The 57,671-nt window shown below is 60.7% G+C and carries 44 protein-coding genes and 2 pseudogenes (2 of these 46 only partly in view); 30 read left to right on the top strand and 16 right to left on the bottom strand.

Going from position 1 to position 57,671, the window contains the following annotated elements; translation table 11 throughout:
* A protein-coding gene (locus tag ACIQV9_RS03765; protein WP_403098253.1) for a DMT family transporter crosses the window boundary here: on the top strand, positions 1 to 224 show its final stretch. The gene continues 670 nt to the left of window position 1, outside the view; the window shows 224 of its 894 coding nt (coding positions 671-894); the start codon falls outside the window, past its left edge; its stop codon occupies positions 222 to 224.
* Between the two features lie 7 nt (positions 225 to 231).
* On the opposite strand, the pseudogene ACIQV9_RS03760 reads toward ACIQV9_RS03765, so the two are convergent.
* Together ACIQV9_RS03760 and ACIQV9_RS03755 are read right to left on the bottom strand one after the other, a co-directional pair.
* Positions 232 to 449: pseudogene (locus ACIQV9_RS03760) on the bottom strand (FUSC family protein); the annotation flags it as partial.
* A 180-nt stretch (positions 450 to 629) separates the two neighbouring features.
* Positions 630 to 2,255: an NADP-dependent glyceraldehyde-3-phosphate dehydrogenase gene (locus ACIQV9_RS03755; RefSeq protein ID WP_403098251.1), complete on the bottom strand. Its 1,626-nt coding sequence runs from the start codon at positions 2,253 to 2,255 to the stop codon at positions 630 to 632.
* Positions 2,256 to 2,675: 420 nt separating this feature from the next.
* Here ACIQV9_RS03755 and ACIQV9_RS03750 point away from each other — a divergent pair.
* The 11 genes and pseudogenes from ACIQV9_RS03750 to ACIQV9_RS03700 all read left to right on the top strand — a co-directional run.
* Positions 2,676 to 2,997: pseudogene (locus tag ACIQV9_RS03750) on the top strand (AraC family transcriptional regulator ligand-binding domain-containing protein); the annotation flags it as partial.
* 239 nt (positions 2,998 to 3,236) lie between these two features.
* On the top strand, positions 3,237 to 4,124 hold the full coding sequence (locus ACIQV9_RS03745) for a Dyp-type peroxidase (RefSeq protein WP_403098249.1): 888 nt from the start codon (positions 3,237 to 3,239) through the stop codon (positions 4,122 to 4,124).
* 16 nt (positions 4,125 to 4,140) lie between these two features.
* Positions 4,141 to 5,106: a Gfo/Idh/MocA family protein gene (locus ACIQV9_RS03740; RefSeq protein WP_403098247.1), complete on the top strand. Its 966-nt coding sequence runs from the start codon at positions 4,141 to 4,143 to the stop codon at positions 5,104 to 5,106.
* A gap of 300 nt (positions 5,107 to 5,406) precedes the next feature.
* Positions 5,407 to 6,159 (top strand): GntR family transcriptional regulator, encoded by a 753-nt coding sequence (locus ACIQV9_RS03735; protein WP_403098245.1) that lies wholly within the window; start codon positions 5,407 to 5,409, stop codon positions 6,157 to 6,159.
* An 11-nt stretch (positions 6,160 to 6,170) separates the two neighbouring features.
* The gene (locus tag ACIQV9_RS03730) at positions 6,171 to 7,901 is read left to right on the top strand and encodes a fumarate reductase/succinate dehydrogenase flavoprotein subunit (RefSeq protein WP_403098602.1); all 1,731 of its coding nucleotides are present in this window, start codon (positions 6,171 to 6,173) and stop codon (positions 7,899 to 7,901) included.
* Positions 7,902 to 7,926: 25 nt separating this feature from the next.
* Positions 7,927 to 8,172 (top strand): ferredoxin family protein, encoded by a 246-nt coding sequence (locus tag ACIQV9_RS03725; protein WP_007946457.1) that lies wholly within the window; start codon positions 7,927 to 7,929, stop codon positions 8,170 to 8,172.
* Between the two features lie 244 nt (positions 8,173 to 8,416).
* Positions 8,417 to 9,823, top strand: coding sequence for an ABC transporter substrate-binding protein (locus tag ACIQV9_RS03720; RefSeq protein WP_403098600.1), 1,407 nt, complete (start codon positions 8,417 to 8,419; stop codon positions 9,821 to 9,823).
* Positions 9,824 to 9,950: 127 nt separating this feature from the next.
* A complete protein-coding gene (locus ACIQV9_RS03715) occupies positions 9,951 to 10,724 on the top strand; it encodes an ABC transporter permease (RefSeq protein ID WP_403098243.1) in 774 nt (257 codons plus the stop codon).
* Positions 10,724 to 11,572, top strand: coding sequence for an ABC transporter ATP-binding protein (locus tag ACIQV9_RS03710; RefSeq protein WP_403098241.1), 849 nt, complete (start codon positions 10,724 to 10,726; stop codon positions 11,570 to 11,572). Before ACIQV9_RS03715 ends, ACIQV9_RS03710 begins: the two co-directional genes overlap by 1 nt.
* Positions 11,569 to 12,531, top strand: a complete 963-nt coding sequence (locus ACIQV9_RS03705) for a HEAT repeat domain-containing protein (RefSeq protein ID WP_403098239.1) — start codon at positions 11,569 to 11,571, stop codon at positions 12,529 to 12,531. The genes ACIQV9_RS03710 and ACIQV9_RS03705 overlap by 4 nt, the downstream gene beginning before the upstream one ends.
* Entirely contained in the window at positions 12,528 to 12,800 is a 273-nt protein-coding gene (locus ACIQV9_RS03700; RefSeq protein WP_403098237.1) for a DUF971 domain-containing protein, read from the top strand. Before ACIQV9_RS03705 ends, ACIQV9_RS03700 begins: the two co-directional genes overlap by 4 nt.
* 100 nt (positions 12,801 to 12,900) lie before the next feature.
* Here the strand turns inward: ACIQV9_RS03700 and ACIQV9_RS03695 are convergent, their stop codons facing one another.
* Positions 12,901 to 13,638 (bottom strand): TorF family putative porin, encoded by a 738-nt coding sequence (locus ACIQV9_RS03695; protein WP_403098235.1) that lies wholly within the window; start codon positions 13,636 to 13,638, stop codon positions 12,901 to 12,903.
* A 104-nt stretch (positions 13,639 to 13,742) separates the two neighbouring features.
* Entirely contained in the window at positions 13,743 to 15,485 is a 1,743-nt protein-coding gene (locus ACIQV9_RS03690; RefSeq protein WP_403098233.1) for an amidohydrolase, read from the bottom strand.
* A 103-nt stretch (positions 15,486 to 15,588) separates the two neighbouring features.
* Here ACIQV9_RS03690 and ACIQV9_RS03685 point away from each other — a divergent pair, with 103 nt between their 5' ends.
* The 10 genes from ACIQV9_RS03685 to uvrA all read left to right on the top strand — a co-directional run bounded on the left by ACIQV9_RS03685 (position 15,589) and on the right by uvrA (position 29,566).
* Positions 15,589 to 16,506 carry a LysR substrate-binding domain-containing protein gene (locus ACIQV9_RS03685; RefSeq protein WP_403098231.1) on the top strand — a complete coding sequence of 306 codons (918 nt, stop codon included), beginning with the start codon at positions 15,589 to 15,591 and terminating at the stop codon, positions 16,504 to 16,506.
* A gap of 38 nt (positions 16,507 to 16,544) precedes the next feature.
* A complete protein-coding gene (lexA, locus tag ACIQV9_RS03680) occupies positions 16,545 to 17,162 on the top strand; it encodes a transcriptional repressor LexA (RefSeq protein WP_403098229.1) in 618 nt (205 codons plus the stop codon).
* Positions 17,162 to 17,779: a translesion DNA synthesis-associated protein ImuA gene (gene imuA / locus ACIQV9_RS03675; protein WP_403098227.1), complete on the top strand. Its 618-nt coding sequence runs from the start codon at positions 17,162 to 17,164 to the stop codon at positions 17,777 to 17,779. The genes lexA and imuA overlap by 1 nt, the downstream gene beginning before the upstream one ends.
* Positions 17,780 to 17,786: 7 nt before the next feature.
* The gene (locus ACIQV9_RS03670) at positions 17,787 to 19,202 is read left to right on the top strand and encodes a Y-family DNA polymerase (protein WP_403098225.1); all 1,416 of its coding nucleotides are present in this window, start codon (positions 17,787 to 17,789) and stop codon (positions 19,200 to 19,202) included.
* Entirely contained in the window at positions 19,178 to 22,276 is a 3,099-nt protein-coding gene (locus ACIQV9_RS03665) for an error-prone DNA polymerase (RefSeq protein ID WP_403098223.1), read from the top strand. Before ACIQV9_RS03670 ends, ACIQV9_RS03665 begins: the two co-directional genes overlap by 25 nt.
* A gap of 323 nt (positions 22,277 to 22,599) precedes the next feature.
* A complete protein-coding gene (locus ACIQV9_RS03660; protein WP_403098221.1) occupies positions 22,600 to 23,280 on the top strand; it encodes a CsgG/HfaB family protein in 681 nt (226 codons plus the stop codon).
* Between the two features lie 60 nt (positions 23,281 to 23,340).
* Entirely contained in the window at positions 23,341 to 23,682 is a 342-nt protein-coding gene (locus tag ACIQV9_RS03655; protein WP_403098598.1) for a DUF4810 domain-containing protein, read from the top strand.
* Positions 23,679 to 24,338, top strand: coding sequence for a DUF799 domain-containing protein (locus ACIQV9_RS03650; RefSeq protein WP_403098218.1), 660 nt, complete (start codon positions 23,679 to 23,681; stop codon positions 24,336 to 24,338). Before ACIQV9_RS03655 ends, ACIQV9_RS03650 begins: the two co-directional genes overlap by 4 nt.
* Before the next feature lie 288 nt (positions 24,339 to 24,626).
* Entirely contained in the window at positions 24,627 to 26,738 is a 2,112-nt protein-coding gene (locus ACIQV9_RS03645) for an ATP-binding protein (RefSeq protein WP_403098215.1), read from the top strand.
* 200 nt (positions 26,739 to 26,938) lie between these two features.
* Positions 26,939 to 29,566, top strand: coding sequence for an excinuclease ABC subunit UvrA (gene uvrA / locus ACIQV9_RS03640; protein WP_403098213.1), 2,628 nt, complete (start codon positions 26,939 to 26,941; stop codon positions 29,564 to 29,566).
* Between the two features lie 189 nt (positions 29,567 to 29,755).
* Here the strand turns inward: uvrA and ACIQV9_RS03635 are convergent, their stop codons facing one another.
* Complete coding sequence (locus tag ACIQV9_RS03635; protein WP_403098627.1) at positions 29,756 to 29,899, bottom strand: hypothetical protein; 144 nt, start codon at positions 29,897 to 29,899, stop codon at positions 29,756 to 29,758.
* A gap of 158 nt (positions 29,900 to 30,057) precedes the next feature.
* On the opposite strand from ACIQV9_RS03635, the gene ACIQV9_RS03630 reads away from it, so the two are divergent.
* Complete coding sequence (locus ACIQV9_RS03630) at positions 30,058 to 30,330, top strand: hypothetical protein (protein ID WP_403098211.1); 273 nt, start codon at positions 30,058 to 30,060, stop codon at positions 30,328 to 30,330.
* Between the two features lie 55 nt (positions 30,331 to 30,385).
* Here ACIQV9_RS03630 and ACIQV9_RS03625 read toward each other — a convergent pair whose 3' ends face one another.
* Positions 30,386 to 30,907, bottom strand: a complete 522-nt coding sequence (locus ACIQV9_RS03625) for a DUF4142 domain-containing protein (protein ID WP_403098209.1) — start codon at positions 30,905 to 30,907, stop codon at positions 30,386 to 30,388.
* A gap of 220 nt (positions 30,908 to 31,127) precedes the next feature.
* Here ACIQV9_RS03625 and ACIQV9_RS03620 point away from each other — a divergent pair, with 220 nt between their 5' ends.
* Together ACIQV9_RS03620 and ACIQV9_RS03615 are read left to right on the top strand one after the other, a co-directional pair.
* Positions 31,128 to 31,370: a hypothetical protein gene (locus ACIQV9_RS03620; protein ID WP_403098207.1), complete on the top strand. Its 243-nt coding sequence runs from the start codon at positions 31,128 to 31,130 to the stop codon at positions 31,368 to 31,370.
* Between the two features lie 110 nt (positions 31,371 to 31,480).
* Entirely contained in the window at positions 31,481 to 31,723 is a 243-nt protein-coding gene (locus tag ACIQV9_RS03615; RefSeq protein WP_403098205.1) for a hypothetical protein, read from the top strand.
* A 118-nt stretch (positions 31,724 to 31,841) separates the two neighbouring features.
* On the opposite strand, the gene ACIQV9_RS03610 is transcribed toward ACIQV9_RS03615, so the two are convergent.
* The 6 genes from ACIQV9_RS03610 to ACIQV9_RS03585 form a co-directional block, all read right to left on the bottom strand.
* Entirely contained in the window at positions 31,842 to 32,933 is a 1,092-nt protein-coding gene (locus tag ACIQV9_RS03610) for an SMP-30/gluconolactonase/LRE family protein (protein WP_403098203.1), read from the bottom strand.
* Entirely contained in the window at positions 32,930 to 34,075 is a 1,146-nt protein-coding gene (locus tag ACIQV9_RS03605; RefSeq protein WP_403098201.1) for an SRPBCC family protein, read from the bottom strand. The genes ACIQV9_RS03610 and ACIQV9_RS03605 overlap by 4 nt, the downstream gene beginning before the upstream one ends.
* A 100-nt stretch (positions 34,076 to 34,175) precedes the next feature.
* Positions 34,176 to 35,039 (bottom strand): LysR family transcriptional regulator, encoded by an 864-nt coding sequence (locus ACIQV9_RS03600; RefSeq protein ID WP_403098199.1) that lies wholly within the window; start codon positions 35,037 to 35,039, stop codon positions 34,176 to 34,178.
* 158 nt (positions 35,040 to 35,197) lie between these two features.
* Positions 35,198 to 37,045 carry an amidohydrolase gene (locus ACIQV9_RS03595; protein ID WP_403098595.1) on the bottom strand — a complete coding sequence of 616 codons (1,848 nt, stop codon included), beginning with the start codon at positions 37,043 to 37,045 and terminating at the stop codon, positions 35,198 to 35,200.
* Between the two features lie 295 nt (positions 37,046 to 37,340).
* Positions 37,341 to 37,655, bottom strand: coding sequence for an SCP2 sterol-binding domain-containing protein (locus tag ACIQV9_RS03590; RefSeq protein ID WP_403098197.1), 315 nt, complete (start codon positions 37,653 to 37,655; stop codon positions 37,341 to 37,343).
* Between the two features lie 64 nt (positions 37,656 to 37,719).
* Positions 37,720 to 38,430 (bottom strand): histidine phosphatase family protein, encoded by a 711-nt coding sequence (locus ACIQV9_RS03585; RefSeq protein ID WP_403098195.1) that lies wholly within the window; start codon positions 38,428 to 38,430, stop codon positions 37,720 to 37,722.
* 204 nt (positions 38,431 to 38,634) lie between these two features.
* On the opposite strand from ACIQV9_RS03585, the gene sohB reads away from it, so the two are divergent.
* From sohB to ACIQV9_RS03570, 3 genes are all read left to right on the top strand, one after another.
* Positions 38,635 to 39,657, top strand: coding sequence for a protease SohB (gene sohB, locus ACIQV9_RS03580; RefSeq protein WP_219097233.1), 1,023 nt, complete (start codon positions 38,635 to 38,637; stop codon positions 39,655 to 39,657).
* Between the two features lie 132 nt (positions 39,658 to 39,789).
* On the top strand, positions 39,790 to 44,652 hold the full coding sequence (locus ACIQV9_RS03575) for an NEL-type E3 ubiquitin ligase domain-containing protein (RefSeq protein ID WP_403098192.1): 4,863 nt from the start codon (positions 39,790 to 39,792) through the stop codon (positions 44,650 to 44,652).
* Positions 44,649 to 48,458 (top strand): dermonecrotic toxin domain-containing protein, encoded by a 3,810-nt coding sequence (locus ACIQV9_RS03570; RefSeq protein ID WP_403098190.1) that lies wholly within the window; start codon positions 44,649 to 44,651, stop codon positions 48,456 to 48,458. The genes ACIQV9_RS03575 and ACIQV9_RS03570 overlap by 4 nt, the downstream gene beginning before the upstream one ends.
* A 49-nt stretch (positions 48,459 to 48,507) precedes the next feature.
* Here ACIQV9_RS03570 and ACIQV9_RS03565 read toward each other — a convergent pair whose 3' ends face one another.
* Both ACIQV9_RS03565 and ACIQV9_RS03560 read right to left on the bottom strand, forming a co-directional pair.
* Positions 48,508 to 49,002 carry a DUF934 domain-containing protein gene (locus ACIQV9_RS03565; RefSeq protein WP_403098188.1) on the bottom strand — a complete coding sequence of 165 codons (495 nt, stop codon included), beginning with the start codon at positions 49,000 to 49,002 and terminating at the stop codon, positions 48,508 to 48,510.
* The gene (locus ACIQV9_RS03560; RefSeq protein WP_403098186.1) at positions 48,986 to 50,644 is read right to left on the bottom strand and encodes a nitrite/sulfite reductase; all 1,659 of its coding nucleotides are present in this window, start codon (positions 50,642 to 50,644) and stop codon (positions 48,986 to 48,988) included. Before ACIQV9_RS03560 ends, ACIQV9_RS03565 begins: the two co-directional genes overlap by 17 nt.
* 524 nt (positions 50,645 to 51,168) lie before the next feature.
* Between ACIQV9_RS03560 and ACIQV9_RS03555 the strand changes: the two genes are divergently transcribed.
* The gene (locus ACIQV9_RS03555; protein ID WP_403098184.1) at positions 51,169 to 52,242 is read left to right on the top strand and encodes an ABC transporter substrate-binding protein; all 1,074 of its coding nucleotides are present in this window, start codon (positions 51,169 to 51,171) and stop codon (positions 52,240 to 52,242) included.
* On the opposite strand, the gene ACIQV9_RS03550 is transcribed toward ACIQV9_RS03555, so the two are convergent.
* Complete coding sequence (locus ACIQV9_RS03550; protein WP_403098182.1) at positions 52,239 to 52,457, bottom strand: DUF2970 domain-containing protein; 219 nt, start codon at positions 52,455 to 52,457, stop codon at positions 52,239 to 52,241. The genes ACIQV9_RS03555 and ACIQV9_RS03550 overlap by 4 nt on opposite strands.
* 230 nt (positions 52,458 to 52,687) lie before the next feature.
* Entirely contained in the window at positions 52,688 to 56,398 is a 3,711-nt protein-coding gene (metH, locus tag ACIQV9_RS03545) for a methionine synthase (RefSeq protein ID WP_403098180.1), read from the bottom strand.
* 155 nt (positions 56,399 to 56,553) lie between these two features.
* Between metH and ACIQV9_RS03540 the strand changes: the two genes are divergently transcribed.
* Positions 56,554 to 57,671, top strand: partial view of a fatty acid cis/trans isomerase gene (locus ACIQV9_RS03540; protein ID WP_403098178.1) — the 5' portion only. It continues 1,168 nt past the right edge of the window; the window shows 1,118 of its 2,286 coding nt (coding positions 1-1,118); its start codon is at positions 56,554 to 56,556; its stop codon lies beyond the right edge, outside the window.

Below are 57,671 nucleotides of genomic sequence, written 5' to 3'. Positions count from 1 at the left end.
GCGTGATGTATGTGTTGCTGTACGGCGCGATTCAGAAACTGCCGACGGCACTGACCGGCGCGTTGTCGTTTATCTACCCGATTGCGGCGATTTTCGTTGACTGGTTTGCCTTCGGCCATCGCTTGGAGCCGCTGCAATGGATCGGTGTTGCCGCGATTCTGCTGGCCGCCGCTGGCATGCAGCAGGGCTGGGGCTTGAAATTTCGTCGGGCGGTGACTCAATAAGCGGGCGTCAGATGTTCCAGTGCGGCGGGTCTTTGCCAGTCGCTGGCGCATCTCGCCGATGTTCGAAGCGAACTGGCTGATCAGTAACCGATAGCCATCCAGCGGGGTGTAGACCGGTGCTTCAAGACTTGAATTGACCGGCACATCGACGGGGCGACTGAGCCGCCGCGATGCGCCGGTTTTCAGTGCCCGGGCGATGCCGATCAGTTGCATGCGAATCTGTCGTGTGGGGCAGGTTGATGCCGGTGGTCCGCATGATCGATGCCAACAACCCAAGCGACACCCGAACCGCGTGGGTCAGTTTGGCGTAGCGATAGCGCCGGTACGGGTCCAGCAACGGACGTAGTAACCGGCGCAGCAGCGATGGCAGTCGATGGGCCCTGAACGTGTTCAGGCTCGGTGTCCTCAGAAGATGTAATCGGTGGTCAGGAAACTCGAACTGCGTCCGCTGATGATCTCGCTGATGAGTTCCTTGTTGGTTTCCTGGAATTTCGTCGCCACCAGCGTCCTGATCGAAAACACCCGCAGCGCATCATGCACCGACAATGTGCCTTCGGCGGAGTTCTTGCGGCCGTTGAACGGGTAGGTGTCCGGGCCGCGCTGGCACTGGGCGTTGAGGTTGATCCGGCCGACCTGGTTGGCAAAGGTGTCCACCAGTCGACCGACCGCCACCGGGTTGGTACCGAAGATGCTCAACTGCTGGCCGAAGTCCGATTCCAGGACGTAGTCGATCACCGTATCGAGATGCCGGTAAGGCACGATCGGCACCACCGGGCCGAACTGCTCTTCCTGATAGACGCGCATCTGCGGCGTCACCGGGAACAACACCGCCGGGTAGAAGAACGACGCCCGCGCTTCACCGCCATTTGGATTCACCACCTTGGCGCCTTTGCTGACCGCGTCCGCAACCAGCGAGTGCAGGTAATCGACCTTGCTCGCTTCCGGCAGCGGCGTCAGCGCAACACCGCTTTCCCATGGCATACCCGGTTTCAGAGTGGCCAGTTTGGCGTTGAATTTTTCGATGAACGACTCGACCACGTCTTCATGGACGAAAAGGATTTTCAGCGCGGTGCAACGCTGGCCGTTGAACGACAGCGAGCCGGTCACCGCTTCGTTGACCGCGTTGTCCAGATCGACCTCCGGCAACACGATGCCCGGGTTTTTCGCATCCAGGCCCAGTGCCGCGCGCAAGCGGTGAGGTTTCGGATGCAGTTTTTTCAGGTCGCTGGCGGCTTTGTTGGTGCCGATAAACGCAAAGATGTCGATCTTGCCGCTGGCCATCAGTGCGCTGACGGTCTCGCGGCCGCTGCCGTAGATCACATTGATCACCCCGGCCGGGAAGCTGTCGCGGAAGGCTTCCAGCAACGGACGAATCAACAACACGCCCAGCTTGGCCGGTTTGAACACCACGGTGTTGCCCATGATCAGCGCCGGAATCAGCGTGGTGAAGGTTTCGTTCAGCGGGTAGTTGTAAGGCCCCATGCATAAGGCGACACCCAGTGGAACGCGGCGGATCTGCCCGAGGGTGTCCTGTTCCAGCTCGAAGCGGCTGGAGCGGCGGTCGAGTTCCTTGAGGGCGTTGATGGTGTCGACGATGTAATCGCAAGTGCGGTCGAACTCTTTTTCCGAGTCCTTGAGGTTCTTGCCGATCTCCCACATCAGCAGCTTGACCACCGCCTCACGCTGTTCGCGCATGCGGCCCAGGAACGTTTCGACGTGCTGGATGCGTTCGGCCACGCGCATGGTCGGCCACAAACCCTGGCCCCGGTCATAGGCGCGGACGGCGGCGTCGAGCGCGGTCAATGCGGTTTCTGCATCGAGCAGCGGCGTACTGCCGAGGATCACTTGTTCATCGCCATTTTCGCCGGTCAGGTACACCGGGCTGCGGACTTGGGCGAGGGGGCCGGACCAGGTTTTCAGTTCGCCATCGACCAGGTATTCACGCTGCTCGGTCTGACCGTCGAGGCGGTATTTTTCCGGGATGTCACTTGAGTCGGGAAACAGGTTGCCAAGGATATGTGCTGTGGTCATGTCGCTACCCCGTCTGGATTGGGTGATGAACTGATGAATCGTTTTAGCAGACCTCGGCCTCGCTTGTCATGACTCATCTCATCGTTCGGCGTTTCAGGGTTTTCGATCGTGGAATTGCAGCCACCTACGCTCATGGCCTCAGATGCCCCCTAGTTGGCCCCCAATGCCCTCAACCCGCCCGTGTCGGTGCCTTGGTGTTGACCTGTGTGTGATCACAATAAAAAAGGTGCTCGGCGTTGAGGGGCACCACACGAGAGGACAACCATGCGGGCCAGTCGAGTCTCTGAAAAGCCTAGCCTTTTGTTTGGCGTTGGTGGGCGGCGTCTTCGCCGCGCTGCTGAGCGGTTGTGGCGATGAGCCGAAAAGCCCGGCGACACACAACGAAGCGGCCAGCGCCATGCCCGCCGACGCCGCGCTGGCGCGGTCGAGGAGTTTTTCGCCAGCCTGTTGGTATACGACCGGGCGCTGGTGCGGGCCGATTTCATGCTGATGGCGGTGGAGTTCATGCGCCGCGCCAGACTATTCCAGCGCATACCAGCGTCTGCTGGGGTCGGATGTGCGTTTCGGTTGCCGGCAAAACCGCAGGGTGATCGCCGTCCATTTGCTGGACGTGCACCTGCCCCATCACCACTACCTGGCCCTGCGTCAGGCGGTCAAATTGCTCGAGCTGGAAGCGGCGCAGGTTCACCGCAAGATGGACATGATCCAGGCCGTCGAGCGGGCGATATCCCGGGATCTGACCGAGCGCCTTTCGCAACGAATCCCTACCATCAACAAATCCCCTGTAGCAGCTGCCGAGCAGCGCGAGGCTGCGCAGCAGTCGTAAATCCTGTGCTTAAGGTTTTCCTGACACACCGCAGTGCCTGATTTCACGACTGCTGCGCAGCCGAACGCAGCCTCGCGCTGCTCGGCAGCTGCTACAGGAGTGCACACAAAGGCTCATCCCCGGTTAAACTCCGCGCTCTTTTTCAAGGAGTTCATATGAGTTACTACCAGCCGGGCATTCTCGCCACCCCCGTTCCGCCTCAAGCCCGTCATATGTTCTTCGCCCTCGAATCCGCCGAAGCATTGCCGGCCGCGCTCGACAAATTGATGCAACTGGTGGACGGGAAGTCGGTGGTGGTCGGCTTTGGTGAATCCCTGGTCAAGGCGCTGCACGCGCAGATCGATGGCCTGCGACCGTTTCCGGCGCTGACCGGTGTCGGCGTCGACAACCCGTCGACCCAGCACGCGCTGTGGTGCTGGCTGCACGGCGTCGACCGTGGCGAGTTGCTCAATCGCAGCAACGCCATCGAAGCCGCGTTGGCACCGGCCTTGCGCCTGGTGCAGATGAACGAAACCTTCCGCCACATGACCGGCCACGACCTGACCGGCTACGAAGACGGCACCGAAAACCCGCACGACGAAGCCGCCGTGGCCGCCGCGTTGTTGGGCGAGGGCGCTGAAGGCCTGGTCGGTGGCAGCTTTGCCGCGATCCAGCAGTGGCAGCATGATCTGAAGGGTTTCCACGCGATGCCGTCCCATGAAAAGGACAACATCATGGGGCGTCGCTTGAGCGATAACGAAGAACTGGATGACGCGCCGATTTCCGCCCACGTCAAACGCACCGCCCAGGAAAGCTTCGCCCCCGAAGTGTTCGTGGTCCGTCGCTCGATGCCGTGGATCGAAGGTGATCGCGCCGGCCTGATGTTCCTGGCGTTCGGTTTTTCCCTGGACGCCTTCGAAGCCCAGCTGCGACGCATGAGCGGACTGGAAGACGGCATCACCGACGGTTTGTATCGCATCAGCCGCCCGATCACCGGCGGCTATTACTGGTGCCCGCCGCTCAAGGACGGTCATCTGGACCTGCGCGCTTTGCGCATCGGCTAAGGATCAAGGAGAGAACATGGACGTAGTGCGCTGGGGCATGATTGGTTGTGGCAGTGTCGCCGAACGCAAGAGCGGGCCGGCCTTTTACAAGGCGCCCGGTTCGGCGCTGGTGGCGGTGATGGGGCGGCGTCTGGAAGCGGTCACGGACTACGCCGCACGCCACGGCATCGCTCGGGTTTACACCGACGCGCAAGCGCTGATCAATGATCCCGAGGTGGACGCGGTATACATCGCCACACCACCCGACAGCCACCACGCCTACAGCTTGCTGGTCGCCGCGGCCGGCAAACATTGCTGCGTCGAAAAACCGATGTCGCTGAATGCCGGGCAAAGCCGTGAGATGCAACAGGTATTTGCCGACGCGGGATTGCACCTGTTCGTTTCCTATTACCGACGCTCGCTGCCGCGCTTTCAACAAGTGCGGCAGTGGCTGGAGGAAGGGCGGATCGGCGAGGTGCGGCATCTGTCCTGGACGCTGACCAAGGCGCCTTCGCCGAACGATCTGGGTGGCGCCGATAATTGGCGCACTGACCCGGTGATTGCCGGTGGCGGCTACTTCGCCGACCTGGCCAGTCATGGCTTCGATCTGTTTCAGTATTTGCTCGGGGATATCGTCGAAGTCGCCGGTTTCACTGCGCGGCAGGCCGGTTTGTATGCTGCCGAAGACGCCGTCAGCGCCAGTTGGCGGTTTGCTTCGGGTGCCCTGGGCATGGGCTGCTGGAATTTCGTCGCCGACCGGCGCGAAGATCGGGTCGAGCTGATCGGCAGCCAGGGCCGGATCAGTTTTTCAGTGTTCGATGAGCACCCGGTGCAGCTGGAGGCGGATGAAAATCTCAGCCTGCACATCGACCATCACGAGCACATCCAGTGGCATCACGTGCTGGGCATGAACGCTCACATCCGGGGTGAGGCGCAGCATCCGGCGGTGGCCGAACACGCGCTGAAAACCGACTGGGTGATGGACCAGATCCTCAAGCGCTGAACTCACTGAAGAAACCGACCGTTGTAGCAGCTGCCGAGCTACGCGTTGTGGCGAGGGGATTTATCCCCGTTCGGCTGCGAAGCAGTCGTAAAACCTGAACGCACGGTCTATCTGATCCACCGCGTTGCCTGATGTCACGACTGCTGCGCAGCCGAACGGGGATAAATCCCCTCACCACAGGGCAGCTACAAAGGTCCGGGGTTGCCTGGTGAATCTAACCTTATGCTTAATCAGTATTTCTCAATCCCCGCACCGGCTCTCTAAGATCACGTCATAACTCGTTATAACAAGTGATCTGCCATGACCGATAACGTTCTATCCCTCAGCAGCATCCCGCTGCACACGCAACTGCGCGATGTGCTGCGCGCCCGCATCCTCGACGGCGAATACCCGCAAGACAGCCAGATGCCCTCCGAAAGCGAACTCGGCGCGCTGTTCAAAGTCAGCCGCATCACCGTGCGCCAGGCCTTGGGCGATCTGCAAAAGGAAGGGCTGATCTTCAAGATTCACGGCAAAGGCACCTTCGTCGCCAAGCCGAAAACCTTCCAGAACGTCAGCACCCTGCAAGGCCTGGCCGAGTCCATGACCGGTCGCGGCTACGAGGTGATCAACCGCCTGCGCAGCTTCAAATTCATCCCGGCCGACAAACTCGTCGCCGAGCGTTTACAGGTCGCCGAAGGCGAGACCGTGGCGCAGATCAAACGCGTGCGGCTGATCAACCGCGAGCCGATCTCGCTGGAAATCACCTACCTGCCCAAAGCCATCGGCGAACGGCTGGAGAAGGCCGATCTGGTCACCCGCGACATCTTCCTGATCCTCGAAAACGACTGCGGCCTGGCCCTCGGTCACGCCGACCTCGCCATCGACGCGGTGCTGGCCGACAGCGACCTGACCCAGGCCCTGAACGTCGAGGCCGGTTCGCCGATCATGCGCATCGAGCGCCTGACCCACGATGCCGCAGGCCTTCCCGTGGATTTCGAACACCTTTACTACCGCGGCGATGCCTTCCAGTACCGCTTGCGGATCGACCGGCAAAAAGGGGATCAGGCATGACCCATAGCGCTATGACTAGAAGCACGCTTGAACAGGAATACGACATCGTCGTGATCGGCGGCGGCACCGCTGGCCCGATGGCGGCGATCAAGGCCAAGGAGCGCAACCGCGATCTGCGGGTTTTGCTGATCGACAAGGCCAACGTCAAGCGCAGCGGCGCGATCAGCATGGGCATGGATGGCCTGAACAACGCGATCATTCCCGGCCACTCGACGCCCGAGCAGTACACCAAGGAAATCACCATCGCCAACGACGGCATCGTCAACCAGGCGGCGGTGTATGCCTACGCGACCCACAGCTTCGAAACCATCGAGCAGTTGGACCGCTGGGGCGTGAAGTTCGAGAAGGACGAAACCGGCGACTACGCAGTGAAAAAGGTCCACCACATGGGCGCTTATGTGCTGCCGATGCCGGAAGGGCACGACATCAAGAAAGTCCTGTATCGCCAGTTGAAGCGGGCGCGGGTCAGCATCACCAATCGCGTCGTTTGCACGCGCTTGCTGACGGACGAAGAGGGCGCGGTCAACGGCCTGATGGGCTTCGATTGCCGTACCGCTGACTTCCATGTGATCAAAGCCAAAGCGGTGATCCTCGCCTGCGGCGCCGCCGGGCGTCTGGGTTTGCCGTCCTCTGGCTATCTGATGGGCACCTACGAAAACCCGACCAACGCCGGCGACGGCTACGCGATGGCCTATCACGCTGGCGCCGAACTGGCGAACCTCGAATGCTTCCAGATCAACCCGTTGATCAAGGATTACAACGGCCCGGCCTGCGCCTACGTCACCGGCCCGTTGGGCGGCTACACCGCCAACAACAAGGGCGAGCGCTTCATCGAGTGCGATTACTGGAGCGGGCAGATGATGTGGGAGTTCCACCAGGAACTCGAAAGCGGCAATGGCCCGGTGTTCCTCAAACTCGATCACCTGGCCGAGGAAACCATCCAGAACATCGAAGAGATTCTGCACAGCAACGAACGCCCGAGTCGCGGCCAGTTCCACGCCAATCGCGGCACCGATTACCGCACGCAGATGGTCGAGATGCACATCTCGGAAATCGGTTTTTGCAGCGGCCACTCGGCGTCCGGCGTGTGGGTCAACGAGAAGGCCGAAACCTCGGTCAAGGGCTTGTACTCTGCGGGCGATATGGCAGCGGTGCCGCACAACTACATGCTCGGTGCGTTCACTTATGGTTGGTTTGCCGGTACCAACGCGGCGGATTTTGTCGCCGGTCGCGAGTTTTCAGCGGTCGATGCCCAGCAGATCGAAACGGAAAAGCTGAGGGTCTACGCGCCACTGGATCGCGAGCACGGCCTGCCGCCCGCGCAAGTCGAATACAAGCTGCGACGTTTTGTGAACGACTACCTGCAACCGCCGAAAGTGACCAAGAAGATGCAAATCGGCCTGCAACGCTTCAGTGATATCCAGCGCGACCTGGATCAGATCAAAGCGCACAACGCCCACGAACTGATGCGCGCCATGGAAGTCAGCATGATCCGCGACTGCGCCGAAATGGCCGCCCGCGCGTCCTTGTTCCGCGCTGAAAGTCGCTGGGGGCTTTACCACTATCGGGTCGACCACCCGCAACGCAACGACAGCGACTGGTTCTGCCATTGCCACCTGAAGAAGGGTGACGACGGCCAGATGACCAGTTTCAAGAAAGCCGTCGAGCCTTACATCATCCCGCTCGACGCCGAAGAAATGCAGGCCTACGACCGGCTGCGGGTCGGCGCCTTTGCTGCCTGAGCATCACAAAAAGAGAGACCGCGAAATGGCCTATCAACCCCAGGAAATTTTCTTCCGCTCCAATGCGCCGGTTACGGTCGACGAGGACCTTTGCATCGCCCACAAAGGCTGCACCGTGTGCGTCGACGTCTGCCCGATGGACCTGCTAGCCATCAACCCGGCCACGCAAAAGGCCTACATGGCCTTCGACGAATGCTGGTACTGCATGCCATGTGAAAAGGACTGCCCGACCGGGGCTGTGAAAGTTGAAATCCCTTATTTACTGCGCTGACTGACAGGACGCCTTCGCGGGCAAGCCCGCTCCCACATGATTTGTGTCGTACAAATGACCTGTGGGCACCTCGAAACCTGTGGGAGCGGGCTTGCCCGCGAAGAGGCCAGAACAGACAAAAAAATAGCTACCCGGCAACACCGGACGCTCGCTTCAAAACACCCCTCGTTTCCCACCACGCCCTGATCGTGGCGGAGACGAACATCCTATAAATGATTCGAGGGGATTCATCATGTCTTTGCCAATATTGCTGCGTGCAGCATTTGCCGGTCTGGTACTGGCTTCATTCACCCTGTCGGCCTCGGCCGAAACCATCCGCATTGCCATCGGCACCCAGGACACCACGATCAACTGCGCCGCCGGCGGTCTGTTGATTCGCGAACTCGGCCTGCTGGATAAATACCTGCCCCACGACGGCCAATACAAGGACGCCAAGTACGAAGTCGAGTGGAAAAACTTCACCAGCGGCGCACCCCTGACCAACGAGATGGTCGCCGGCAAACTCGACTTCGGCGCCATGGCCGATTTCCCTGGTTCGTTCAACGGCGTGGCGTTCGAAACCGCCGGCAAGCACAGCCTGTTCATCAGCGTCCTGTCAGGCAGCATCAAGGGCAGCGGCAATGGCATCGTGGTGCCGAGCGCGTCGGGTGTGCAGTCCTTGGCGGAGCTGAAGGGCAAAACCATTTCCGTGCCGTTCGCCTCGACGGCTCATGGCATGTTGTTGCGGGCTGTGGCAGCGCAAGGCTGGGATCCGCTGAAAGATGTGAACATCATCGCCCAGCCGCCGGAAGTCGCCGGCTCCGCGTTGCAGGCCGGGAAAATCGACGCCCACGCTGACTTTGTACCGTTTGCCGAACTGTTCCCGAGCCGTGGTTTTGCTCGCAAGATTTATGACGGTTCCCAGGCCAATGCACCGACCTTCCATGGCGCGCTGGTGGATCAGGCCTACGCGAAAAAGTACCCGGAAATCGTCATCGCTTACCTGCGCGCAAGCATCGAAGCCAACCAGCTGCTGGCCGCCGAGCCAGAGAAATACAGCGAGCTGATCGCCAAGGTCACCGGAGTCGATGCGGAGGTCAATTACCTGTTCCATGGCCCGCTGGGCGTGCAAACCCGCGACCTCAGCTGGAAGCCCGAATACCGTCAGGCTGTCGGTACTGCCATTGACACCCTCAAACTGTTGAAAAAGGCGGATCGCGGGCTCGATCTCAATACCTTCATCGATGACCAATACATCCGCGCCGCCTTCAAGGCGTCGAACCTGGACTACACCGCGCAACTGGCCAACTACGGGCAGACGCCGCTCAAAGCAGTGGATGCGGTGAGCGGTAAAGCCATCACCGACTTCAGCCATGTGGCGGAGATCTGGGTGCGAGGCGAGCCGAAAGTGCGTCAGTACGCTTCGGCGGAAGCGGCGTTTACCGCCTTGGCGAGCCTGAAGCAGGAAGGCAAAAACATCCGCGCCGTGTATGCCCAGGCGAGTGACAGCGGGATCAAATTGCTGGCAGATCAGGCGTGGTTTGCCAGTGATGCCAAGGGGCGCCTCAGCGCATTCCTGCTCAAAGGCCAGGCCCAACAATTCGCCACGGCCCAGGGCGGAAAAGTCCTCGACTTCACCGACGCCACCACCCAGGCCGTCGCCACCCGCTGAGTCAGATCGTTCCCACGCTCCGCGTGGGAATGCCGCCAGGGACGCTCCGCGTTCCGCTCTTGAATGTGACGCAGAGCGTCACGGGATGCATTCCCACGCAGAGCGTGGGAACGATCAGAGGTGATATATGTTTTCACGCTGGATCCCCCGAGCAGCCTCACTGCTGCTCTGCCTGCTGTTCTGGCAACTCGCCGCCAGTCACCACTGGAACCTCGGCCTGGTGACCTTTGCCAATGTCCCGACGCCGGTGGCTGTCATTGAAGCCGCATTCGGCCTCGGCGATTCTGGCAAGCTCGCCCAGCACCTGAGCAGCAGCCTGAGCCGGGTCTTCGCCGGTTACCTCGCCGCGCTGGTCATCGGCATTGCCCTGGGCCTGGCCATCGGCCGCTCGAAATGGGCCGAAGATTTATTGCTGCCACCCCTGGAAGTCCTGCGTCCGATCCCCGCCGTCGCCTGGATTCCCCTGGCCATCCTGATGTTCCCGTCTTCGGAATTGTCGATGGTCTTCATCACCTTCACCGGTGCGCTGTTCCCGATCCTGCTCAACACCGTGCACGGCGTCGAAGGCGTCGACCCACGCCTGATCGCCTCGGCCAAAAGCCTCGGGGCAGGGCGCCGGGCGATTCTGCTGGAGGTGATTCTGCCAGGCGCCGCACCGAGCATCATCACCGGCCTCGCCATCGGCATGGGCACCTCGTGGTTCTGCCTGGTGACCGCGGAAATGATCTCCGGCCAGTACGGCATCGGCTATTACACCTGGGAGTCCTACACCATCCAGAACTACGCCGACATCGTCGTCGGCATGTTGCTGATCGGTGTACTCGGGATGGGCAGCAGCCTGCTGATCAAACGTCTCGGCGGGCTGTTCACGCCGTGGCACCGACCACGAGGAAAAGCCTGATGAGCGTGATGCAAACCCCTGAAGGGCGGATCGATATCCGCCAATTGTCCATCGTCCTCGGCGAAGACCAGCACGCCTTCGAAGCCGTGCAAGGCCTCGATTGCCAGATCGAACCGGGGCAATTCGTCTGCATTCTCGGGCCGTCCGGTTGCGGCAAATCGACCTTGCTTGGCGCACTGGCCGGGCACCTGCAGTCATCTACCGGAACACTGAAAGTCGACGGCGCGCAGGTTTCAGGTCCATCGCCCCAGCGCGGCATGGTCTTCCAGCACCACACCTTGTTTCCTTGGCGCACCGTGCGCGACAACGTTGCTTTCGGCCTGAAAATGCGCGGCATCGGTAAAACCGAACGCCACAAAGCGGCTGATGAAATCCTTGCGTTGGTAGGCCTCGAAGGCTTCGCCGACCGCTGGCCCGACCAGCTCTCCGGCGGCATGCAACAACGGGTGGAAATCGCCCGGGTGCTGATCAATCGTCCGCGGCTGTTGCTGATGGACGAACCCTTCGGCGCCCTCGACGCCCTGACCCGGCTGAACATGCAAGAACTGCTGCTGGACATCTGGACGCGGATTCGCACCACCGTGGTGTTTGTCACCCACGACATCGACGAAGCGCTGTTCCTCGCCGATCGCCTGCTGGTCATGAGCTCGCGTCCCGGTCGAATCATCGAAGACCTGCGCCTCGACTTCCCCCGGCCACGCACCACCGAACTGGTCACCAGCCACGAGTTCTCTCGCTTGAAACGCCATTGCCTCGAATTACTGCGTCACGAAGACGGTCGGCAGTTACCGCGCCTGAACCCTCTCGGACTTCCTCCTGAAAACAAACTGCCGCGATTTGCCCTATGACCTCTCTATTCGATGTAACCGACAACGACGACATTCTCGCCCTGCAACCGCGCCTCACGGATGAAGATCCCGGCGTGCGCAGAATTGCCTTGATCGAACTGGCCGACCTTGAAGAACCGGATGGTCTGCTGTGGCTGGTCAATCGTCTGGCTGAGGACCCGACCGAAGAGGTCCGCGCCGAAGCCGCGCGATTGCTCGAAGCCTGGGAGGTCGAGCCTGTAGTTGAAGCGCTGTGCCAGGCCCTGACCGATCCATCCTTGGCGGTGCAGTCTGCCGCCGCGCAAAGCCTCAGCCTGCTCAAGACCGAAGCCGCGGGCAGGGTGATTCTGCCGTGGACCGGGCATGCCGACATTAGCGTGCGCATCGCCGCGTTCAGGGCCTTGCGCGAGTTGCGCTTTCCCGATGCTGCCGCGGCTGCTTCAGGCGCCTTGAACGATGAGGACGCCGGTGTGCGTCGCGAAGCCGTCGGCGTCCTTGGCTGGCTCAAACAGCTCGATGCCTTGCCTGCCCTTGCGAAATTGGCCAGCGACGACCCGGACACCGAAGTCCGCCGCGCCGCCACCGGCGCCCTCGGCCTGGCCTCCGATGCGCAAGTGTTGCCGGCGCTGCGCCAGGCCTTGCAGGACCACGCCTGGCAAGTGCGCGAAGAAGCCGCAACGACCTTGGGCAAGGTCGGACACGTTGACGCCGGTTCCGCCCTGGTCGACGCCTTGAGCGACGATTACTGGCAAGTCCGCCTGCGCGCCACCCGCAGCCTCGGCCGTTTGCGTTTCGTCCCGGCCCTCGACGCGCTGATCGAAACCCTCGGCCATCGCATCAGCAACCTGCGCAAGGAAGCCGCGCTGGCCCTCGGCGAATTGAACGATAAAGGCGCCATCGCACCCTTGCAGGCCGCCCAGGGCGACGGCGACCCGGAAGTGCGCAAAGCCGTGCGCATTGCCTTGAGTCAACTGCAATGAACCCGCTGGCGATTGGTAATTCTCAAAGTAAACAACAGCTGCGATTGAACTGGCCGGACGGGCGTGAGCAGCTGCTGGATCATGTCGAGTTGCGCCGGCAGTGCCCATGTTCGCAGTGCCGGGCGTTTCGGTTGCAGGGGCTGACGGTGAAAGTCGATAAGCGCATCCGCGTGACTGAACTCAACCAACAAGGTTACGGCCTGCAACTGATCTTCAGCGACGGCCATGAGCGCGGAATCTACCCATGGCCCTACCTCTCAGCCCTGTAGGAGCGAGGCTTGCCTGCGAAGGCGGTGTGCCAGACGACATCAACGTTGGCTGACACGACGCCTTCGCGGGCAAGCCTCGCTCCTACAGGATTTGTGGGGGTCAGAAGGATTTGCTGATGCTTGCCACCACCGTGGCGCTGCACACATCGTCGAAGCCCCAGTTGCCGGCGCACTGGCTTTTCGACAGGTCAGTATCGATGTAACTCAAACCCAACATCACACCGGCCAGTTCATGGGACAGTTTGACTTCCCATTCGCGGTACGAGTCTTCGGCTTCGCCCGACATCGTGTACAGGTACGGGTCCTTGAAATCCATGTTGCCGTAGCGCAATTTCAGGCCTGTGCCGTAAGGCAACTCGGTTTCATAACCGACGTAGCTGTACAGCGAGCTCTGCTTGCTGTCGATGCCCGGCGCATCCGCGGAGTAATAGGCCGCCAGCTTCACCCCATAAGCACTGAGGATTGCGTAGGTCTCGCCCTGGTTGAACTGACTTTCCTTGAGGTAAGCGTATTTGAGATAGCCAAGGTCCAGGCTGACGGCATCGGTCGCTTGCCAGAGCCAACCGGCGTAGTAATCGATCTCTTGCCGGGTTTTCAAACCGCCGCCGAAATCGACGTTTGAACTCCATGCGCCAAGGTACAGGCCGCTGCTGTGCGCCAGGGTCAAACCGGCCTGCACCGCAGGGTCATTCTGGGTTTGCGAAATGCCACGGGTGCGGTAGTCGCTGGCCAGGGTCAGGTCGACCAGCAGAGCGAAGTCGTCATTCAAGGGCAGCGCCTGGCTGCTCAAGGGAAGAAGGCTCAAGGAACCGAGGGCGAACAGGGTGAAAGCTTTCATGGGGAGCGTCCCGTTATTGTGATTGTTATGGGCAGATTTTTTACGGCAAGGCTGCGCCGAACCCCGGCGACAAACGCGGGGCAGGGCAGTGGGTGAGATTTTTCTTAGAGCGTCGGTGCGTAGACTTCGCGACCGGCGAACCAGGTTTGCAGCACCTGGGTGTCGTGCAGGGCTTTGTTGTCGACAGTGAACACGTCGCGGTCCAGCACGATGAAGTCGGCTTGCTTGCCGGGGCTCAGCGAGCCGATCTGCTTCTCCAGCCCGATGGTGCGCGCAGCGTTGAGGGTATAGGCGTAGAACATCGTTTCGCGGTCAATGCGCTCATCGGCGTTCAGCACGCCCAGCGGACCTTCCCGGGTGATGGCCTGGGCCATGGCGTTCCACGGATTGGGAGAGGACACCGCCCAGTCACTGGCACCGGCGATGGTCGCACCCTGTTTAAGCAGCGAGTGCGCCGGGTATTGGTAACGGAAAGCCTGCGCGCTGACATAAGGTTTGATCATGTCCAGGGTGTACTCGTCGGCGCTGGCCCACAGCAGTTGCATCGAGGCGATGACGTTGAGCGGCTTGAACCGCGCGAACTCTGTCGGGTTGACCATTTGCAGGTGGGTGATCGAGTGCGTTACGCCACTCTGGCGATCCTTGCGCGCCTGGGCGATGCCGTTCAACGATTCACGCACCGCACGGTCGCCGATGGCGTGGATATGCACCAGCCAGCCACGCTGATCGATGGCGCTGACCAGTTCACCGAAGCGTTTCGGATCGATCAGCAGTTCGCCCTGTTTGTGCGAGTTGCTGTACGGGTCGATCATCGCCGCGCTCTGCGCCGGGTATTCGATCACGCCGTCGGCGAAGATCTTGAGCCCGGGCAAAGTCAGGTTCGGGATGCCCTGGAATTGCTGGCGGACCTTGTCCAGTGTGTCGAGATCGGCCGGCACGCTTTTCGGGTTGGCCACCAGCAGCGCAGCGACGTGGGCGCTCATGCCGCCGCTTTCGGCCAGCGCTTTGTACACCGGCAGCACGCCGACGGTTTTCTCTGTGGGCTTGAGCGCAAACACCGGTTCGCCGGGCGCGGCGTTGGCGGCGGGGTCCATCCACGCGGTGATGCCCAGGCTGTTGTTGTAGCGCACGGCGGATTTCGCGGCTTTCAACATATCGGCGGGGCTCGGGACTGGCATCTTCGAGGCGACGCGATCCCAGCCGGCGTCCACCAGGAAACCGTTGGGGCTGCCATCGGCGAGTTTGCCGATGGTGTCTTTTTCCGCGTCCGGCAGTTTCTTCAGCAGCGCGGCATCAATGCCCGCGCGCTGCAGCATCACGTTGTTGGCCCACGCGGTGTGGTGATCGCTGCCGGTGAACACCACGGGCACCGAGGCCCATTCGCCACTGTTGAATTTCTTGCCAAAAGCTTCGGCCTGGGCCCAGTAAGTCGAACTCATGCCGGCCACGCTCAGCACATCGCCATGCTTCGCCTTGCCGTCATCGCGCCAGGCTTTCAGGCGTTTTTCCAGTTCGTCGAGGTCGACCACCTCGTCTTCCATATTGGCCGAGGTCATTTCCAGACCGCCGAATATGGCGTGGGAATGACTGTCGATCAGGCCCGGCATCAGGGCTTTACCGCCGAGGTCAACGACTTTGGTGCCCGATGCGATCAGGGCCTTGATCTGCGCATCGCTACCGACTTGCAGCACTTTGCCGTCCTGTACCGCCAACGCCTGCACCTTCGGTTGGGCGCGGTCGGCGGTGAAAATCTTGCCATTGATCAGCACCAGATCGGCCGCTGCCATGGCTTCCATCGAGGCAAAACTGATGGCGGCCATCAATAGATTCGGGATGAATCTTTTCATTGAGTATTTCCTTGTTATTGCGTCTGATGGCCAGATTAGTGGCTTGTCACGGCCAGCAGAACGCCTCACTCACGAAAAACGTTTTTGCCTGAATGGAAAAAGAATGGACAAGTTGGGTGCATTGAAAATGTTCGTGGTCACCGCGCAACTCGGCAGTTTCAGTCGCGCCGCCGAGCAACTGGGCAAGACTCCGTCGGCCTTGACCAAAGCGGTCAATCACCTCGAAGCGGAGCTCGGCGCCCGCTTGTTTGAGCGCAGCACCCGGCGGATTTTGCTGACCGAATCGGGTCGTCTTTATCTGGAAACCGCGCGCCAGGTCTTGCAGCGGCTGGAGGAGGCCGGCGAGGAAATCGAGCAGTTACAGCATGGCCTGCGCGGCAACCTGAAAATCACCGCGCCGCTGGCGTATGGGCAGGCTTTTCTGGATCAGGTGTGCGGCGGTTTTCTGGAGCAATACCCGCAGATCAACCTGCAAGTGGACCTGTGCGATGCGTTCGTCAACCTGCTGGAAAGCGGCTACGACCTGGCGTTGCGCGAGGGGCATGACGACTTGCCGGGGCTGATCGCCCGCGTCGTCGGCAGCAATCGGCTGGCCTTGTGCGCGAGCCCTGATTATCTCGCGCGCAAGGGGTTGCCGGTCACGCCGGACACCCTCGATGACCACGAATGGCTGCTCTACCGTCATCCGTTGCTCAGCCGCGAATTCTGGTGGGCCGAGCGTGACGGGCAGCGGTTGAGCCTGCCACAACCGCAGTCGCCGCGATTGCGCAGTGACAATTACGACCTGCTGCTGGCCAACGCACTGGCCGGACGCGGCTTGTTGCACACGCCGTTGTGGAGTGCCGCGCCGTATATTGCCGACGGGCGGCTGGTGCGGGTGATGGCCGATTACGTCATCGATCCGGACAGCTTCGGCTCGTACATCCTGGCGGTGTACCCCAGTCATCGGCGGGCAACCGCGAAAGTGCTGGCGTTCATCGATTACATCGCAGGGTTTCTGGCGTCGCGTGGCTTGAGCTGACTGGCGGTCCTTGCCAGGAAAATGCCGAAAGAGTACAAATGTACTCCATGACGACTTTAACCCCCCGCCGTACTGCCATCCTGACCTTTATCCGCGATCGAATCGCGGAGCACGGTCAGTCCCCGAGCCTCGCTGAAATCAGCGAGGCGTTTGGTTTTGCCTCCCGCAGCGTGGCGCGCAAGCATGTGCTGGCGCTGACCGAGGCCGGTTTTATCGAGGTCAACCCCAATCAGGCCCGGGGCATTCGTTTGCTCGGGCAACCGGCGCGGCCCGAGTTGCTGGACATCCCGGTGCTCGGTCGGGTCGCGGCGGGTGCGCCGATCGGTGCCGATGCCGAGGTGCACAGCCGTTTGCTGCTCGACCCGTCGATCTTCTCGCGGGTACCGGACTACATGCTGCGGGTCCAAGGTGATTCGATGATCGAGGACGGCATTCTCGACGGCGACCTGGTGGGCGTGCACCGCAATCCCGAAGCGTTCAACGGCCAGATCGTCGTGGCGCGGCTTGACGGCGAAGTCACCATCAAGCGTTTCGAGCGGGTCGGCGACGTTGTCCGGTTGCTGCCGCGCAACCCGGCCTATAAGCCGATCATCGTCAAGGCCAATCAGGACCTGGCCATCGAAGGGGTGTTCTGCGGTCTGGTGAGGCAAGGGTGATGGGCGCCGTCGTTGCGTTGGACACGCTGTTCAATGGCGGCCAGGTCTGGAAGGGCCGGCCTGCGCCGCCAGCGGTCAGCCCGCAACCCACCGGGCATGCCGCACTGGACGCGGCGTTGCCCACCGGCGGCTGGCCGGAAGCGGCGCTGACCGAAATCCTCCTGGCCGGGCAGGGCGTTGGCGAGTTGCAACTGGTATGGCCGGCGCTGGCGCGGCTGTCGTCGGCGGGCGAACGCATTGTGCTGGTGGCTCCGCCTTACGTGCCGTATCCCCAGGCCTGGCAGAACGCCGGGGTCGATCTGCGCCAGTTGTCGATCATCCAGGCCAGCGAGCGCGATGCGCTGTGGGCGGCGGAACAATGCCTGCGTTCAGGCAGTTGCGGCGCGGTGCTGTGCTGGCCGCACAAGGCCGATGACCGGGCGCTGCGGCGCTTGCAGGTGGCGGCCGAAACCGGCTCGACCCTGGCGTTTGCTTACCGCTCGATCAACGAAGCCATCAACCCTTCGCCTGCGGCCCTGCGCATCGCCATCGATGCCCGGCCTGCACAGTTGCGCGTGCTCAAGTGTCGGGGCGGGCTGGCCCGTTCGGCGCCGATTGCCTTTCCCGTGGGGCATTGAGGTTGCCATGCGCTGGGTCTGCATTCTCTTCCCGCAATTGGCGCTGGACGCGGTACTGCGTCAGCGCCCCGATCCCGATGAACCGTTGGCGCTGCTGACCGGCCCGGCACAGCGCCGGGTGCTGCAAGCGGTCAACGCTCCGGCGCGGGCGCTGGGCTTGCGTCCGGGGCAGTCGATGACTGCCGCGCAAGCCTTGAGCAAAGGTTTTGTCACGGCCGAATACGACGTCGCCGAGATCGAACACTGGCAACAGTTCCTGGCGGCGTGGGCCTATCGCTTCAGCTCTCAGGTCAGCGTGCATTACCCGCGTGCCGTGGTGTTTGAAATCGAATCCAGCCTGGGGTTGTTCGGGCCCTGGCCGCAGTTCGAGGCGCGGTTGCGCGCTGAACTCGGCGAGCTGGGCTTTCGGCATCGAATCGTCGCCGCGCCCAACCCGGTGGCCGCGCGGGTGTTGGCTAATGTGTATGACGGCCTGGTGGTGCCGGACGATCAAGCCTTGCGTTATCACCTGGGGCAATTGCCGGTTGACCGGATTGCCCTGGAGCCGGCGGTGGCCACGGCGTTGTCGCGCATGGGGTTGCGCACCTTGAGTCAGGTTCAGGCGTTGCCGCGCAACAGCCTGGCGCGACGTTTCGAGGCGCAGGTGCTCAAGCACCTGGATGCGCTGTTCGGCGAGCGGCGGCTGGCGCTGGCGTTCTACCTGCCGCCGGACCGGTTTGATGTGCGCATCGAGCTCAACTTCGATGTGCAATCCCATCAGGCGCTGCTGTTTCCATTGCGTCGCTTGACCGGCGATCTGTCGGCATTCCTCTGCGGCCGAGACAGTGGCGTGCAGCGTTTCGACCTGCACCTGGAACACGCCGGCTTGCCAGGCACGGTGATCAAGGTCGGGCTGCTCAGCGCCGAGCGCGATCCGGCGATGCTCTTCGAACTGGCTCGGGGGCGGCTGGAGCAGGTGCAGGTCGAGGCCCCGGTACGCGGTTTTCGGCTGCGCGCCGAAGACCTGCCGAGTTTCGTCCCGCAACGTCAGGAGCTGTTCGACGACCGTCCGCAGCAATCCTTGCCTTGGGAGCAACTGCGCGAACGCTTGCGTGCACGGCTTGGGGATGACGCGGTGCATGGCTTGCGTTTCCAGGCCGATCACCGGCCAGAGTGCGCGTGGCAGGCACGGGTCGACAGCCAACTCTGCGCGGGGTTGGTGGGCGTGCAGCGTCCGGGCTGGTTGCTGACGGAACCGCAGGCCATACACGAAGGCTCGACACGGATCCTCATGGGGCCGGAGCGCATCGAGTCCGGCTGGTGGGACGGCGACGACGTGCGTCGCGATTACTACCTGATCGAAACCCGCTCCGGCCAGCAGGGCTGGGCCTACCGTGCGGTGGGTGAGGTCGGCCCGCTGTGGCTGCAAGGCTGGTTCGCATGAGCGTCGAGTATGCGGAGCTGCACTGCCTGTCGAACTTCAGTTTCCAGCGCGGTGCTTCCAGTGCCCTGGAACTGTTTCAGCGGGCGAAAAAGCACGGCTATCAAGCACTGGCGATCACCGATGAATGCACCCTGGCCGGTATCGTCCGTGCCTGGCAAGCGGCCAGCTCCGTGGAGCTGCCGCTGATCATCGGCAGCGAAATGCGCATCGAGGACGGTCCGAAACTGGTGCTGCTGGTGGAAACCCTTGAGGGTTACCAGACCCTGTGCCGGTTGATTACCCGGGCGCGGCGCCGCACGCAGAAAGGCCAGTACCAAGTGCTGCGTGAGGACTTCAGCGAACCGATGCCGGGGTTGCTGGCGTTGTGGGTGCCGGACACGGTCGATGATTTTACCAGCGGCCACTGGCTCAAACAGAGGTTCAGCGATGGCCTGTGGCTGGCCGTGCAGTTGCATCGCGGGCAGGACGACACCCGGCGACTGGACGCACTGCTGACCCTGGCGCGGGAACTGCGGATTCCAGCGGTGGCCAGTGGCGATGTGCACATGCACACCCGTGGACGGCGCGCCTTGCAGGACACCATGACCGCGATCCGTCATCACCTGCCGGTGGCCGAGGCCGGGATGCGATTGCATCCGAACGGCGAGCGGCATGTGCGCAGCCTCGATGCCCTGCAATCGATCTATCCGCAAGCGTTGCTTGATGAAACGCTGACCATTGCCAAGCGTTGCACCTTCGACCTCGGCCAGTTGCGTTACCAGTATCCCCGCGAGCTGGTGCCGGAAGGCCAGACGGCCACGTCCTGGCTGCGGCATTTGACCGAAGAGGGCGTCGCGTGGCGCTGGCCAAAAGGTCCGCAAGCCAAGGTGCTGGTGCAGATCGACAAGGAGCTGGAGCTGATCGCCGAGCTGGGCTATGAAAGCTACTTCCTGACGGTGCATGACATTGTGCGGTTCGCCCGTGAGCAGAAAATCCTCTGTCAGGGCCGCGGTTCTGCCGCGAATTCGGCGGTATGTTTTGCCTTGGGCATCACGGAAATCGACCCGGATCGCACCACGCTGTTGTTCGAACGTTTTCTCTCCAAGGAGCGCAATGAACCGCCGGACATCGACGTCGATTTCGAACACGAACGGCGCGAAGAAGTATTGCAGTACGTGTTCCAGCGTTATGGCCGGACCCGCGCCGCACTCACGGCAGTGGTCAGCACCTATCACGCGGCCGGCGCGGTGCGCGACGTGGCCAAGGCCCTGGGCCTGCCGCCGGACCAGATCAACGCCCTGGCCGATTGCTGTGGCCACTGGAGCGATGCAACACCCCCCGTGGAACGCCTGCTTGAAGGCGGTTTCGACCCCGAGAGCCCGGTGCTGCGCCGGGTGCTGAGTTTGACTCAGCAACTGATCGGTTTCCCCCGACACCTGTCCCAGCACCCCGGCGGTTTCGTGATTTCCGAGCAGCCACTGGACAGTCTGGTGCCGGTGGAAAACGCCGCCATGGCCGAGCGCACTATCATTCAGTGGGACAAGGACGATCTCGACGCGGTCGGGTTGCTCAAGGTGGATATTCTGGCGTTGGGCATGCTCAGCGCGATTCGCCGCTGTTTTGATCTGCTGCGCCGTCATCGCCATCTGGACTTGAGCCTGGCGACGATCCCGGCCGAAGACTCGCCAACCTACGACATGATCGGCCGTGCCGACACCATTGGCGTGTTCCAGATCGAATCACGGGCACAGATGTCGATGCTGCCCAGACTCAAGCCCCGCAAGTTCTATGACTTGGTGATCGAGGTGGCGATCGTCCGTCCGGGGCCGATCCAGGGCGGGATGGTGCATCCGTACCTGCGACGGCGAAACAAGGAGGAACCCGAGGTTTACCCGTCCCCGGCACTGGAAGTCGTGCTCAAGCGCACCCTGGGCGTGCCGCTGTTCCAGGAACAGGTGATGCAGATTGCGATTGTCGCCGCCGACTACAGTCCCGGCGAGGCCGATCAGTTGCGTCGTTCCATGGCCGCCTGGAAACGCCACGGCGGACTGGAACCGCACAAGGATCGGCTGGCCGCCGGGATGAAGAAAAACGGCTACACGGCCGAGTTCGCCGCGCAGATCTTCGAACAGATCAAAGGCTTCGGCAGCTACGGTTTTCCCGAGTCCCACGCCGCCAGTTTCGCCTTGCTGACCTACGCCAGTTGCTGGTTGAAATGCCATGAGCCGGCGGCCTTCGCCTGTGCGCTGATCAATAGCTGGCCCATGGGTTTCTACAGCCCGGACCAGATTCTGCAGGATGCGCGCCGGCATCATTTGCAGATTCGTCCGGTGGACGTGCGCGCCAGTGACTGGGATTGCAGCCTCGAACCGATCACCGGCGCGCAACCGGCGATTCGCATGGGGCTGCGGATGATCAAGGGCTTTCGTGAGGACGATGCCCGGCGCATCGAAGCGGCGAGGGCAAAGGGTGTATTTGTCGACATCGCCGACCTGGGCGAGCGCGCGCGACTCGATGCCCGTGCCCAGGAGCAACTGGCCGATGCCGGCGCGCTGCGTGGCCTGGCCGGTGACCGCCATCGGGCGCGCTGGGAAGTGGCGGGGGTGCAGAAGCAGCTCGGTTTGTTTGCCGGCCTGCCGAGTCAGGAAGAACCTGCGATCTATCTGCCCAAACCCACGGTGGGCGAGGACTTGCTGGCCGACTACAACAGTGTCGGCACCACCCTCGGTCCGCATCCGCTGGCGTTGCTGCGCGGTGAATTGAAAGCCCGGCGCTGTCGCAGTTCGAAAGAGCTGATGGAGGTCGAGCACGGGCGACCAGTCAGCGTCGCCGGGCTGGTCACCGGTCGGCAACGGCCCGGCACGGCCAGTGGCGTGACCTTCGTCACCCTGGAAGACGAGTTCGGCAACGTCAACGTCATCGTCTGGCGCGACCTCGCCGATCGTCAGCGAAAGGTCCTGGTCGGCTCGCAATTGCTCAAGGTCGATGGCCGCTGGGAAAAGGAAGGCGAGGTGCGACACCTGATTGCCGGACGGTTGAGCGACCTGAGTCCCTTGCTGGACGGCATCAGCGTGCGCAGCCGGGATTTCCGCTGATCCCAACCACTGATCGCCACTGATCGTTCCCACGCTCCGCGTGGGAATGCAGCCATGGACGCTCCGCGTCCCCGCTGTGACGCAGAGCGTCACGGGAGGCATTCCCACGCAGAGCGTGGGAACGATCAATGCGGCAGCCAATGCATTGGCGCCAATAAAAATTAAACACTGTCCACGATGATGGCACTTTGGCATAATGCCGGCCGCCGACGTCCCGCACGTCGATTATCGATTTGATTCCCCCTCGCTTTTTCGCCGCTGCAACCCGCAGCGGTTGGCTATGGCCGTGCCGGGATAAACCGTTTTTTCAGAAGGAATGCACAATGAGAATGATCTCTCGGATGTTGGTATCGGCGGCAGCGATTGCCCTCCTGGGCGCGATGGCCGGGTGCGCGACCGAAAGCTCGCGCGCCTTGCCGGTCGCAAAAGTCGAAAGCGCCAGCGTGGCATATGCCGGTGTTCGCGTACCCATGGCCGTCGGCAAGTTCGACAACCGTTCGAGCTACATGCGCGGGATCTTCTCCGACGGCGTGGATCGCCTCGGCGGTCAGGCCAAGACCATCCTGATCACTCACTTGCAGCAAACCAACCGCTTCAGCGTGCTGGACCGCGACAACATGGGCGAGATCCAGCAGGAAGCCGCGATCAAGGGCCAGTCCCAGCGCCTCAAGGGTGCCGACTTTGTGGTCACCGGTGATGTCACCGAGTTCGGCCGCAAAGAAACCGGCGACCACCAGCTGTTCGGCATTCTCGGTCGCGCCAAGACCCAGGTGGCCTACGCCAAGGTCAATCTGAACATCGTCAACATCAGCACCTCCGAAGTGGTTTATTCGACTCAGGGCGCGGGCGAGTACGCCTTGTCCAACCGTGAAGTCATCGGCTTCGGCGGTACTGCTGCCTACGATTCGACCCTCAACGGCAAAGTGCTCGACCTGGCCATGCGCGAGGCGATCAATCGCCTGGTGGACGGGATGAATGCCGGTGCATGGAAACCGGGTAACTGATCAAGGTCGATGACAAGGAGCGGTACAAGCATGTTCAAGACGTATGTGTCGTGGGCGCTGATGGCGTCGACATTGCTGGTCAGCGGCCTGTTGGCCGGTTGCGCCGGCCCGAAAACCCTTTACCAGTGGGAAAGCTACCAGCCGGAAGTCTACGAGTATTTCAAGGGTGAATCACCCAAGGAAGCTCAGGCCGAAGCGCTGGAGCGCGACCTGCAGAAGATCAAGTCCACCGGCAAGACGCCGCCGCCTGGCTACCACGCTCACCTGGGTCTGTTGTACCTGAGCATGGGCAAGGACGATCAGATGGTGCAGCAGTTCAGGACCGAGAAAACCCTGTTTCCCGAGTCGACGCCGTACATGGATTTTCTGCTTAAAAATGCCAAGACCGGAGACACCCAATGATCGCGCGTTCATTGAAACTGATGGCCGGGCTGCTGGCGCTGGCTGTGCTCGGTGGCTGCGTCAGCCCCAAGACCGTCGACTACTCGGCGTACAAGCAAGCCCGTCCGAAAACCATTCTGGTGCTGCCGCCGCTGAACAATTCGCCGGACGTCAAGGCGTCCTACAGCATGCTGTCGCAGGTCACGTACCCGTTGGCGGAAGCCGGTTACTACGTGCTGCCGATCACTCTGGTCGATGAGACATTCCGCCAGAATGGCCTGACCACACCGGCGGACATTCACCAGGCACCGGCCAACAAGCTGCAGGAGATTTTCGGTGCCGATGCGGCGCTGTACATCACCGTGACGGACTACGGCACGCGCTACATGATCATCAGCAGCGAAACCGTGGTGACCGCCACCGCGAAACTGGTAGACCTCAAGAACGGCACCACCCTGTGGACCGGCTCGGCCCGGGCTTCGAGCGAAGAGGGCGGTAACAACGGTGGCGGTGGTTTGGTTGGCATGCTGATTACGGCAGCGGTCAAGCAAGTGATCAACAGCGCCACCGACGCCGGTCACCCGATTGCCGGTGTGGCCAGTGCGCGCCTACTGTCGGCCGGGCAACCGGCGGGCTTGCTGTACGGACCGCGTTCGCCGAAATACGGTACTGACTGAACCCAGTCTGCTTTGAGAGGCGCCCGTCTTGAGGAGCCTCTATGGTGAACTCCTTCCTGTGGCGAGGAGCTTTTGTGGCGAGGTGGCAAGCCCCCTCGCCACAGAGTCCCCGCAGGCTCTCAGCGGCCGGGTTCTTTGTCTGGCCACTCCACAACAAATCCGCAGATCAAGAATCGACTAACCTCTATGAAACCATTGGCGTGGGCGATGCTCGAAACAAACGGGCCCGCGCCGTCCTCGCACAGCGATCCCGCACATCAGCCAATCACAGGGACATAAAGCCAGTCGATGCAGTTTCTATCTGAAAGCCACGGGTGTGCCGGCTGGAACGGTGAAATGGCCGGGCGCATCCGCGCGTTCGACTGGAGCCAGACCGAGCTTGGAAACATCGACACCTGGCCCGCCAGCCTGTGCAGCACGGTGCAACTGATGCTCGCCTCGCCACTGCCAATGGTGATGCTCTGGGGGCATGCGGGTTACATGATCTATAACGATGCCTACTCGAAATTTGCCGGTGGCCGCCATCCGTATCTGCTGGGCTCCCCGGTCGAGCTGGGCTGGCCAGAAGTGGCCGAGTTCAATCGCCATGTGGTCGATACCTGCCTGGCGGGCGGCACCTTGTCCTATCGTAATAAAGTGCTGGAATTGCTGCGCGACGGGGTCCCCGAAGACGTCTGGCTGGACCTTTATTACAGCCCTGTCGCCGATGATGAAGGACGACCCGCCGGGGTCATGGCGATGGTCGTTGAAACCACTGAACATGTGATTTCCGAACGCCGGCGCCAGGAAGCTGAAGACGCCTATCGCGCCGACAATGAACGGGTACGTCTGGCGCTCAATGCCGGGGCGTTGCTCGGCTCGTTCGTCTGGGACATCAAAGGCAATGTGTTGTCCGGCGACGAGCGCTTTGCCCGGACTTTTTCCTACCCTTCCGAACAGAACCTGGCCGACCTGCCCACCGACATCGCTGAAGCGCAGATTCACCCCGACGATCGCAGTTGGGTCCAGGAACAGGTCAATCAGTCGGTGGCGACCGGCGATCCCTTTAATGCCGAGTACCGGGTCTTGCGCCCCGACGGCAGCTATCTGTGGGTGCAGGCCAGTGGCTGCTGTGAGTTCAACGAGCAGGGCGAGCCCTTCCGCTTCCCCGGCGTGTTGATCGATGTTCACGAACGCAAGATGGCCGAAGAATCCTTGCTCAAATTCACCCGCAACCTAGAGCAACGCGTGGCCGACGAGGTCAACGCGCGGCTGGCGGCTGAAGAACAACTGCGCCAATCGCAGAAGCTCGAAGCCATCGGCGGCCTCACCGGCGGCGTGGCCCACGACTTCAATAACCTGCTGCAGGTGATCGCCGGCAACCTGCACTTGCTGGCGCGGCATGAGCCGGACAACGCCAACGTGCAGCGCCGGGTCAGCGCGTCGATTGCGGCCGTCGAGCGCGGCGCCAAACTGTCTTCGCAATTGCTCGCGTTTGCCCGGCGCCAACCGTTGTCGCCGGCGGTGTGCGATCCACAACAGATTTTCGAAGGGCTGGGAGAACTGTTGCAACGGGCGCTGGGGGAAACTATCCAGATTGATGTGCGGTTACCGGAAGACGCCTGGTACATCAATGTCGATCGCAACCAACTGGAAAACGCGATTCTCAACCTGGCCATCAATGCCCGTGACGCCATGCAGGGCGAAGGGACCATCGAACTGAGCGCCGAGAATGTGGCGCTCGACCGTCAATTCTGTGCCGGCAAGGGCATCGTGGCGGGCGACTATGTGCGTGTCGCGGTGGCCGATACCGGCGTTGGCATGTCACCCGAAGTGCTCGGGCAGGCATTCGAGCCGTTCTTCACCACCAAGGGTGACGGTCAAGGCACCGGGCTGGGACTGAGCATGGTGTTCGGCTTCGTCAAACAGAGTGGCGGGCACATCGAAATCTCCAGCGTCGTCGGGCAGGGCACCCGGGTGCAGCTTTACTTTCCGCGCAGCTTGCGTGCGTTGCCCAGTGAAACAACGCTGCGGGATTCGCCCCAACGCGGCGGGCACGAAACCATTCTGGTGGTCGAGGACAACGAAGCGGTGCGCAGCTCGGCGGTGGAGTTGCTGAGCGAAGAGGGCTATCAGGTCTTGACCGCGGCCAACGGCGATCAGGCAATGCAGATGTTGCTGGAGGGCGTGGGGGTGAACCTGATTTTCACCGACGTGGTCATGCCCGGCCTGATCAAAAGCTCGGACCTGGCGGCCTGGGCCAAGGTGCAAAATCCTCCGGTGGCGGTGCTGTTTACCTCCGGCCACACCCGGGACATCATCTCGCGCAATCACCAACTCAGCCCGGATACCCATCTGCTGAGCAAACCGTATGGGCCTGAAGCACTGACACACATGATCCGCACTGTCCTCAGTGCCTGAACACGCACACATTATGGGTTGTTGAATGATCGTTCCCTCGCTCTGCGTGGGAATGCCTCATGTGACGCTCTGCGTCACGCTTATGGGATGCGGAGCGTCCCGGGCTGCATTCCCACGCGGAGCGTGGGAATGATCAGGTGGGAGCAAGCTCGCTCCCACAGGGTTTTGTGTTTTTTTCTGCCATCTAATAAGGGCTCCCGATGACTTCAACGCGTACCTCCAATCCTCCTTCCGACATGGTCAGGGTACGCGGTGCCCGGGAACACAATCTCAAGAACATTGACGTTGACATTCCACGGGATGCCCTGGTGGTGTTCACTGGCGTCTCGGGTTCGGGCAAGTCGTCGCTGGCGTTTTCCACGCTGTATGCCGAAGCGCAGCGCCGCTATTTCGAATCCGTGGCGCCGTATGCGCGGCGGCTGATTGATCAGGTCGGTGTGCCGGACGTCGATTCCATCGAAGGCCTGCCACCGGCCGTGGCCCTGCAACAGCAGCGCGGCACGCCGAGTACGCGGTCTTCGGTGGGCAGCGTGACGACGCTGTCGAGCCTGATCCGCATGCTGTACTCCCGGGCCGGCAGCTATCCGCCGGGGCAGCCGATGCTGTACGCCGAGGACTTCTCGCCCAACACGCCTCAGGGTGCCTGCCCCGAATGCCATGGCCTGGGCCGGGTGTATGAAGTCACCGAAGCCCTGATGGTCCCGGACCCGAGCCTGACCATCCGCCAACGCGCGGTGGCTTCCTGGCCCACGGCGTGGCAAGGACAAAACCTGCGCGACATCCTGGTGACGATGGGCTACGACGTCGACAAACCCTGGCGCGAACTGCCGAAAAAGCAGCGTGACTGGATCCTCTTCACCGAGGAAACACCGACCGTCCCGGTGTATGCCGGGCTCACCCCGGAAGAAACCAAAGTGGCGCTCAAACGCAAAATGGAGCCCAGCTACCAGGGCACCTTCACCGGCGCCCGACGCTACATCCTGCATACGTTCAGCCACTCGCAAAGTGCGCTGATGAAGAAGCGCGTCGCGCAATTCATGCTCGGCAGCCCCTGCCCGTTGTGCGACGGCAAACGGCTCAAGCGCGAGGCGTTGTCGGTGACCTTTGCCGGTTACGACATCGGCGAGCTGTCGCAGATGCCGTTGCTGCAAGTGGCCGAGGTGCTGAAACCGGTGGCGGCGCACAGTTACCTGGAACAGGCCGATGAGGCGGGCGAGGTGTTGACTCACCGCCAGACCCGCGAGGCCCGTGAACAGCGCGTGGCCCACGGCGCCAGCGGCCATGCCAACGCGCCGGATGTGCGGCATACGCCTAACCTGTCGGTGGAGAAACGCCTGGCTGCGCAACGGATCGCTCAGGATTTGCTGGAGCGGGTCAGCACCCTGACCGACCTGGGCCTCGGTTATCTGGCCCTGGAGCGCAGCACGCCGACGCTGTCGTCCGGCGAATTGCAGCGGCTGCGCCTGGCCACTCAATTGGGGTCGCAATTGTTCGGCGTGATCTACGTGCTGGACGAGCCGTCGGCGGGGCTGCACCCAGCGGATGGTGAAGCGCTGTTCGAAGCGCTGCAACGCTTGAAGGTGGCTGGCAATACGTTGTTTGTGGTTGAACACGACCTGGAAACCATGCGTCGTGCCGACTGGCTGATCGATGTCGGCCCGGCGGCGGGTGAGCATGGCGGTCGGATTCTCTACAGCGGACCACCCCAAGGACTGGCCGAGGTCAAGGATTCCCAGACCCGTGCCTACCTCTTCGCCGAGCAGGTCACCGAAGCCAGAGCCAGCCGCAAGCCGACCGATTGGCTGCGTCTGGAAGGCATCACGCGCAATAACCTGAACGACCTCAGCGTCGAGTTTCCCTTGGGCTGTTTTACCTCGGTGACCGGCGTCTCCGGTTCCGGCAAATCAAGCCTGGTCAGTCAGGCCTTGCTGGAATTGGTGGGCGCGCATCTGGGGCGTGCTGCCAGCGGTAGCGAGCCTGAGGAACTGAGCCTTGAAGACGATGCGCCGCAGGTCAGCGGCGGTCAGGTCACGGCGGGGCTGGAATCGATCAAGCGCCTGGTGCAGGTCGATCAGAAACCCATCGGCCGTACACCGCGCTCGAACCTTGCGACTTACACGGGGCTGTTCGACAACGTGCGCAAACTGTACGCCGCCACCCCCCAGGCGCAGGCCGAGGGCTACGACGCCGGGCAGTTCTCCTTCAACGTCGCCAAGGGCCGTTGCCCGACCTGCGAAGGAGAAGGCTTTGTCAGCGTTGAGTTGCTGTTCATGCCCAGCGTCTATGCGCCGTGCCCGACCTGCCACGGCGCTCGCTACAACCCCGAGACGCTGGCGATCATCTGGCAAGGTTTGAACATTGCCCAGGTGTTGCAGTTGACGGTGGACGAAGCGGTCGAGGTGTTCGCCGAGCAACCGGGCATTCGCCGTTCGCTGGAAGTGCTGCGCGATATCGGCCTGGGCTATCTGCGCCTCGGTCAGCCCGCCACGGAACTCTCGGGTGGTGAAGCCCAGCGCATCAAACTGGCGACCGAACTGCAACGTAACCAGCGTGGGGCGACGTTGTATGTGCTCGACGAACCCACCACTGGTTTGCATCCCCGGGACGTTGACCGATTGCTCGAACAGTTGAATACGCTGGTGGTGGCGGGGCACACGGTGATTGTGGTGGAGCATGAAATGCGCGTAGTTGCGCAGAGTGATTGGGTGATCGATATCGGGCCGGGGGCGGGGGATCAGGGCGGGAAAATTGTCGTGGCCGGCACGCCGCAGAAAGTGGCCAGGAACAAGAAGAGCCGCACGGCCCCTTTCCTGGCCCGGACCCTATGATCGTTCCCACGCTCCGCGTGGGAATGCAGCCCGCGACGCTCCGCGTCCCAATCAAAAGCGGACGCAGAGCGTCCGGTGAGGCATTCCCACGCGGAGCGTGGGAACGATCAAAAACGATCAAAACGCCGCGGTCAATCAGACAAACCCGGTTATCGTTCTTCGCGGGCAAGCCTCGCTCCAGGATCGGTGTCAGGCACAATCTAATGTGCGTCGGACCTTGTCCAACAGCTCATTGATCTGAAATGGCTTGATCAGCATCTCCATGCCATCACCGAGGAACACCTGACGGTTGATCGCATTTTCCGCATAGCCGGTCATGAACAGGATCGGCAAACCTTCACGCCAGCCCGGCACTGCCGTCGACGGCGATTTTTTGACCTTGAGCCTGCCGGTGCCTGTCCATTGGATTGAACCCCTGTCCCGGGATGGCTTCGAACCTTCAAGGCCCCGGCTGTTTGAATCGCGGGCTGGCCGTCATGAGCGAGGTGCGTATGAAAGACCAATCGACACAACAGCAGAATCAATCGGGGGCGCCGGTCGACCGCAACGACCCGGCGATCGACCCGCAGACGCCGGGTGAGGGCGCGCCAGCGGAGCAGCGTCAGAGCCAATCCACCGACTCGCCAAGCGCCGATGCGGCGGTGGATCAGAAGAACCGCCACACCGACAATGACAATGAGTTCAGCCCAGGTTTCAAACCGAATCCAGACCGGCCCAAACCCGGCGATGACACGGATGCCGACATCGATACCGATGGCGGCTAGTTCAGCCAGCATGCAAAAAGGCCGCATCAATCGATGCGGCCTTCTTTTTGTGTGCTTATTTGCTTGGGTGGGCGGCTTGGAGTTTTTTCGCCATCTCCAGGTGTTTTTCCAGCGCCGGCAACATTTTTTGCGCGAAGCCTTTCAGCTCGGTGGCGCCTTTGACCTTGTCGTCTGTCACCGTATTGGCTTGTTTTTCGAACAGCTTGATGGTGTCTTCGTGGGCCTTCACCTGATTATTGGCATAGGCCGCGTCGAAGGACTCATCGCGCATGTCGAGGATTTTTTCCTTGGCTTGTTTGACCAGCGTCGTCTCGTCCGGCACCTCGATGTCATTCTTTTTCGCCAGGGCCGCCAGTTCATCGTTGGCCTTGGAATGATCGGTGATCATCATGTTGGCGAATGCCTTGATGTCGGCCGCTGAGCTTTTTTCCAGCGCCAGACGGCTGGTCTCGATTTCCGCAATGCCACCTGCGGCGGCGTTGTCGACAAAGTCATTGGAAGTGGCGGCAAAAGCTGTGCCCATGCTGGTGCTCAACGCTACAGCCAGGACGAGGTGGCGCAAGTTGAATCCGTCCATTGGTCATTCTCCACACAGGGTTTGGGGTAGGCGATCGAGGTGATCGTTATTCAATGGAGGCAGGCGCTCGAGCAAAGGTTTTATCGGGTTTGCACCAGGACGACGAACGGACACCGCTGGTCTGATAGGCGGTCGACAGAACCGGCCAACGGAGGTCATTCTGACAGTTGGCGAACGCAATCGATCGCGTTTGCTGCCGATCAACAAACGGAGGTGTTCCATGCCGGTGCCACACGACCTTTATCAGGACCTGAAACTTTCAAAGGAAGATATCCAGCAAAAACGCTCCAAGGATTCTCGACTGGACTCATTACTTAACCAGTATTCGCAAGCGGACGCCGAGGTGGTAAAGGCTGAAACCGCACAATCGGATGCGCCCAGTGATGACGCACTGAAGAAGCTCAAGGAGAAGCGCGTACAGGTCAAGAATCAGATCGTTGACCGGCTCCAGACGCCATCCTGATGCGCCTTGCCACCCACCGACAACCGGTGACTGAAAAATTGGAACGGTGATCAATACCGGCACCTCGAAAGATCAGAGTCCGACCTTTTCGACTCCTTGCGAGGTGCCTTATGACCGACCCCAGATTCCCTAGTGAAGAGCAGGGCGGGTTCGACCCCATCCCGACCCATCCTGAACCGCTAAGCCCCGGCCGCACGACGGTCAATCCCGAAGATGAGCCGGGCATCGACGAATTGCCGAACAATGAAGGTGTGCGCCCGCTGGATGAGGATGATTCCACCGCGATGGACCCGGAACGGGTGCGGGAAGAAACGGACAATGCCGTGCGCGATAACGAGATTGACCCCCGCTAATCCAACCCCACACGTCCCCTGTGGGAGCGGGCTTGCCCGCGATGGCGGATTACCTGACACATCAATGTTGACAGTGCCGCAGTCATCGCGGGCAAGCCCGCTCCCACAGGGATTTACGTTAGTTCTGGAGGGCGGTGGTCAGCGGTAGGCGCGCCATGTTCATGGCCTTCAGCGACCCCAGGTACAACCAGTCCCCATACTCGCGCACCGTCGTGATCGGCGAGTAATTACCCGTGCTCGCATCCTGCAGGTTGGCAATCACCTTGCCATCAAGGTCCAGACCCAGTGCAAAGGCGCGCTTTTCCATGGGTTTGGGCAGTACCGTCAATGCCCGAACGATCATCTTGCGCACGAACGGGTGCGGCGCCGTGGCGTCGAGCAGCGCATTGCGCGGTGCGTAGAGCGCTACCCAGAAACGGTCGCGGCCATTGAACGCGAGGTTGTCCGGCAGGCCTGGCAGATTGTCGATAAACACGTCGTGGGTTCCGGCTTTCGGCCCGCTCAACCAAAAGCGGGTGATGCGGTAAGCGCCGGTCTCGTTGACCAGCACAAAGCTGTCGTCCGGCCCCAGCGTCACGCCATTGGCAAACTCGAGCTTGTCCAGCAACACCAAGGTTTTGCCCGTCTGGAAGTCATAGCGCAACAAGCGACCGTCACCACCGTGCTCGATGATCGCCTCGCCATCCCTGCCGTAGCCCCAGCGGCTGGAAGCGTCGCTGAAATAGGCGTAGTGCCCCGATTTGTCGATGGTCACATCATCGGTAAACCCGAAGGGCACGCCGCCCGCCTCGGTGGACAGTGCGATCAACCGGCCCTGGGCATCCAGGGAAAGCAACCCTTTGACGCCGTCAGCGATCACCAGCAGTCCGTTCGGGTGCCTCGCCAGGCCCAGAGGCCGGCCGCCGGTATCGGCCAGCACTTTGGTGTCCTTGCCGTCGAGGCTGGTGCGGATCAGCCGGCCATCGTGCAGTCCGGTGATGAGCGCGTTGTCTTCCAGCAACAGCGCCTCGGGCCCTTCGATGTCTCCCGGGCCGACACGTTCCACCTCTTTGAGACGCTGATTGTCGGCATACACCCCGCTGGTCAGGGAAGGCGCCGGCGGCGGTGTCCAGGCCACCGGCCGAACCTTGGTCGGGAACAACAACAGAAAAGCCCCCAGGACAATGATCAGCAACCACAGCAGATTGCGAAACCTGAAGGCGCTTCTCACGCGCTGACTCCTACGGGGTTCAGGGTTTTCTGCACCATTTCGCGCAGCGCCTGCATTGACGCTGCGGATTCGCGCTCGATGCGCCGCTTGAGCAGCAATCGATTGGTGATGCGCATCGCCAGGCCCGTGAACTGATACTCCAGGGTCCGCACAAAACGTGTGCCTTCACCCTGCGCCTCGCATTCATAGGTCACGACCAGCGACAACCCATGATCGCCGCGCGCCCAGGCACTCCAGCGACGTCCTGGCAGGTATTCGTTGACTTCCCAGCTCAAGTGCCCGGTGCGGCCACCGGCAAGGATATCCTCCTCGAACCGCAGGCCGGCATGCAGCGCCCCACCTTGTCCCTCGACCTTCAGGGACGACGGATGCCACTCCGGCCACCGGGTGACGGTGCTGGCATAGGCGAGCACGTCAATCGGACTTCCAGCGATAGAGATCTGGTGCTGCATGCGGGTCATGGTCATTCTCGTCAGGGGCAGGGGGGCAGGCTCGGGCTCCCAGTACAGAGTGCCGAACAGGTAGTCCATCAGCGGAAATACGATATTGAAATTGCGTTCCTGCATCAGCTCGCGGCGGTGATGCAGTTCATGCAGGCGGCGCATCTGGCGGATCCACGGCAGACGCGTGACCGGGTTGTCCGGGGGCAAGTGCTCGCAGGCATGAAACACCTCGTACATCAGGTACCCGAGGACCAGACAGCCGCCAAACAATCCGGCGACGTTGGCATCGACCTGCTTGAGCAGCCACCAGACAGGCAAGGTGAAAACGACGGTGTGCACCACGATCAGCCAGGCCGGAAACAGAATCACCCGCCAGTCCCGAGCGCTGTCGTAGGTCATGTGGCCGGGGGCGAAAAAGCTGTGATGGTCGCCGGCATGGCGGGCGTAGAACATCCGCGCGAAGTTCTTTTTGTGATGCCCCAGATGCCGATGCACCAAGTACACGCCGAAGTTGAAGAACAACAGCGTCAACGGCACCGTCAGCCATTCCAGCGGCCGGACCTGATGCACGGTGCTCCAGAATCCACCGATGGCCAGCACGCCGAACAGCAGCACAAAGGCCCCGTGCAGCCAGGGGTTGTAGCGCGGATGAATGTCAGCGCGATAGCGCTCGCGAAATGCCTGGGTGGTCTGCCTCACTGCGTTCACCTCTGGTTATTGTTATAACCAGCAGATTAGCTGATCTGCCCGCGCAAGCTTGAGCAAACCTGGATGACACAAGCGACATGATCCGGTGTATTCAGGTCAGCGGGTTCCAGCGCTGTGACCAGTCGTCGTCGGTCTTGATGACTTCACGCAATAAATCGAAGGCCCGTTGCAGGGTCGCCGAGTCGCGATCGCGCGAGTAGACCAGGTAGGTCGGGTAACTGAATTCCGGGGCTTTGGGCACGGGCTCCAGCACGCCGCTTTCGAGGTAACTCTGAACCACGCGAGTACGGAAGTAGCCGCTACCGCCGTTTTCCAGGATGTATTGCAGGGCCAGGGGGCCGAGGTTGAAGCTCAGGGCGGCCTTGGCTTTTTCCGGCAGGGCGGCATCGTGCTGGCGGCGGAAGTCCGAACCCCAGTCGATGTACACATAAGGATCGGGCCGCCCCGCGAGGCGTACCAGGATGAGTTTTTCTTCGAGGATCTGCTCGACTTGCAGGCGCGGCCAGTATTCGGGCTGATAGACCAGCGCCGCGTCCAGCACCCCCAGTTCTAGTTGACGCAACAGGTTCTCGCCGTCGCGGATTTCCATGCGCAGGGCGTGGCTGGGAATCTTCTCTCGCAGCTCACCGGCCCAACTGAGCATCAGCGGGTTGCACAGACTGACCTCGCCGCCAATATGCAGCACATCGCGGTAACCGTCGGGCAACGGCAAGTCCCGACGCGCTGCTTCCCAGGTCTCGACCAGTTGATTGGCGTACACCACAAAGGCCTCGCCATTGGGCGTCAGCCGCGCACCGGCGCGGTTGCGCACGAACAACGTGCTGCCCAGCTGGCTCTCGAGTTTTTGCACGCGCGCCGTGATTGCAGTCTGGGTGACGTGGAGTTTTTCAGCGGCGGCGGCAAGACTGCCGTGGCGGACAATTTCCAGAAAAGTGCGAGCGAGTTCGATGTCCATGGGGCGGCCGGTGCGGAAGGTGCCGGCATTGTAAACGGATCCTGCCGGAGCCTGCTCGCGATGGCGTCCTGTCATTCAGCATTGATGTCGGCAGACAAGACGCCTTCGCGAGCAGGCTCGCTCCTACAGGGGGTTGCAGGTGTTCGTTAGATCCTTGTTCAAAACGCGAAGCAGGAACAGCCAAACGCGCCCCAAAACCCCTGAAAATCACTGACCGGCGCTGAGGATAACCGCGCCCGTTCATGGCTGTGCGCATGCACCGCACAGGCGCCGACGCATTGATGCACTTGCGCCGTCAGTGGCGCCACGGGCTTCCAGTGGCCCGGCACTTTGGCGACGGGCGACCACTCGGGCACCACAGGAATCGGCGGCGGCCCGAGTTTTTCGAACTCGACACTGCCGTAGACGATCTTGCCGTCGACAATGGTCAGCACCGACTCGATCCATTTGATCGCTTCATCGTCGATGTGGAAGTAGTCCGCAGACAGCGCAATCAGATCCGCCAGTTGCCCGACCTTGATCTGGCCTTTCTTGCCTTGCTCTGAAGAAAACCAGGCGCTGCCGTGGGTGAAGAGTTCCAGTGCCGTATCGCGGCTCAAGCCTTGCGGGTACAGCTCCAACCCGCCAACAGTGCGGCCGCTGACCAGCCAATACATGGACGTCCAGGGGTTGTAGCTGGACACCCGCGTTGCGTCGGTGCCGGCACCGACAGGAATGCCTTCGGCGAGCATGCGTGCGATCGGCGGCGTGTGTTCGGCGGCTTTGGCGCCATAGCGGTCGACGAAGTATTCGCCCTGGAAGGCCATGCGATCCTGAATGGCGATGCCGCCGCCCAAAGCTTTCACCCGCTCGATGTTCTGCGGGGTGATGGTTTCCGCATGATCGAAAAACCACGGCAAACCGTCGAACGGAATGTCGCGATTGACCTTCTCGAACACGTCGAGCATGCGGCTGATGGATTCGTTGTAAGTGGCATGCAGGCGGAATGGCCAACGTTGTTCCACCAAATGGCGCACCACCGGTTCCAACTCTTGTTCCATGGTTTGCGGCAAGTCCGGGCGTGGTTCGAGAAAATCTTCGAAGTCGGCCGCCGAAAACACCAGCATTTCCCCGGCACCGTTATGCCGTAGAAAATCATCGCCCTGACCGTAGTGGGAGGTGTTGGTCCAGTTCTTGAAGTCGCTCAGCTCTTCCTTGGGTTTCTGCGTGAACAGGTTGTAGGCGATGCGCACGGTGAGTTGCTGGTCTTTGGCCAATTGCTGAATGACCTGATAGTCGTCCGGGTAATTCTGATAACCGCCGCCGGCATCGATGGCACTGGTCACGCCGAGGCGATTGAGTTCGCGCATGAACTGACGCGTCGAGTTGACCTGATATTCCAGCGGCAACTTCGGTCCCTTGGCCAGGGTCGAGTAGAGAATCATCGCGTTCGGGCGGGCGATCAGCATGCCGGTGGGATCGCCGTTGGCGTCCCGCTGAATTTCTCCGCCCGGCGGGTTCGGCGTGTCCCGGGTATATCCGACCACTTTCAGCGCAGCGCGGTTGAGCAAAGCGCGGTCGTAGAGGTGCAGCACGAACACCGGGGTATCCGGCGCGGCCTTGTTCAGCTCATCAATCGTCGGCAGGCGTTTCTCGGCAAACTGGAATTCGTTCCAGCCTCCGACCACCCGCACCCATTGTGGCGTGGGCGTGCGGTCGGCCTGGTCCTTGAGCATGCGCAGGGCATCGACCAGCGACGGCACGCCTTCCCAGCGCAGTTCGAGGTTGTAGTTCAAGCCGCCGCGGATCAGGTGCAGGTGCGAGTCGTTGAGGCCGGGAATCACGGTGCGCCCGTGCAAGTCGACGATTTTCGTGCCGGGGCCCTGCAGAGCCATGGCCTGGGCATCGCTGCCGACCACGACGAAGCGTCCGTCCTTGATCGCGACGGCGCTGGCCTGGGGTTTCTTGCGATCGACGGTGTGCAGGCGTCCGTTGTACAGAATGAGGTCGGCGGGGGCGTCGGGCATGGTTTTACTCCCTGCGATGAGAGGGCTGATCCAGGCACCGACGGCGCCTGCCGAAAGGCCTTGCAGTACACGTCGGCGGTTGAAACCTTCGTGCTCGTCAGGTGGGCTCATGGCAGTGCTCCGCGCAATTTGTCTGGGAGGCGAACAGCCGATGTCTGACGCATGCGGCCAGAAGGAATATAGACCGCAAATCCACAGATAGCCGATTTCCGGGGGCGGAAAACGACGAATCCCGCCTCGAGGGGCGGGATTCGTTTATAGCCAGACGTGCTCCCGAAGACCGGGAGCCGCTGTCTTAGCTCGGGAACAGCTCGGACAGTTTCATGGCCAGCATCATGTCGCCTTCAGCGCGCAGTTTGCCGCCCATGAACGCTTGCATGCCGTCGGTCGAACCGTCGACGATGCCTTCCAGGGTTTCGGCGTCCATGACCAAGGTCACTTGCGCGTCTGGATTCACGCCTTCTTGCAGGTCGCAAGTGCCGTCTTTAACGATCAGCGAAAAGTTCTTTTCTTCGTCGATGCGGAAACCGAATACCAGGTCCAGACCGGCAGCGGCGGCTGGGTTGAACTTGGCTTTCATTGCTTGTACGGCATCAGCTACGGAGGTCATGGTTCGATCCTTTCTTGGGTAATTAGAGCTGGGTGATTACAGCCAGGGTCACAATAGTCCGGACTCAGCGAAACGTGATGAGTTCCGGTGCCTTCAACAGTTGCAAGTGCGCATGACCGTTGAAAGAAGACAGTGCCACCTCACGACCGCGAAACTTCAGCAGGTTGAGTGAGGTGTTGACGATTTGCCAGTTCAGTTCAAATGCCTGCCGTGCCGGCATCTGAGTAATGAGGTGGAGCAGGGCAGTGATGGTGCCGCCGGAGGTGAACACGGCAATTTTCTGGGTGTTGTCGGCGCTTTCGAGGATGCGGTGAAGACCGGCCTGCACGCGTTCGACAAAACCCAGCCAGCTTTCAAGCCCCGGCGTGTCATAGGTGCCGGCGAGCCAGCGCTCGATGATCAGGGCGAAGATACGCTGGAATTCGGCACGGTTTTGTGCAGCATTACGCAGGATGTCCAGGGCTTCGGGTTCATCCTCCAGCATGGCCGGCAGCAGCGCGCGGATCACCGCGTCGGCGTCGAATTCGTTGAAGGCGCAATCGGTTTCCAGGGTCGGCACCGGCAGGCCCACGGCAGCGAACTGTTCCAGTGCGCTGGTGGCCGTATGCTGTTGGCGGCGCAAGTCGCCCGAGAGGCAGCGGTCGAAGCTGACACCCAGCTCGGCGAGGTGCTGGCCGAGGATTTCTGCCTGGCGAACACCGGTCGGCGACAGGACGTCATAGTCGTCTGCACCAAAGGAGGCCTGGCCATGTCGAATCAAATAGATGCTGCCCACGTCCGCGTCATCCCGGTACGTTGAAGGTTTGGCGAGGTTATGAGGATGACAGTGAGCTGTCAATGAAAAAACATACGCTTGTTTGAAATGCCCGTTACAGGCCTGTTGCCAGAGGTTTCACGGCTGGCCGCCGAGGCGGAGCATGGGTATGCTGGCGTTGTCCCGCGCGTGTTTTAAGCCGCGCATCGTTTTGAAGGAGTCACTGTGGAGTTTTTGTCCGAGTACGCCAGTTTTCTGGCCAAGACCGTGACACTGGTGATCGCCATTCTGGTGGTCCTGGCCAGTTTCGCGGCGCTGCGCAGCAAAGGTCGGCGCAAATCGGCCGGCCAGTTGCAGGTCAGCAAGCTGAATGATTTCTACAAAGGGTTGCGCGAACGCCTGGAGCAAACCTTGCTCGACAAGGACCAGCTCAAGGCCTTGCGCAAGTCCCAGGCTAAAACCGATAAAAAGCAAAAGAAGAAACCCGAGGCCAAGCCGCGGGTGTTCGTGCTGGATTTCGACGGCGATATCAAGGCGTCGGCCACTGAAAGCCTGCGCCACGAGATCACGGCGCTGTTGACGTTGGCGACGCCAAAAGACGAAGTGGTCCTGCGACTGGAAAGCGGCGGCGGCATGGTTCACAGCTATGGCCTGGCGTCCTCGCAACTGGCACGCATCCGCGATGCCGGCGTACCGTTGACCATCTGCATCGACAAGGTCGCAGCCAGCGGCGGCTACATGATGGCGTGCATCGGCGAGAAAATCATCAGCGCCCCGTTCGCGATTCTCGGCTCGATCGGCGTCGTGGCACAGTTGCCTAACGTCAATCGCTTGCTGAAAAAACACGACATCGACTTCGAAGTCCTGACCGCCGGCGAATACAAGCGCACCTTGACCGTGTTTGGCGAAAACACCGAGAAAGGCCGCGAGAAGTTTCAGGAAGACCTGGACATCACGCATCAGCTGTTCAAGAATTTCGTCTCGCGTTATCGCCCGCAACTGGCCATCGACGAGGTCGCGACCGGTGAAATCTGGCTCGGCATCGCCGCGCTGGACAAGCAACTGGTGGACGAACTCAAGACCAGCGACGAATACCTCGCTGAGCGGGCGAAGAAGTCCGAGCTGTACCACTTGCATTACGCCGAACGCAAAAGCCTGCAAGAGCGCATCGGCATGGCGGCCAGTGGGTCGGTCGATCGTGTATTGCTGAGCTGGTGGAGCCGGTTGACTCAGCAACGCTTCTGGTAACACTTTAAAGCAACGGTCCCTTCCATTGCGTTGCAGTGAAAGGGGCCGTTTTTTTGTGGCGGTATTTATGTAGCACTTTTTAAAAAATTGGCTCGATAGGCTAGCGTTCCTAGTCAGTTTCGAGTGAACACAATGTCTTCTCCCCCCACAAACTCAAACACGCCTGTGTTGACGCCAGATCAACAGGGTGCTTTTTTTGATCTGATTAAAAGTAATGCTCCAGCCTGGTTGTTGACCGCATCAAGTCAATTGCGAAGTGACCTCTACGAAAGTCTGATCACCAGCCATCGTTCAAGAAGTGAACTCGCCACTATCCTGAAGGGCTTGAAATCGCCCGAAAGCTTCTGCACGCCGTTGCTGGCCCAAGCCATGTCGGACAAGCTGGGCACACTGCTTGATACCGTTGGCGTAGTCTTCCAGCACGTGCGGTCAACTTCCAGCCTGCTGGGGCTGCGTAAGAAACTGGTCCTGCCGATTGACCGGGATTTACTCTCGGCGGCCTGTGAAAATTTTGAACTCAGCGAGACACTGGCCGGAAACTATAGCGATACATCGTTAATTTACATCCCCGAAACCATCACCGGTACGGTCAATAAAATCTTATCGATAGAGCCGCATGAATTCGCTGAGTTGTGCCGAAAACTTGATCTTGGAAAACAATACCAAGCGCATGTTCAGTCATTGTTTCAACCGGCCAGCGGAATTAACGAGTTGCGCAACAAGCATGTTGCACACGCAAAGAACAGCTTTGAAGTGCAGCGGCATATAGCGCTGATGAAAAAGACGATCAGTGCGCAAATGCATCAGGCGTTGAAGGCGGTCAAGGAACAGCAGCCTGTCAAACTTGGCAACAACACATTGGGTTACCAGGCGTTGGAAATGTTTGATGTAGCGATCAACGGGGCGATGTTTATCGGACCGGTTGAGGAACATGATGATGACGATTACCGCTGCGTGGTCTATCTGCCGGATGACCCGCTTCATCCGTTGAAGGAATATGCGTCGTTCAAGGATTTCGAGGCGGAATTGAGTGGGCGCTTGAGAACCACCGCATTCCGCAAATTCTTCATGCGCTACATCAAATTGGGTGAACAGTCGGCGTTTCTGCAAGCTCTTGATAAAGGTTTGTCGTCGCCTGTTTCCTCTCCGCTTCCTGCGGCCAGTGTTTACGTGTCGCTATCAGGTGTAGACATACAAGGCGATATGTTTCAGGAGATCTTTCGTCAGTATGCGAACCAGGTCATGGCCGATACCCGCCTTTTGGTGGTGCCCACGGACGATGAAGACGAAAAATCCCGACTGGACAGGCTGGAGACCTACAAGTCTATAGGCCTCAATGTTCTGCTGTTCGGTGCATCATTTGTACCGTTTGTCGGCCACGTTCTGTTGGCAGTGACGGTCATACAGTTGCTGTCGGAGGTCTATGAAGGCGTCGCCAGTTGGTCCCGAGGCGAGCAGGAGCAGGCCACGGATTATCTGTTCGATACTGTCGAAAACCTGATCCTGATGGCCGCTTTTGCAGCAGGTTCCGTGGCCGTCGGCACAGCGTACAAAACCATCAGGACCTCCGTCTTCATCGAGCGCCTGAGAAAGGTCCCGGGTGTGGATGCCCGGGGCCGTTTATGGAATCCCGACCTGGCGGTCTATCAACAGAGCCTGCGGTTACCGCGCGCACTCGCGCCTGATCCCAGGGGACTGCACTGGATGGGCGCTCAAGCGTACCTTCCCATCGATACGAGTCTTTTTGCGGTACGTCCAAAACCGGCGACGGAGCTGTGGGAGGTAATCCCCCCGGTCGGAAGCGACAGCACCTATTCACCCGAGCTCGAAACCAACGATGTCGGGGCGTGGCGGCATGACTCGGAGCTGCCGCAAGAATGGGATCGGCTTAAATTGTTTCGCCGTTTCGGTTACACCAGCGACAAGGTGCCAGATACCGCGGCCACGCAAATCCTTGCCGTCTGCGGGATCGATGACACGGTCTTGCGCCAGGCACACGTTGACCGCAGCAGGCCCCCGGCATTGCTGGTCGATACGGTGCAACGGTTTCGGGCAGATGCAGCGGTCACAGACTTTATCGAACAGTTGAAAACCCCGTCCTCGGCGGCACTGGCAGACCCGGATCTGCAATTGCATCTGCTGACGGCGTCCAGTCAGTGGCCCGGTAACTCCGCCATCAAAGTCGTCAATGCGGCCGGTCGGCAAGTGGGGTTCTATGGCGCGGCCACGGCGGTATCGGGGAAAACCGTCAACCTCAATCAGGACGCGTTGCATAAAGGGCAATTACACACCTCGCTGCTGACAGTCATGGACAGCGCGCAACGCCAAAGCCTTTTGGGCACCAATACCCAGGACGCGACCGCACGGGCAACGGCCCTGACAAAGATCATTGCCGATCAAGCCGAAACCAGCAAACCCGCGCTATTCGAACGGATTTACAAACGCACCGAAGTGCCGAGCGACGCCCTGGTGACGGTGTTGATGAACAAGATTGCCGGTTTACCCTCGGCGATTGCCGAAGAATTGGTGCGGCATGCCGAAGCCGGGGAGTGGAGCAGTCTGGAGGCTGGCAACGTACCGTTGCGACTGGCGGAGGAGGCCCGCCGTTACTTACAGCAGGTGCAGGTCAGTCGAGCTTACGAAGGGTTGTACCTTAACGCTGTGGGTGGGCTCTCTACGGACCGGCTGGTACTCGACACCCTTGAGCAACTTCCCGGATGGACCGGCGATGCCTGGGTTCAGATACAGGCTTCGTCAGGCGCCAACAGCAAGTCGACCAGTATTGGATTGGCGGACGCCGCGGAGAAGGTGCGGGTCGACATCCATTCCGATCGATATAGCGTGTCGGTCGACGACATCACCCCCGCGACCCCATTCGCGAAGCACACGCGCGAACAGTATTTCAAGGCGCTCTGGCATGGACTCTCGGCGCCGCGCAAAACAGCCCTGGGCGTGAGCCTGGACGACGGCGGGGCTGCGTTGCGCCAAAAGATAACGCTGCTCGCCCTGACGCGTCGAACCGCCATTGCGCGACTTATCAATGCACAACCCTCGCGATCGGGCTACATCTCCCCCATGAGGCTGGCTGACAGGCCCGTCGCGTCGCCTTCTCCCGGTTTACCGGGTCCCGTCATCAAAAGCACCCACGACGTCCTGATCCGCAGGGCGCTGGAACTTTATCCGATGCATTCTCCTGCAAAAATTCACGCCTTGGTGAATGCGCAGGGGGGGAACTTGACCGAAGTCCTGAAGAAGCTGGAAGCGCTGAGGCTGCAATTTCAGAGCATCAGGCAGGTATTGAGTCACTGGGTCAGTCGGCAAACCTGGCATCTACAGCCCGATGGCACAAGGCTGGAGGTCAGTCGGCTCAGCAAATATCGCACCGCGCAGGCGATCATTCGCTGCTGGCGCAACGAGCCCGAGGTGACTGAATCTGGCGATAAGCTTCTCACCACGCTAGGGTTTGACGCCCAGCCCATGGGGGAATTGCCAGTCATCGTCGGGGACTTCGACCATGTAGAAAGGCTGGTGCTGGATGGAGTGGGAGCCAGCGCCGGACTGAACGCTTTTCTGCAAAACTTCAGCAATCTTCGAAGTCTGTCATTGAGAGGCAATCACTTGACGAGGGTGCCGCTGGCGTTGAGCTCGATGTCCAGGCTGGTCCATCTGGATCTGAGCGATAACCTGATTGAACTGACCGCCGAGTCGGTGACTCAATTGGCGGGCATGACCAGCTTGCAATCGGTGAACCTGGCGTTTAATCCAAACCTTACGAGAGCTCCCGATGTCAGCAAGTTGCAACACCTGGAACACCTGAACCTGCAAGGAACCGGCATAAAAACCTGGCCTTCGGGCGCCTCCGGTTTGCCCAGGTTGCGTGAGCTCGATTTACGTGACAATCAGATAGAAACCCTTCCGGAGGATGTCTTCAAGGGGCATACGGTCCCGAACAAGGGCACCAACCTTCATGGCAACCCGTTGTCGGCCGACACGTTGAAAAAGGTCGTTGTGCATCAGCAGAAAACCGGCGTGAGCCTGGGGATCATTGCCTCGGAGTATCGTCGGCCAGGCGCCTTCTCGCCGACCGAGGCGCAAAGTTCCGAATGGCTTGCAGGGCTTGGCTCGACTGAAACCCAGCGCAAGCGCGAGTTATGGGATTCATTGCGAGCCTGTCCAGAATCCAGGGGCTTTTTCAACGTGCTTGCGCGGCTGTCCGAGACCGCCGATTACAAACGACTTTTAAATCACTTCAGCCAGCGGGTGTGGAACGTTCTGGAGGCCGCGACTGAAGATGATCGCTTGCGTCGCAGCCTGTTTCGTCTGGCTCAGGTCGGAAGGTTCAGTGCGGATGGCTACTCCGCGCTCTTCAGTGAGATGGAAGTCCAGGTGTTGTTTTATCGGGCCATGGCCGCAGCCCTCACCGGGCCTGCTTCGGTGGAGCAGCAACTGATCACCCTGCTCAGGGGGTTGTTCAGGTTACGTGAGGTCGAGGGATTCGCGTTAGCGGATATCAATGCTCGGACCGGTTCACAGTCCCCAAGCTACGAGCACGCCTTGGAGATCAGCCTTGCGTATCGCGTGGGGCTGGCCGAACGCCTGGGCTTGCCGGCTCAGCCAAGAACGCTGGTATCGGCGTTGAATGTCGAGGTGGTTCCGGCGGCACTGGAGCGGGCTTACCAGAAAGTCCTGACCACCGAACGCACCAGCGCGTTACTGGAATGGATCATCACTCAACAGTTTTGGGTGGAATATCTGGAGGCTTCACATCCAGACCGTTTCCTGACCATCGTCGACCGGTCGGCGCGGGAGTTTGCGCAGGTGGAGGGGCAGACTGAGCTATCCCGCGCGGTGGCCACCGAACGCCTGAATGCCATTTCCGACAACTTCAAAAATGAACGTCGGGCATTGATCAGGCAGCTCACTGGCGCGGCACTGATGCGCCATCCTGCACCGCCAGCCCCGGGGCCCAGCAGCATTTCGGGGGCGGCCCGATGAACGATCTCGCTCACGATCCCGCTGACGACCCGACGCCATCGGCAATGCCGAAATGGCGCACCGAATTGAAAGCCGCTGTCGATCTCGCCTTGCCACAATCCCCTGGCCAGTTTGGCGAGCGTTTGATCAAGGAAAAGTGGGGCGAGGGCATCGACCCACAGACGGCCCTGCTGGTCACGCTCGATTACCACTACAAGGGCCATCCTGCCGAAAACGGTATCGAGCAGGGGCGGGTGGCGAGTTCCCGGTCGCTGTTGCAAACGCTGATGTCCAACTACCAGACCGTGGGTGACGGGCGCTTTGCCGAGACGGCGTTCGGTCTGTACACGCCACCGGACGTCGGGCCGACAGTTCGGATAGTCGAGCGTGTCGATGAATTCGCCGATCACGGCAGCGGCAATCACCAGACGTATGAAGGCATCTATCGTCAAACCACGCCGCAAGTGTATGGGCCGCTGACACAGATCAATCTCAGGCCCGCCGATTTCAAGAAGTGGGTCTGGGAACTGGAATTGAAGGACGTCTACCGAGCGTACCTCGATCAGGCGTGGCCGACCGACGCTGTGCTGGTGGCGGCCAGGCCTTACGCCTTGAGAACGTCGGTCAAAGCGGCGTTCGTCATGGCGGCCTGGTTGCAGCTTCATGAACAACGCCTGACGCAAAAAGGTCTGGCGCTGGCGATGCGGGCGGCAGGTTTGCCGGCCGATCAGCCGTGGGAAACGCTGACCCTTGAGCAACTGCAAGCACCGGCTCGCGTGCCTTCAACCGTGAAGTTTGGCCTTCTGAAACTTTACCGCTACACCGCGACCGATATCTGGGCCTTCCGTGACACCGCCAGTGCCCGCGTGCTGGTGTACATCCCTGGCAATTCTTCCCCGCTGCACGAATTCGCTGATGCCGCGCAACTGCACCAATGGATTGTCGCGCAGGGCAAACTCGACGAGACCAGACAGGCCTTGGCCTGTCATTTTGCCGAAGACGATCGCGAGGATGGAACGTTTCACGCCGGTGTTCTGACAGCGCTGGATGGCATGGCGCTTTATCCGGCAAAACACTGGCTGGGCAACAACGCCGGCTTCTTTAACAACGACGGCTACTGGGACCCGAACGAATACATCGGCTACGACGATCCAAACGTCGCGACCGATCCTTTTGCCCGCTTGGTGCTGACGATGAAGCAAGCCGCACGGGCAGAGATCCAGGCCATCCGTGACGATGCGCAGGTCAACCGGGATCAGTTGAGTGCTGTCGTCGAACCCGTTGTGCAATGGGTCAACCGGTTCGGTCCGCTCGCCTTGTTTGTCCCCGCAGGCGAAGGGTTGCTGGCATTGGCCGGGCTCATCGACGCCGGTTATGGCCTGCATCAGGCGGTCAACGGCAGAACGTCGAGCCAACGCTCGCAGGGCCGGACGCGCACGGTGTTTGGCTTGCTTAACGCGTTGCCGATGCTGGGTGCCGAGTCGGCGCTGAAGGGGGGCGCTGCCGAGGCCGATAGCATGGCGGAGCACGTCCGCGAGCCCGATGCTGATCCGGGAGAGCCGGGAGCCCGGCCTGCGTCGGAACAAGCCGTGGCGCCGACGCCCTTGAGCAATCGCATCGATCTGATCCGTGGAATCGGCTCCTCGGTAGCCTCCTTCAGCGATGAGGTCCTGGCGCAGATCGCGAAGGTCAGCGCGGTCGACGACGACATGTTGCGGTTGATGCAGATGGGCCGCCCTCCGAGCCCTTTGCTGGCGGACACGATCAGCCGCTTCAAGATCGATCAGGATCTCGGTCCTGCCGGGGATGCTGCGCAATTCAGCCAGCGTTACGCAGTACTTCAACGGTCGGAGCATGAATGGGTCCGGCTGTTTCAGCAGCAATACCCGGACCTGCCGACAATCGCCATCGAGCAGATGCTGGACCGCTATGGCATCGACATAAAGTCATTGCCTGATTCGATCGAGGCCAGGCAGGTATTCGCCCGTCTTGACGGCAAGGCACGGCAATACCAACAGCATGTACGGCTCGACCGAGCCTATGAAGGCTTTTATCTGCGGTCGGTCGCCAACGCCGAGACGGACACCCTGGCATTGCACTCCCTGAAAAATCTGCCCGGCTGGCCAAAAGACTTGCGAATCGAGGTCCTCGACGGTTCGTCCACTGGCCGGTTTCTTGACCGTTGCGGCTCCCTGGATACCCCTCAATGCCGAAACGTCATCAAGGTGGGAAACCGTTACCTGCGACAGGGCCGGCAAACCGATTTCTACGACGCGGTCCTTGGTGTGCTGACGGACGAGGAACGCTCGGCGTTGCATCTCTCGTCAGCCGATCCGGCCAGCGCGTTGCGGCTCAATCTCAGCGATCGGGCATTGTCCCGGGCCGACACCCTGCTCGGCCTGCAACGGCTGGACACGGGCTTGACCTTTGAGCGGCAGGGGTTGCGCGGCGGCGGTTACCCGACAACCCCTCAGGGTGAAGCCATGAAGTTGCAAGCGATCAAGTTGCAGATCAAGGACATTTATCCGGATATCAACGACGCGGGCATTGATCAGGTGTTGCTGCTCGCGGAGGGCAGGGTGCAGGCGTATATCGACCTGCTGAATCTGCAGCTGCAACAGCTCAATGTCGACTTGACCGACTGGGTCGATCAAGCGGCGCAGGACATTGCCGACATGGACATTCCCATCGTGGCCATGGGTGATGAGGAGGCCGAGGGGATGAACCCTGCGCAAATCGCCGTGCACAATGCCCACGTCCTGCACGCCGCCCTGCAACAGGAGCGCGGGGTCAGGACAGAACTCGCCGAGGAGCTTGTCGCCATTTGGCAAAAACGCGGGCCGCTGCAGGATCGTATCTATGTCGATGGGGAACTGCGCGGTGTCAGGCTGGATCTGGCCTTCGAGGCCTTTCACCGATTACCCACGCTGAATGCCAGGCTCAACGATGTCATCGAATTGTCGATGCGCGGTTTTCACCTGACCGAGCACGACAGTTTGAACGGGTTCCTGGAGAGCTTTCCAAACCTTGAAGTGTTGAATCTGGAAGGTGTCGACTTGCGTCCTTTCTTCGTGGGGGGCGACGCAGGGCGCGCCTTGCCGCCCGTCATCGTCCAGTTGCCGCAACTGGTCTCACTCAACTTGCGAGCCACGCAACTGGTATTCACTGAGCCCGCCGCTTCGCAACTGAGTGAACTGACCCACCTGCAAACGCTTGACCTGAGCGACAACCCGTTGGGCGTGCCACCGGTGGTGCTGGGCATGAACAACTTGCGCCAGCTCAACCTGAGGAATACCGGGATCAGTCGCTGTCCGGTCGGGATCAAGGATGAGTCTTACCTGACATTGCTGGATTTGCGCGATAACCGTATTGCGCGGGTTCCGCCCGCGATAATGAATCAGGCTGTGGCGGACGACCGCGTGCTGCTATGGGGGAATCCGTTGACGGACGAGGACACCTTGCGCCGGTTGATCAGTCATCGTGAGCAGACGGGCGTCAATCTGTGGCTGAGCGCACCGAGCGCAGATTATGGTGCGCCAACGGTGTGGTTGCGAGACTGCGACGAAGCGTTGCAACTGTCCCGGCAAGCCATTTGGCAGCGCCTGGCAGGCAAACCCTCCGGCACGCGGTTTTTAGCCGTCATAGACCGGTTGAGCCTGACGCCCGACTTTCGGGTCAGTTACCTGTCGCTTCAGGCGCGGGTGTGGCGATTGTTGCAAGAGGCCGATGCTACGGACGAAATGTGGGGGCGACTGAGTCGTGGCAGCGGGCGGTTTGATCACCCAATGGCGGCGTTCGGGGCGCTGGAGGAGCGTGCTGGTTTCTAAGCGAAGGAGGGAGCCTTGAACCCCGGGGTGGGGGTTCAAGGTTTGCCGATCAGCGGCGACGGAACAGCGGCAGCGGTTCGTCGGTGGCGGACTGATAGGTCACTGAGAAGTCCTTGAGACCTTCAAGGGCTTCGTACGGGTCTTTATCGGCGCGAATGGCAAACGCGTCGAACCCGCAGCGGTGCAGGTAGAACAGTTGGTCGCGCAGCACATCGCCGATCGCCCGCAGTTCGCCTTTGAAACCATAGCGATCACGCAGCAGACGGGCGTTGGAGTAGTTGCGGCCATCGGTGAAGGCCGGGAAGTTCAGGGCAATTACCTTGAACTGATCGACGTCATCACCGATTTCTTCGGCTTCTTCATCGGCATCCAGCCACACGCCAAGACCGCCATCGCGGGCCTTGAGCATGCGACTGTGCTCGCGCCACAGCTGCAGCGGGACGATCAGGTCGTCGCAGTTGCTGATCTCGTCGATGTTGAAGTCCTTGGGCAACAAGTGCCAGGTTTCGTCGACGACCTCGTTGTTCTTAATGATTCGCTGCATAGACGCGTTCCTTGAAGAGGTCGATGCCAATACGCTGATAGGTGTCGATGAAACGCTCGTCTTCGGTACGTTGTTCGATGTACACGTCGATCAGTTTCTCGATCACGTCAGGCATGGCTTCCTGGGCGAAGGACGGGCCAAGGATCTTGCCCAGGCTGGCGTCGCGGCTGGCGCTGCCACCGAGGGAAACCTGGTAGAACTCTTCGCCTTTCTTGTCCACCCCGAGAATGCCGATGTGGCCGACGTGGTGGTGACCACAGGCGTTCATGCAGCCGGAGATGTTCAGGTCCAGCTCGCCGATGTCGAACAGGTAATCCAGGTCTTCGAAACGACGCTGGATCGACTCGGCGATCGGGATCGACTTGGCGTTGGCCAGCGAGCAGAAATCACCGCCAGGGCAGCAGATGATATCGGTCAGCAAGCCGATGTTCGGCGTGGCGAAACCTTGCTCGCGCAACTCGCCCCACATCGCGAACAGTTGGGACTGTTCAACGTCTGCCAGAATGATGTTCTGCTCGTGGGAGGTGCGCAGTTGACCGAAGCTGTAGCGATCGGCCAGGTCGGCCACTGCGTCGAGCTGCTTGTCGGTGATGTCGCCCGGCGCAACGCCGGTCGGCTTCAGGGACAGGGTCACGGCCACATAACCCGGCTTCTTGTGGGCCAGGGTGTTGCGGGTGCGCCAGCGGGCAAAGCCCGGGTGTTCTTTGTCGAGCTCGGCCAGTTCAGCCGCCTGGTTGTCCAGGGTCTTGTAGTCCGGGTCGACGAAGTGTTTGGCGACGCGATGCACTTCGGCTTCGGTCAGCGTGGTCTGGCCACCGCGCAGGTGTTCCATTTCCGCATCGACTTTCTGCGCGAAGACTTCAGGCGTCAGGGCCTTGACCAGAATCTTGATCCGCGCCTTGTACTTGTTGTCCCGACGGCCATAGCGGTTGTAGACCCGCAGGATGGCGTCGAGGTAGCTCAACAGGTCTTGCCACGGCAGGAATTCATTGATGAACGCGCCCACCACTGGTGTACGGCCGAGGCCACCGCCCACGAGTACGCGGAAACCGAGTTCGCCGGCAGCGTTGTGCACCGGCTCAAGGCCGATGTCATGGACTTCGATGGCGGCACGGTCAGACGTCGAGCCGTTGATGGCGATCTTGAACTTGCGCGGCAAGTAAGCGAATTCAGGGTGGAACGTGGTCCACTGACGAACGATCTCGCACCACGGGCGCGGGTCGATCAGCTCATCGGCAGCGACACCGGCGAACTGGTCGGTGGTGACGTTGCGCAGGCAGTTGCCGCTGGTCTGGATCGCGTGCATCTGCACGGTGGCCAGCTCAGCGAGAATGTCCGGGATGTCTTCCAGCGCCGGCCAGTTGAACTGCACGTTCTGCCGGGTACTGATGTGGGCATAGCCCTTGTCATAGTCGCGGGCAATCCTGGCCATCATCCGCGTCTGGCGCGAAGTCAGTTGGCCGTAAGGCACCGCCACCCGCAACATCGGCGCGAAACGCTGGATATAGAGCCCGTTTTGCAGGCGCAGGGGGCGGAATTCTTCTTCGCTCAGCTCGCCTGCCAGATAGCGTCGGGTCTGATCACGGAACTGCTTGACGCGGTCCTCGATGATCCGCTGATCGTACTCGTCGTATACGTACATATAAGTCCTGTTCTCAGGCTTGGGCCGGTCGGATCCAGTTGCGTTTTTCGCTTGCTGAAGTCTCCGATACTGCCTCGGCAATTCTGCGCGCACGGCCGCGCACTCCCTACGGAGCCGGGGCAAGATACCAGTTTGCAGTTATGCGCAAAAGTGATGTTTGAGTATATGTAAAGAACCAAAACGACTAACGAGATCCGTTATTGATAAACCCGTATTTGTCGTGCGGGCAATCGTCGTCTTTACTGTGGTCGAGTCTTTATGCAATCACCGATAAAACCGACAAGAGGCGATGCAATGAGCAACCCTACCAAAGCGACAAAACCTGATAGCACGGTCGATGCTTGGGCGATTCTGTTCCTGATCATCCTGGTCGTGGGCACGGCGGTATTTTGGGTCAGCCATCAATAACCGACCCCGTCCGGGCCCGGTTCCGACGATTGTCGGACGAAAACCGGAATAAACGCCGTTTGCCGGGACTTCGCTGGCTATAATGCGCGGCGAAATTTCCGGGGGCTCGGACGTTAATGTTGAAGTTTTTCTACACCTTCCTGCTGATGCTTGGCGCGGCTTACGGCCCTGCTGCGCAGGCGGAGTCGGTGTTGTTCGTGAATCCCGGGAAGACGGACGAAGCTTTCTGGATCAGCTTTTCGCAGTTCATGCAGGCGGCCGCCAAGGATCTGGGCATTGATCTGCGAATTCTCTATTCCCGGCGCATGCCCGAACTCACTGTGGCGCAAGCCCGCCTGGCGCTGCAAGGTCCCGATCGTCCGGACTATCTGGTGTTCGTCAACGAACAGTACGTCGCCCCGCAGATTTTGCGTCTGGCCCAAGGCAGCGGGGTGAAGCTGTTTACGGTCAATGCTTCGCTGACAGCCAATCAACTGAGCCTGCTGGGCGAGCGTTCTGATCGATTGGGCAGCCTGGTGCCGAACGATGAGGAGGGTGGCTACCTGATGCTCAAGGAGCTGATTCGTCAGCATCCACCGGTGGCGCCCGGTCAGGTCATCGAATTACTGGCGTTTTCCGGCCTGAAGATCACGCCATCGGCACAACTGCGCGAGCAAGGCATGATGCGCGCCTTGGCCGAGCACCCGGAAGTGCGCTTGCGCCAACTGGTTTACGGCGGCTGGACCCGGGGGCGGGCCTATGAACAGGCCAAATTGTTGTTCCGGCGTTACCCGAAAGTCTCGTTGGTGTGGTCTGCCAATGACGAAATGGCGTTTGGCGCCATGCAAGCATTTTCGGAGACGGGTGGAGTGCCCGGCAAAGATGCCTTGTTCAGCGGGGTGAACACGTCGCCCGCCGCACTGCAGGCAATGGTTGACGGTCGCATGAGCGTGTTGTTGGGCGGGCACTTCACGTTGGGCGGTTGGGCGCTGGTGGAGCTGCATGACCATGAACAGGGCGTGGACCTGGACCAGTACGGCGGGCGTGACCGGCTGATTCCTTTACTGCAACTGATCGACAAGGCCCAGGCCAAGCGGTTGTTGGCCATGGGCGCTTCACCGGATTACGGTGTGAACTTCCGTCGTCTGTCAGCCAAGGGGCGGCCGACGTCCTATCGCTATCCGTTCAGCCTGCAAACCCTTATGCGCTAACGCCCGGCCAGATGCACCACCAGCTGCACGATGCCGAACAGCGCCAATGCAAATACCGCCGTGAACAGAATCCCCAGAATCACGAAATGACTCGGCTTGCCGTGGGTGAAGTCCCGCGCCCGATTTTTCCCGCTCTGCACCCCGAACGCCGCCGCCATGACGCTGTGCAGCATCTGCCAGAACGTTGGTGGTTTGTTGTCGACTGGATCGTCCATAAATCCCTCGTCACGTATGTGTGAGAGCTAAGCATAGACAATCACTTTGGGGATGGCACAAATCCTGTGGGAGCGAGCGGGTTGAACCAGGTATTTGTGAACCACCCAAAACAACTGTAGGAGCGAGGCTTGCCCGCGAAGAGGTCATAACATCCAACATCTTCGTTGGCTGTTACGCCGCCTTCGCGGGCAAGCCTCGCTCCTACAGGGGATCTTTGTTGGCTTAAGGGTTAGTTGTCGTACCCGAGGTTCGGGGCCAGCCACCGTTCGGTCACGCTCAGTTCCTGCCCTTTTCGTGATGTGTAGCTCTGCACCTGGTCCTTGTCGATCTTGCCCACTGCAAAGTATTGCGCCTGCGGGTGAGCGAAGTACCAGCCGCTGACCGCTGCTGCCGGGAACATTGCGTAGTGCTCGGTGAGGAACACGCCGCTGCGGCCGGCCTGCATCTCGCGGGCTTCGGGGTCGAGCAAGGCAAACAGGGTGCTTTTCTCGGTGTGATCAGGGCAGGCCGGGTAGCCCGGGGCAGGGCGGATGCCGGTGTATTGCTCTTTGATCAGCGCCTCGTTGTCGAGCGTCTCGTCCTTGGCGTAACCCCAGTGTTCCTTACGGACCTGTTGGTGCAACCATTCGGCACACGCCTCGGCCAGTCGGTCGGCCAGTGCCTTGACCATGATCGAGTTGTAATCGTCGCCAGCGTCCTGATAAGCCTTGGCCACTTCTTCGGCGCCGATCCCGGCGGTGGTGATGAAACCACCCACGTAATCGGTGATTTCGCTGTCCTTCGGCGCGACGAAGTCGGCGAGGGAGAAGTTCGGCTTGCCGTCGGTCTTGATGATCTGCTGGCGCAAGTGATGCAACTTGGCAATCGGTTTGCCGTCATCGCCGTAGACTTCGATGTCATCCTCACGCACCTGGTTGGCCGGCCAGAAGCCGAACACCGCACGGGCACTGATGAGTTTCTCGTCGATCAGTTTGGCGAGCATTTCCTGGGCGTCGGCATACAGCGAGGTGGCGGCTTCACCGACCACTTCATCAGTGAGGATGCGCGGGAACTTGCCGGCCAGGTCCCAGGAGATAAAGAACGGCGTCCAGTCGATGTATTCGGCCAGCACCTTCAAATCGATATTGTCCAGCACGCGGGAACCGGTAAACGTCGGTTTGACCGGCTCGTAAGTGCTCCAGTCGAACTGCGGCTTCTTGGCAATGGCGGCCGGGTAGCTCAGGCGTTCGGTGCGGGCGCTGCGGTTGGCGGTGCGCTCGCGAACGTCGATGTATTCCAGACGGGTTTTCTCGACGAACGCCGGCTTCAGCTCCTTGGACAGCAACTGCGTCGCCACGCCCACAGCGCGGGAGGCGTCGGTGACGTAAATCACTGCGTCGTTGCTGTATTTCGGCTCGATCTTCACCGCCGTGTGCGCTTTCGAGGTGGTCGCGCCACCGATCATCAGCGGCAGGTAAAAGTCCTGACGCTGCATCTCGCGGGCTACGTGGACCATTTCATCCAGCGACGGGGTGATCAGGCCGGACAGGCCGATGATGTCGCATTTCTGCTCCTTGGCCACTTGCAGGATTTTTTCCGCCGGGACCATCACGCCGAGGTCGACGATGTCGTAGCCGTTACAACCGAGCACCACGCCGACGATGTTCTTGCCGATGTCGTGCACGTCGCCTTTCACTGTGGCCATCAGGATCTTGCCCTTGGCCTCCGGCTTGTCGCCTTTTTCCAGCTCGATGAACGGGATCAAGTGGGCCACAGCCTGTTTCATCACACGGGCGGATTTCACCACCTGCGGCAGGAACATTTTGCCGGCGCCGAACAGGTCGCCGACGATGTTCATGCCGGACATCAACGGGCCTTCGATCACTTCGATCGGACGAGTGAACGACTGGCGCGACTCTTCGGTGTCTTCCACGATGTGCGTGGTGATGCCCTTGACCAGCGCATGCTCCAGACGCTTGTTGACGTCCCAGTTGCGCCACTCTTCGGTCTCGGCTTCCTTGACGCTGCCGTCGCCCTTGTACTTGTCGGCGATGGCGAGGAGGGCGTCGGTGCCCTCTGGCGTGCGGTTAAGGATCACGTCCTCCACGGCATCGCGCAGTTCCGCCGGGATCTGGTCGTAGATCTCCAGCTGCCCGGCGTTGACGATACCCATGGTCAGGCCGTTGCGGATCGCATACAGCAGGAACACCGAGTGAATCGCCTCACGCACCGGGTTGTTGCCACGGAACGAGAACGACACGTTGGACACGCCGCCCGAGGTCAGCGCATACGGCAGTTCGTCGCGGATGTAGGCACAGGCGTTGATGAAGTCCACAGCGTAGTTGTTGTGTTCTTCGATGCCGGTGGCCACGGCGAAGATGTTCGGGTCGAAGATGATGTCTTCCGGCGGGAAGCCGACTTCGTTGACCAGAATGTCGTAGGAGCGTTTGCAAATCTCTTTCTTGCGCGCTTCGGTGTCGGCCTGGCCGGCTTCGTCAAAGGCCATCACCACCACGGCGGCGCCATAGCGCTTGCACAGTTTGGCGTGGTGAATGAACTGCTCGACGCCTTCTTTCATGCTGATCGAGTTGACGATGCCCTTGCCCTGGATGCACTTGAGGCCGGCTTCGATCACTTCCCACTTCGAGGAGTCGATCATGATCGGCACACGGGAGATGTCCGGTTCACCGGCAATCAGATTGAGGAAGGTCACCATGGCCTTCTTCGAATCGAGCATCCCTTCGTCCATGTTGATGTCGATGATCTGGGCGCCGGCTTCAACCTGTTGCAGCGCCACTTCCAGAGCTTCGGTGTAGTTGTCTTCACGGATCAGGCGGGCGAATTTGGCGGAACCGGTGATGTTGGTGCGCTCGCCGACGTTGACGAACAGCGAGCTGCGATCAATGGTGAACGGCTCCAGGCCCGAGAGGCGGCAAGCCTTCGGAATTTCCGGAATGACACGTGGCGCATAACCGGCCACGGCTTTGGCGATGGCTTCGATGTGGCCCGGCGTGGTCCCGCAGCAGCCGCCAACGATGTTGAGGAAACCGCTCTGGGCGAATTCTTCGATGACCTTGGCGGTTTCCGACGGCAGTTCGTCGTACTCGCCGAATTCGTTGGGCAGGCCGGCGTTCGGGTGCGCCGAAACGTGGGTACCGGCCTTGTTCGACAGTTCTTCCAGGTACGGGCGCAATTCGCTGGCGCCGAGGGCACAGTTCAGGCCGACCGAGATCGGCTTGGCGTGGGCTACCGAGTTCCAGAACGCTTCGGTGGTCTGGCCGGACAGGGTACGGCCGGAGGCGTCGGTGATGGTGCCGGAAATCATGATCGGCAGTTCGATACCCAGCTCTTCGAACACACCTTGCACAGCGAAGATCGCGGCCTTGGCGTTCAGCGTGTCGAAAATGGTTTCGATCAGGATCAGGTCGGCGCCGCCTTCGATCAGGCCTTTGGTGGCCTCGGTGTAGTTTTCCACCAACTCATCGAAGGTGACGTTACGGTAGCCGGGGTTGTTCACGTCCGGCGACAGCGAGCAGGTGCGGCTGGTCGGCCCGATCACGCCAGCGACGAAGCGCGGCTTGTCGGGGGTTTCCAGGGTCTTGGCGTCGGCCACCTTGCGTGCCAGACGTGCGCCTTCTACGTTTAATTCGTATGCCAGGCCTTGCATGCCGTAATCGGCCAGGGAAACCTGGGTGGCGTTGAAAGTGTTGGTCTCCAGAATGTCGGCACCGGCATCCAGGTAGGCTTTCTCGATGGAGCCGATCACGTCCGGGCGCGTCAACACCAAGAGGTCGTTGTTACCTTTGACGTCGCTCGGCCAGTCAGCGAAGCGTTTGCCGCGATAATCCTGCTCTTCGAGCTTGTAGCTCTGGATCATCGTGCCCATGCCGCCATCGAGAATCAGAATGCGCTCTTTGAGGGCGTGCTTGAAAGCTTGAAGGCGAACACTGCGATCGGACATTGGGACTACTCGAAAAGACCATGACGAAGGGCCGGGATGATAGCAAACCTGTGCGGTTTTAGAGCATATCCCGGATTTGCATGAATATCGCTCATGTTGGTGCGAGAGCCGGAACGGTAGAATCGCGGCGTTTTTTCAGGATCAGGACCAGGGACATGTCGTATCGCGTCATCACCAGCATATTTATGCTGCTTATTAGCTGGGATGCCGTTGCGCAAGGTCCGGCGATTTCCTACACGCGTGACATTCAGCCGATCTTCACCGAAAAGTGCGTGGCCTGCCATGCCTGCTACGACTCCGCCTGTCAGCTCAATCTGGGCAGCGGCGAAGGGGTGGCGCGTGGTGCGACCAAAGCCCCGGTCTACGACGGCGAACGCAGTCAGGCCGCGGCGCCGACCCGGTTGTTTTATGATGCTTTCGGCAAGCGTGCCTGGCAGCAGAAGGGCTTCTATTCTGTACTCGACGCCCAAGGCAGCCAGGCGGCGTTGATGGCGCGAATGCTGGAGCTGGGCCACACAACCCCGCTGCAACCCAACGCCAAATTGCCGGAAGACATCGTCCTGGGCCTGAACCGGGAAAACATGTGCGCCATGCCGGCGGAATTCGACGGCTACGCCAGTACCCACCCGAAAGAAGGCATGCCGCTGGCGGTCACCGGCCTGACCGACCAGCAATACCAGACGCTGCAACGCTGGCTGGCTTCCGGTGCGCCCATCGATGAGCAAGGCCTGGTGCCAAGCGCGAAGGAAGCCTTGCAGGTGGTGCAGTGGGAAAACCTGCTCAACGCTCCGGGTGCCCGGCAAAGCCTGGTCGGCCGCTGGTTATTCGAGCATTGGTTTATCGCCCATATTTACTTCAAGGACGGTGAGCCTGGGCATTTCTTTCAATGGGTGCGTTCGCGCACCCCGACGGGACAGCCGATCGACCTGATCGACACTCGCCGCCCGAATGACGATCCGGGCACTCAGATTTATTACCGTTTATGGCCGGTGCAGGGCGTGATCGTGCACAAGACCCACATCACCTATCCGCTGAGCGCGGCGAAGATGGCGCGGATCAAAAGCCTTTTTTATAGCGGCAACTGGCAGGTCGATGCCTTGCCGGGATACGGGCCGGAACGCCGGGCCAATCCGTTCAGCACGTTTGAAGCGATCCCGGCTCAGGCGCGTTATCAGTTCATGCTCGATAACGCCGAATACTTCGTCCGCACCTTCATTCGCGGCCCGGTCTGCCGTGGCCAGATCGCCACAGACGTGATTCGTGACAACTTCTG

It is taken from the genome of Pseudomonas sp. NPDC099000 (assembly GCF_044759925.1).
In the GTDB taxonomy this organism is placed as follows: Bacteria; Pseudomonadota; Gammaproteobacteria; order Pseudomonadales; family Pseudomonadaceae; genus Aquipseudomonas.
The sequence above is the reverse complement of the archived record's forward strand: the minus strand, read 5'-3'. Positions and strand labels throughout refer to the sequence as shown.

Bases quoted from the DNA above. Each gene is read 5' to 3' on its own strand.
- metH (WP_403098180.1), bottom strand. From the start codon at position 56,398: ATGTCCGATCGCAGTGTTCGCCTTCAAGCTTTCAAGCACGCCCTCAAA.
- imuA (WP_403098227.1), top strand. From the start codon at position 17,162: ATGGGCGCCGTCGTTGCGTTGGACACGCTGTTCAATGGCGGCCAGGTC.
- ACIQV9_RS03620 (WP_403098207.1), top strand. From the start codon at position 31,128: ATGCCGGTGCCACACGACCTTTATCAGGACCTGAAACTTTCAAAGGAA.
- lexA (WP_403098229.1), top strand. From the start codon at position 16,545: ATGTACTCCATGACGACTTTAACCCCCCGCCGTACTGCCATCCTGACC.
- uvrA (WP_403098213.1), top strand. From the start codon at position 26,939: ATGACTTCAACGCGTACCTCCAATCCTCCTTCCGACATGGTCAGGGTA.
- ACIQV9_RS03700 (WP_403098237.1), top strand. From the start codon at position 12,528: ATGAACCCGCTGGCGATTGGTAATTCTCAAAGTAAACAACAGCTGCGA.
- ACIQV9_RS03630 (WP_403098211.1), top strand. From the start codon at position 30,058: ATGAAAGACCAATCGACACAACAGCAGAATCAATCGGGGGCGCCGGTC.
- ACIQV9_RS03595 (WP_403098595.1), bottom strand. From the start codon at position 37,045: ATGCCCGACGCCCCCGCCGACCTCATTCTGTACAACGGACGCCTGCAC.
- ACIQV9_RS03690 (WP_403098233.1), bottom strand. From the start codon at position 15,485: ATGAAAAGATTCATCCCGAATCTATTGATGGCCGCCATCAGTTTTGCC.
- ACIQV9_RS03625 (WP_403098209.1), bottom strand. From the start codon at position 30,907: ATGGACGGATTCAACTTGCGCCACCTCGTCCTGGCTGTAGCGTTGAGC.
- ACIQV9_RS03550 (WP_403098182.1), bottom strand. From the start codon at position 52,457: ATGGACGATCCAGTCGACAACAAACCACCAACGTTCTGGCAGATGCTG.
- ACIQV9_RS03575 (WP_403098192.1), top strand. From the start codon at position 39,790: ATGTCTTCTCCCCCCACAAACTCAAACACGCCTGTGTTGACGCCAGAT.
- ACIQV9_RS03730 (WP_403098602.1), top strand. From the start codon at position 6,171: ATGACTAGAAGCACGCTTGAACAGGAATACGACATCGTCGTGATCGGC.
- ACIQV9_RS03740 (WP_403098247.1), top strand. From the start codon at position 4,141: ATGGACGTAGTGCGCTGGGGCATGATTGGTTGTGGCAGTGTCGCCGAA.
- ACIQV9_RS03735 (WP_403098245.1), top strand. From the start codon at position 5,407: ATGACCGATAACGTTCTATCCCTCAGCAGCATCCCGCTGCACACGCAA.
- ACIQV9_RS03590 (WP_403098197.1), bottom strand. From the start codon at position 37,655: ATGACCTCCGTAGCTGATGCCGTACAAGCAATGAAAGCCAAGTTCAAC.
- ACIQV9_RS03715 (WP_403098243.1), top strand. From the start codon at position 9,951: ATGTTTTCACGCTGGATCCCCCGAGCAGCCTCACTGCTGCTCTGCCTG.
- ACIQV9_RS03555 (WP_403098184.1), top strand. From the start codon at position 51,169: ATGTTGAAGTTTTTCTACACCTTCCTGCTGATGCTTGGCGCGGCTTAC.
- ACIQV9_RS03655 (WP_403098598.1), top strand. From the start codon at position 23,341: ATGGCGTCGACATTGCTGGTCAGCGGCCTGTTGGCCGGTTGCGCCGGC.
- ACIQV9_RS03725 (WP_007946457.1), top strand. From the start codon at position 7,927: ATGGCCTATCAACCCCAGGAAATTTTCTTCCGCTCCAATGCGCCGGTT.
- ACIQV9_RS03745 (WP_403098249.1), top strand. From the start codon at position 3,237: ATGAGTTACTACCAGCCGGGCATTCTCGCCACCCCCGTTCCGCCTCAA.
- ACIQV9_RS03560 (WP_403098186.1), bottom strand. From the start codon at position 50,644: ATGTACGTATACGACGAGTACGATCAGCGGATCATCGAGGACCGCGTC.
- ACIQV9_RS03650 (WP_403098218.1), top strand. From the start codon at position 23,679: ATGATCGCGCGTTCATTGAAACTGATGGCCGGGCTGCTGGCGCTGGCT.
- ACIQV9_RS03685 (WP_403098231.1), top strand. From the start codon at position 15,589: ATGGACAAGTTGGGTGCATTGAAAATGTTCGTGGTCACCGCGCAACTC.
- ACIQV9_RS03670 (WP_403098225.1), top strand. From the start codon at position 17,787: ATGCGCTGGGTCTGCATTCTCTTCCCGCAATTGGCGCTGGACGCGGTA.
- ACIQV9_RS03710 (WP_403098241.1), top strand. From the start codon at position 10,724: ATGAGCGTGATGCAAACCCCTGAAGGGCGGATCGATATCCGCCAATTG.
- ACIQV9_RS03615 (WP_403098205.1), top strand. From the start codon at position 31,481: ATGACCGACCCCAGATTCCCTAGTGAAGAGCAGGGCGGGTTCGACCCC.
- ACIQV9_RS03695 (WP_403098235.1), bottom strand. From the start codon at position 13,638: ATGAAAGCTTTCACCCTGTTCGCCCTCGGTTCCTTGAGCCTTCTTCCC.
- ACIQV9_RS03600 (WP_403098199.1), bottom strand. From the start codon at position 35,039: ATGGACATCGAACTCGCTCGCACTTTTCTGGAAATTGTCCGCCACGGC.
- ACIQV9_RS03755 (WP_403098251.1), bottom strand. From the start codon at position 2,255: ATGACCACAGCACATATCCTTGGCAACCTGTTTCCCGACTCAAGTGAC.
- ACIQV9_RS03645 (WP_403098215.1), top strand. From the start codon at position 24,627: ATGCAGTTTCTATCTGAAAGCCACGGGTGTGCCGGCTGGAACGGTGAA.
- ACIQV9_RS03660 (WP_403098221.1), top strand. From the start codon at position 22,600: ATGAGAATGATCTCTCGGATGTTGGTATCGGCGGCAGCGATTGCCCTC.
- ACIQV9_RS03705 (WP_403098239.1), top strand. From the start codon at position 11,569: ATGACCTCTCTATTCGATGTAACCGACAACGACGACATTCTCGCCCTG.
- ACIQV9_RS03570 (WP_403098190.1), top strand. From the start codon at position 44,649: ATGAACGATCTCGCTCACGATCCCGCTGACGACCCGACGCCATCGGCA.
- ACIQV9_RS03565 (WP_403098188.1), bottom strand. From the start codon at position 49,002: ATGCAGCGAATCATTAAGAACAACGAGGTCGTCGACGAAACCTGGCAC.